The organism is Streptomyces sp. NPDC059785, from assembly GCF_042732375.1.
Classification (GTDB): domain Bacteria; phylum Actinomycetota; class Actinomycetes; order Streptomycetales; family Streptomycetaceae; genus Streptomyces.
Window position 1 is genome coordinate 1 of record NZ_JBHWHV010000003.1, and the last position, 57671, is coordinate 57671.

Genomic DNA, 57671 nt, shown 5'->3' on the forward strand with positions numbered 1-57671 from the left:
GTCCGTCACCACCACGTGGTGACGGACCCGGCCTCACGCAGCGTTACCGGTCAGCCACACCGCCCCGCCGGGCGGGTGCGGGTCACCACGTCCGTGGTGCCGGTCGTGGAGTCCAGCCACACCACCTGGGCGCCGTCCACCGCGGCGGCCGAGGCCTGCTCGCCGCGGTTGCAGGAGACCCGGCCCCTGGCGGTGCCCGCGGCGCCGGGCGTACCGGCCGCGTCGAACTGGTACAGCTTGGCGGTGACCTCGTTGCCGGGCTCGGTGGCGCCCGCGATGTAGCTGCCGACCGTCACGGTGTCCTCGGAGACCGTCACGTCGTAGGCGTTCAGCGCGTCGGGCCCGGCCTCCGGGCTGAGATCCACCTTGCCGGAGCCGTCGAGCGCGGCGCGCCGCAGCACCGTCTTCCCCTCGGCCACGTCCTCGTCGAGGAGCCAGAAGACATGCGTGCCGTTGAGGGCCGTCGGACCGTGGCTCGACGTGCTCGGGGTCTGCTCGATCACCGTCTGCTCACCCGTGGCGACGTCGACGACCCGCGTCGACCACTCGTACACGGCACGCACCCGGTCGTAGAGCTGGTAGGCCACCTTGCCGTTCGCCACCGACACGGACGACGCCCGGTGGTAGGTGCCGCCGCCGAACGTGACCCGGTTCGCCGGGTCCTTGATGCTCTGGTAGGCCACGCCCGGACGCCCGCCGTAGTTGTACCAGGAGTAGGCCACCACATCACCGTCGACGTCGATCGAGCTGCCCGCGCTCCGGCCCGTCCACACCGTCTTGACCGGCCCGCCCGCGAGCGGTCTGGCCAGGATCGCCACGCCACTGGAGCCGAACGCCTCCCACACCACCGTCTTGCCGTCGGTGGCCGGATTGACGTGGTAGCGGCCGTCGTTGGGGCTCATCAGCTTCGGCGTGCCCGTGCCGTCGGCGCGCCCGGCCCACACCGAGTACGCCTCCGAGCCGTCCTCGTTCGACTTGGCCGCCGCCCACCAGCCGCCGCCCCCGCCGAGGTCGGTGTCGGTGGTGTTGATCCGGTCGAACAACGGGTCCGAGTCCACGCCGAGCGCCATCTCCCAGCCGGGCACGATGCCGTGGCCGGTGAAGGCCCGCTGGAGCGCCTTCTGCCCGGCCGCGTCGACGCCGAGGTCCGTGGCGGCGGCGAGCACCGCGGCCCGCCCCTCGGTGAAGCCGTCCAGCGGGGTCAGGTACTCGGTCAGCGCCCGGTAGACGATCTTGTCCGTGAGCGTGGCGCCCAGGTCCTGGCGGGCGTCCCACAGCGCGCCGCCGAAGATGGTCGAGTTGTAGTGGACGCCGCCGCTGTCGGTGCCGAAGCCGAGGCCGAGGAACGACTTGGCCGTGGTGCGCCCGTCGTCGAGATCGCGCACCGCGCACTCGCGCGGGGACTTGGTACGGCACAGCCGCTCGCCGAGCAGACCCGAGTCCGGGTCCAAGGGGTCGGTGCCGTAGAAGTCCGCCTCGATGGCGTTGCCGAAGTAGTCGGCGATCGCCTCGTTCATCGCGCCGGACTGGCCCGCGTAGACGAGGTTCGCGGAGTGCTCGATCACGCCGTGCGTCATCTCGTGCCCGACCACGTCCAGGGCCGAGGAGAGCGGGCGGTACTCGTCGTCGCCGTTGCCGTAGACCATCTTGTCGCCGTCCCAGAAGGCGTTGACGTACGGCTGCCCGTAGTTCGTCACGCCCACCAGGGACTCGATGGACATGCCGTGGCCGTCGAGGCTGTTCCGGCCGAGCCGGTCGCGGTAGTAGTCGTAGACCTGACCGGCGGCCCAGTGCGCGTCCACGGCGCCGGACTCGGTGGCCTCGGTGCCGAACGCGGCGGTGGGCGAGGTGAACAGGTCGACGCCCTCGGGCCACTGCCCGGCCGCGTCGCCCGCGTTCACCCCGCGCGCGTCGTAGGTGGCCAGGAAGCGGTCGTAGTACTCGTCCTCCGGGATCCGCTCGCGGTCCCGCAGGACGTAGTGGTCGAGGTAGTCGACGTACTCCACGTTCAGGTCGACGGGCGTGCCGTCGAGCCGGACGCCGCTGCCCTTCGTCCCGGCCGCCAGGGTCCGCTGCCCGGCGGTGGCCGCGGGCCCCTCGGTCGCGTGGACGCTGCCGCCGAACGTCTGGATACCGCTGTACTGGAGGACGGGGTAGCCCGCGTTCGCGTCGACGTACACCTCGCGCAGCACGGCCTCACCGGTCGCCGGGTCGGTGCCGCTCACGGTGACGTGCCGGGTCAGGACGCCGCTGCCGTTCGGCAGGACCACCAGGCCGCGGGCCGTGCCCGTCAGCGGCGCCCGCTCCTCCTCGCCCTCGCGCGGTCCCTGCGCGAGGTGCCGGGAGCCGAGTTCGTCCAGGACGCCGTCCACGGCGCGCTCGACGGCGAGCGTCTCGTCGACCGCGGCCGTCGTGCCGGTGGTCAGCTCGGTGAAGTACTTGCCCGAGGTGCCGGTGACGACCCGCTCGCCGTCCTTCTTCTCCATGCGGACGACGTACTGGCCGCCGAGCACGGGCACGCCCTCGTGCTCCTGCTGGAGGCGTACGGTCTCCCGGCCGCCCGAGGTGATGGTCCCGGCGGCCACCAGGTCGTGGAGCGCGTCCGCGATCCCGTACCGGCTCCGCTTGCCGTCCAGATAGGTGCGGGCCGCCCCGGCCGCGCTGCCGGTGGCCGGCGCCTGCTCGCGGATGCCCCGCACCAGCGCCGGTGTGTCCGTCTTCTGGCCCGGGACGACCTGCCCGGGGCCCGGGTCCGGGGTCCGCGCCGCCGTCGCCGCGTTCGCGGGTGGTGCCGAGACGACGAGTGCGGCGGCGCTCAGCAGCGCCACCGCACCCGGTATTCCGCTCACTCGTGCTCTTCCGCCGCTGCCGCGGCCTCGGGCTCCTCTGACTTTTCCGGGACGACGCACGGTCTCCCAACCCCCCTCGCCGGTCGTGCCGTTCGGCGGAATGCCGCCCGGCAAGGGGTATGGAAGCGGTGATGCGCCGCCCCATCAACGGGGCCGAAGTGGCCACGGGTGACTTCCGGCCGGTCGGAGCGGACGCTTCCGGCGCGCTGCCCGGAACCCGGAGGTGTGTCAGCCGAGTTCGAAGCGCACCGGCGTCCCGATCGCGGCCTGGGCCGCCGCCGCGAGGGCGTCCTGCGCGACGACCGCGATCACCGGGTAGCCGCCCGTCGTCGGATGGTCGTGCAGGAACACCACCGGGCGTCCGTCCGGCGGCACCTGGACCGCGCCGAGGACCATGCCCTCGCTGGGCAGCTCGCCCGTCGAGACCCGCTCCAGCGCGGGCCCCTCGGTGCGCAGGCCGATGCGGTTGCTGTGCGGGGAGACGCGGTACGCCGCCGAGGTGAGGGTGCGCAGCGCTCCCGGCGTGAACCAGTCGGCGCGGGGGCCGAGCCGCAGCGGCAGGACCAGCTCCGCGGGCGGCCCCGGCCAGGGCGCGGCCACGGGCAGCGCAGCCCGGGAGGCGGGGGCGGGGCCCGCCGGGAGCACGTCGCCGGCACGCAGCGGCGCCGGACCGAGCCCGGAGAGCAGGTCCGTCGAGCGGCTGCCGAGGACCGGCTCGACGGCGATCCCCCCGGCGACGGCGAGATACGAGCGCACGCCCGCGGTGACCGTGCCCACGTCCAGGACGGCGCCTGCGGGCACCCGTACCGGTGTGCCCCAGGCCGCGGGCCGTCCGTCCACCGTCACCGGGCAGGGCGCACCGCCCGCCACGACGGTGACCGGGCGGTCGGGCCGCAGCGCGCAGCCCGTCAGCGTCGTCTCCAGGACGGCGGCGTCGGGCTCGTTGCCGAGCAGCCGGTTGGCCAGCCGCATGGCGGGCGCGTCGAGCGCGCCGGAGCGCGGCACCCCGAGGTGGGCGTGGCCGCGCCGGCCCGCGTCCTGCACCGTGGTGAGGGCGCCGGAGCGGACGACGGTCAGCTTGACGGTCATGCGGCACCGTCCGTCGCACCGTCGCCACCGTCCGTCGCGCCGTGCGCACCCGCGCCGTCCGCTGTGACGAAGCGCACCCGGGTCCCCGGGGTGAGCAGCGCCGGCTCCTCGCGTGAGAGATCCCACAGGGGGGTGGGGTCGGGCATGGTGCCGATGAGCTGCCAGCCGCCGGGCGTGACGCGCGGGTAGACCGCGCTGTAGGGGCCCGCGAGCGCCAGCGCGCCGGCCGGGACCCGGGTGCGCGGCGTGGCGCGGCGCGGCACGTGCAGCCCGTCGGGCAGCCCGGTGAGATAGCCGAAGCCGGGCGCGAACCCGCAGAACGCGACCCGGTAGGTGTACGAGGCGTGCCGGGCGGCGACCTCGTCCGCGCCGATGCCCCACAGGTCCGCCACGTCGGCCAGATCGGGCCCGTCGTAGCGCACCGGGATCTCCACGACGTCGCCGTCCCCGGCGGACTGCGTCGGCAGCTCCCAGCCGGCGAGGCTGCGGGCCAGCGCCTCGGGCTCGCGCACCCCGTCCAGGAGGACGGTCGTGGCGCCCGGCACGATCTCCTCGACCGGCGGCAGCGTGCCGGCCGCGCGCCGCCGCAGCAGCTCGGCGTGGAAGGCCCCGGTGCGCTCGGCGTCCGGCAGCTCGACGAGGAGCGCGTGCCGTCCGGCGGGGCGCACGTCGAGCGACGGGCCGCCGGTCACGAGAACGCCTCCACCGCGACCCCGGCGCGCTCCAGCGCCTCGCGCACGCGGACCGCGATCCGGGCCGCGCCCGGGGTGTCGCCGTGCACGCACAGGGACCGCGCGGCGACCGCGACCGTCGAGCCGTCCACGGCCTCGACCGCGCCGTCCACCGCGAAGCCCAGCGCCCGCCGCACCACCAGGTCCTCGTCCGTGACCACGGCGTTCGCCTCGCGGCGCGGTACGAGCGTGCCCTCGGGGGTGTACGCGCGGTCGGCGAACGCCTCCGGCACGGCGGCGAGCCCGGCGTCCCCGGCGGCGGCCAGCAGCCGCGACCCGGGCAGCCCGAGCACCGGCAGCGCCCCGCCCGCGAGCCGTACGCCCGCCACCACGGCGGCGGCCTGCTCCGCGTCGTGGACGGTACGGTTGTAGAGCGCGCCGTGCGGCTTCACGTAAGTCACCTCGGCCCCCGCGGCCTCGGCGAAGACCTTCAGCGCCCCGATCTGGTACGCCACCTCGGCGGCGAGTTCGTCGCCGGGTACGTCCATGGCGCGCCGGCCGAAACCGGCCAGGTCGCGGTAGGAGACCTGGGCGCCGATCCGGACCCCGCGTTCGGCGGCGAGGTCGCAGACGCGGCGCATCACCGAGGGGTCGCCCGCGTGGAAGCCGCAGGCGACATTGGCGCTGGTGACGACGGACAGCAGGGCGGCGTCGTCGGTGAGGGTCCAGCGGCCGAAGCCTTCACCGAGGTCCGCGTTGAGATCGATCACGTTCTGAACGTAATGGATTGTTGAACGATCCGACAAGGGGCCACTCGGGCCACGATGCGGTCGACCGGGGCGCTGTGGGATCCGGGTCACGGTGCCGTCGATCGGGATGCTGTGGGATCCGGGTCACGGTGCCGTCGACCGGGGTGCTGTGGGATGACGGACAGAACTCACCCCTTGTTCGATCGTTCAACGATCACCTAAGGTCCGTGCATCCCCCATGGATCCGGAGCCTCCGGATCCGTACCACTTGTCGGGCTCCGCCCGGCACGCCACTCGTGGTGTCCTGCCCGTCACGCCTGAAGGCTTCCGCATGATCGTTCTCCTCGGTGTGGTCGTGGTGATCCTCGGATTCGTCACGCGCCGCAACCCCGTCCTCGTGGTCGGTGTCGCCGGTATCGTCACCGGCCTGCTCGGCAGGATGGACCCGCTCGAGGTCCTCGCGGCCTTCGGCCGGTCCTTCGCCGACAGCCGCTCGGTCACCGTCTACGCCATCGTGCTCCCGGTGATCGGCCTGCTCGAGCGCTACGGCCTGCGCGAGCAGGCCCGTAACCTCATCGGCCGGCTCGGCAAGCTCAGCGCGGGCCGCTTCCTCACCGTGTACCTGCTGGTCCGGCAGGTCACCGCCGCCTTCGGCCTGAACAGCATCGGCGGGCCCGCGCAGACCGTGCGGCCGCTCGTCGCGCCGATGGCCGAGGCCGCCGCCGAGCGCACGACCGGCGCCAAGCTGCCCGACCGGCTGCGCGAGAAGGTGCGCTCCTACTCGGCGTCGGCCGACACCGTGGGCGTCTTCTTCGGCGAGGACTGCTTCATCGCGATCGGCTCCATCCTGCTGATCACCGGCTTCGTCAACTCCACCTACCAGCAGGACATCGAGCCGACCCAGCTCGCCCTGTGGGCGATCCCGCTCGCCGTCTGCGCCTTCCTCATCCACGGCGCCCGGCTGCTCCTGCTGGACAGGCAGCTGGAGCGCGAGATGGCGCAGGCCGCCGCCGAACACGAGCTGCCGCTGCCGAAGGGGGCCGAGAAGTGATCAAGGTTGAATGGCTCTACTGGCTCATCGGCCTCGTCTTCGTCGTCATGGCCGTACAGATGGCGGCCGACCGCAGCAACCCCAAGCGGTGGACCTCCGCCGCCTTCTGGGGCCTGCTCGGCCTCACCTTCCCCTACGGCACCGGAGTCGCCAACGCCACGGCGAAGAACGGCGGCTGGACCCTGCCCGCCGAACCGCTCGGCGTCGCCGTCCTCGCCCTGATCGTGCTCGCCGGGTTCAACTTCCTCGGCAAGGGCGTCCCGGTCACCACCACCGCCGAACAGCGCGACGCCTCCGCCGCCCGGCTCGGCAACAAGATCTTCATCCCCGCCCTGACGATCCCCGTCGTCGCGATCATCTGCGCCTCCGTGCTCGACGAGTCAGGACTCTTCGAGACGGGCAAGGCCACGCTGCTCGGGCTCGGCCTCGGCTGTGTCGTCGCCCTCGTCGTCGGCATGCTGGTCACCGGCGAGAAGAAGGTCTCCGTCCCGCTGCACTCGGGCCGCTCCATGCTGGAGGCGATGGGCTCCGCCCTGCTGCTGCCCCAGCTCCTCGCCGTGCTCGGCTCGATCTTCGCGGCGGCCGGCGTCGGCACCGAGGTCGGCGACCTCGTCAACAAGGTGCTGCCGGACGACTCCAAGTACCTCGCGGTCCTCGCGTACTGCGTCGGCATGTTCCTGTTCACCGTGATCATGGGCAATGCCTTCGCCGCGTTCCCGGTGATGACCGCGGCGATCGGCTGGCCGGTGCTCATCCAGCAGCTGCACGGCAACGAGCCGGCCGTCCTCGCGATCGGCATGCTGGCCGGTTTCGCCGGCACGCTCTGCACCCCGATGGCCGCCAACTTCAACATCGTCCCGGCGACCCTGCTCGAACTGAAGGACCAGTACGGGCCGATCAAGGCACAGATACCGACGGGCGTCGCGCTGCTCGGCTGCTGCACGGTGATCATGGCGGTCTTCGCGTTCTGACCCGTCCCGGCCCGTGACACCCGTAAGGAAGCACCATGACCCGCGTCCTCATCACCGGCTTCGCCCCGTTCGGCGGCGAGCGCGTCAACCCGTCCTGGCAGGCGGCCTCCCTCGTGGCCGCCGAGCCGCCCGCCGGGCTCACCGTGACCGCCGCCGAACTGCCCTGCGTCTTCGGCGACTCCCTCGACGCCCTGCGCGACGCCCTCACGGCGACCGCCCCCGACCTGGTCCTCTGTCTGGGCCAGGCGGGTGGCCGCCCCGGCGTCACCGTCGAACGCGTCGCGATCAACGTCGACGACGCCCGGATCCCCGACAACGCCGGCAACCAGCCCATCGACGAACCGGTGGTCCCGGACGGCCCCGCCGCCCATTTCTCCACCCTGCCCGTCAAGACCTGCGTCGCCGCCCTGCGCGAGGCCGGCGTACCGGCCGCCGTCTCCAACACCGCGGGCACCTTCGTCTGCAACCACGTCGCCTACGGCCTCGGCCACCTCATCGCCACCGAGTTCCCGCACGTCAGGGGCGGCTTCGCGCACGTCCCCTGGGCCCCGGAACAGGTCACCGACGGCACCGCGCCCGCCCTGGAGCCCGCCACCGTCGCCCGCGGTCTGCGCGCCCTGCTGGCCGCCGCCGCCCGCACCTTGGCGGGAGCGGACCTGAAGGTCACCGAAGGAGCCACCCACTGATGCCGCTCACCGAGTACGCCGCCCCGTTCGCCCGGCTCGCCCTCACCAACATCACCCGCGAGTACCCCAACTTCCCCGCCCACCTGATCAGCTCGGCGGACGAGGGGCTGCGCCCCCGCACCCTGCACCCGGCCTTCTACGGCGCCTACGACTGGCACTCCGCGGTCCACATGCACTGGCTGCTCGTCCGCCTGCTGCGCCGCCACGGCGGCACCCCGGCGCTCCCCGACACCGCGCCGCTCGTCGAGGCCCTCGACCGGCACCTCACCCCCGAGCACATCGCCACCGAGGCCGCCTACCTCCTCGACCGGCCCTCCTTCGAGCGGCCCTACGGCTGGGCCTGGCTGCTCGCGCTCACCGCCGAGTGCCGGGCGTACGGCGGCGCGGCGGGCGCCCGCTGGACCGAGGCCCTGGCACCGGGCGCCGCCGCCGTCGACCGGCTGCTGGCCGGCTGGCTGCCGAAGGCCACCTATCCGGTACGCCACGGCAACCACCCCAACAGCGCCTTCGCCCTCGGCGTCGCCCTCGACTCCGGCGAACTCACCCCCGGCACCGACCGCGCCGTACGCGAACGCCTGCTGGCCTGGTTCGCCGACGACCACGACGCGCCCGCGCACTGGGAGCCGTCGGGGCAGGACTTCCTGTCCCCGGCGCTGAGCGAGGCGGACGCCGTGCGCCGGGTGCTCGCCGCGGACCGGTTTCCGCAGTGGCTCGACCGCTTCCTGCCCGCGCTGCGCACCGGCGCGCCCTGCCCGCCGCTCGACGTGCCCGTCGTCTCCGACCACGCCGACCCGCAGATCGGCCATCTGCTCGGCCTCGCCCTCAGCCGGGCCGCCGCGCTGCGCTCACTCGCCGGGGCACTGCCGGACGGGCCCGTCCGCGACCGGCTGACCGCGGCGGCCGAGGCCCAGCTCGCGGCCGGACTGCCCGCCGTGGAGCGCGGTGACTTCACCACCGACCACTGGCTGGCCACCTTCGCCGTCCTCGCGCTCGACCCGGCCGAGTGAACCTCACCGCGCCCGGCCGGTGTCCACCTGCCGCGCGGTGGCGAGCTCGGCCAGGGTGCGGCGGCAGATCTTGCCGGTCGCGGTGAACGGCATGTCCCGTACGAGCAGCAGGAGTTCGGGCAGTTTGCGGCGCTCAAGGCCGCGCTGGGTCTCCAGATAGCCGGTGAGGTCCTTGAGGGTCAGCGGCGCACTGCCCGGCGTCTGGCGGACGCAGGCGCACAGGCGCTGGCCCAGCTCCGGGTCGGGCACGGACACGCAGACGGCCTCGGCGACGGCGGGATGGGTGCCCAGCTCCTGTTCCACCTGGGCGGGGCTGATGCTGTAGCCGCCGCGGTCGATGACCTGGGTCAGCCGGCCGAGCAGATGCAGCCGGCCGTTCTCGTCCAGGTAGCCGCGGTCGCCGGTGCGGACCCAGCCGGTGGCGGTGCGCAGCCGGGTGTCCAGGCCGGTGTCGGCGACATAGCTGAGCGGGGTCATCGGGCCCCGGGCGCAGATCTGGCCGGGGCTGCCGGGCGGCAGTTCGCGGTCGTGCTCGTCGAGGACGTGGATGGCGGCCACGGCCGGGTCGGGGCGTCCGATGCCCGTCTGAGGGGCGAGACCGGTCGCGGCGGTGTGGCAGTTGACCCCGTCCGTGGACCCGTACACGGCGATGACCGGGCGCCGGAAGCGGGCACGGCAGGCGGCGACGGTGGTCTCCGGCAGGGTGGTGCAGCTCGAGACGAGCGCCTGCAACGAGCCGAAGTCCTCGCCGGGCGGCGCCGGATGGTCCGCGAGCCGGCGCAGCAGGGTGGGCACGGCGAACACATGCGTCGGCCGGTGCCGGGCGATGGTGTCCCAGGTGGCGGCGGTGGAGCGGGTGTCCTGGAGGATCAGGGTGCCGCCGAGGGCCGCGACCGTGACGTGGGTGCCCAGGGAGCCGTAGGAGGAGGCCAGCGGGGCCAGCAGCAGATTGCGCATCGGACCGGGGCGGCGTCGCAGGGCCCGTACGTAGTTGGCGCGGCCGCCGGCCATGGCGTTGTGCGAGTAGGCGGCCATCTTCGGCTCGGACTCGGTGCCGGAGGAGACCAGGATGCGGGCCGGGGCCTCCGGGTCGACGGGCCGGGGGTCCAGCGCGGGACCCGGCGCGGACAGCGAGTGGACGCCGGGCCGCGGGAAGCCGAAGGCGCACATCACGCGCAGGTCGGGCAGGCGGGGGTGGAGCGCGAGGTCCTCGGGGGCGGCGAGGATCGCGCCGCGGGCACGGGAGCGGCGCAGCAGGCTGAGGGTGTCACGGGAGCCGGGCCCCGCCGGGTAGGGCAGGGCCACCGCGCCGAGGGCGGCCACGGCCAGTTCGGCGGCGACGGCGAAACGGCTGTCGGGCAGCCGGACGGCGATGATGTCGCGGTGGTCGAGCCCGGCGTCGCGCAGCCGGGCCGCGATGCGCAGCACCCACAGGTCCAGGGTCCGGTAGTCCAGCGCGCCCGCCGGGTCGACGACGGCCTGGCGCCGCGGATGGCGGCGCACGTGCCCGGCGAACAGCGTGTACAGATCGCGCCCCGGGCAGTGCCCGTGCGCGACCCAGGCCCGGCGGACGGCGGGTGACACCAGGTCATGGATGACCAGACCGTTGTTGGAGGTCCAGACGGTCATGCGAATTCCCAGGGGGTACGGGGGACGGCGTGGTCCGCGGTGGCCAGGGCACGGGAGAAACGCAGGTCGCGGGCCAGCTCCCGCAGGTCCGTGCAGACCTCGGTGGCGCTCAGCCCGGTCTCGGCGAGCCTGAGCAGCCACAGCCGGGTGGGCCGGGTGCGCAGCCGGGTCAGGATCTCCTTCGGGCCCGCCGAGGGCGGCAGTCCGACGGCGCGCGCGGTGCGCCGGGGCCGGCTGCGGGCGGCGGGGCCGAGCTGGAGGTATCCGTCGAGGGTGGGCGCGGGACGGTCGAGCGGGGTGTAGCGGGGGCGCCCGGCCGGGCGGGGCAGGGCGACGGCGGCGGACAGCAGACTGGAGTCCACCCGGGCGCCGCCGCCGGTACGGGTACGGGTGTACAGCGCGGCCAGGACGCCGTGCGCGCAGACCAGACCGCCCAGCAGATCGGTGAGGGTCATCAGGGAGGGGGCGGGCGGTTCGTCGGCGGGGCGCAGGGCGGCGGCCAGGCCGCTGTGCGCCTGCACCAGGTAGTCGGTGCCCATCGGCGGCGGATACGGCAGGTGCCGGCCCCAGCCGGAGGCCGCCGCGTAGACCAGATCCGGCCGGACGGCGTGCAGGTCGTCCGAGTCGAGCCGCCAGCGGGCCGCCCTGCCCGGCGCCCAGTTGTGCAGGAACACGTCCGCCGTGGCCACCAGTTCGTGCACCGCCCGGCGGCCCGCCCGGGTGGACAGGTCGATCTCGGTGGTCGTCTTGCCGGCGTTCAGGGCGCTGAAGCGGGCCGAACAGCGGCCCGCGATGGGCGGGATCGCACGCATCGGATCACCGCCGAGGGGCTCGATGCGCAGCACGTCGGCGCCGAGGAGCTGGAGCACGTGCCCGGCCATCGGGCCCTGCACCCGGTTCGTTGACTCGATGACGCGGATCCCCTCCAGCGGCCGGACGAGCGTGGGCCGGGCGCCCGTACCGCCGTGGTCGCGCGGGCCGGGGCCCGGGCCGCGGTGCGCGGTGACGGTGAACGGCGGCAGGCTGGGCGGCCGCGGATCGCAGGCCACCGGCACCACACTGACCTCCGCCTCGTCCGCGGCCGTGCGGACGGCCTGGAACGCGGCCCGCCCGGCGGCGCCGCGCAGCTCGGCGGGGAGCGGACAGGCGGCGGTCGCGAAGCGCTGCTGGAACGGCCGCCAGCCTCGCGCGCTCGCGCCCGGGTCGGCGCCGAGCAGCTGCCAGAAGCGGCGCCAGCGCAGCGGGTCGAACGTCTCGCACTCGAAGAGCACCCGGTCGGCGCTGGTGAAGGTGGCGGTGCCGCAGCCGGGCGGCTCCGGCGGTCCGTCGTCGGTGGTGGCGGCCGCCAGGTACTGGGCCAGGGCGAGCAGCGCGGCCTGCCCCACCGAGGTGCGCACCGCGCTGATCCGGGCCCCGCGGGCGCGGGCGATCAGCGCGGCGAGCACGCCCTGCGCGGCCAGCACACCGGCCGTGGCGGTGGCGTAGTCGACGGCCAGTGGCGCCGGGCGGCCGGTCGCCCGGCCGTGCACGTGCATGATGCCGCAGGCGGCCTGAACGGCCCGTTCGTCGCCGAGCGGCAGGGCGATCGGACCGGCCCAGCCGGTGTCGCAGGTGATGGCCGCACGGTCGGCGCAGACCGGCCGCAGCAGACGGGAGCTGACCTCGGCGGCCAGGGCCGGGGTGGTCATGAGACCCCGTCCGGGTACGGGCGGCGGCCCTGGACGGAGTACAGCACGCTGGAGGCGGCGCAGAACGACGGCCGGCGCATCAGCTCCCGTACTCGCCGCAGTTCGCCCTCCGTCAGGCCCGCGGCGACGAGCTGGTCGCGCAGGTGGCGGGTGAGGTGCACCTGGAGCTCCAGGGCGGCCGAGCCGGCGCTGCGCAGCAGGATGTGGGGCTGCGGGTCGATGCCGGTCAGACCGGCGGCGCGCATGGCGGCCGGGGCGTGCCGGCCCCAGTGCGGATCGCCGCCGGCCGCGCGCACGGCCGCCGACCGGGCGGCCAGGAACTTCGTGTACAGCCGCGTCGCCGCCCCGTCGGGGGCGAGCAGGGGCGGCTCGTAGGACGTGTCGAGTTCGTCGATCTGGAGCACGCCGCCCGGCGCCAGCGCGCGGACCAGCCGGCCGAGCACAGCCTGGCGCCGCGGCAGGTGCTGGAGCACCAGGCGGACGACGATCAGATCGAAGGCGCCCCCGGGCAGCGGGTCGTGCCGGATGTCGTGGACGACGGTGGTCAGCCGAGGATGCGGGGTGAACGAGGGCGGCACCAGGTCGGTGGCCAGGACGTTCCCGGTGGGGGCGACGCGCTCGGCCAGCCAGTTGGCCACGGTGCCGCCGCCCGCGCCGACCTCGAGGCAGCGCCAGCCCGCGGTGACGCCGGTGGCGGCGAGCCGGGGCAGGGTGATCGGGTCGTAGGCGTCGGCCAGGCAGCGGTACTGGTCCCGGACCAGATCCGGGTCGTGCGGGAACAGGTAGCGGGGGTGAGGGGCCAGGGGCTGCACGGGAGGTACCTCCGTCGCGTGTCCGTGTGGGGGTGCGGCGGCCGGGGCGGGCGAGGCGGGGCCCGTCAGGTCCACCGGCCGGATCCGCAGGTGCCGGCGTCGCCGGTGAGCTGCCGCAGCAGGGCGCCGCGGCGCACCTTGCCGGTGCCGGTGCGCGGCAGCTGCCGCCAGGTGAGCACCGTCGGCGGCTGCAACGGCGGCAGGCCGGTGACCGCGGTGCGCCAGCGCACGGTGTCCAGGGTGCCGTCCTCGGTGACGACCACCGGCAGCGGCGCCTGCCCCGGGCGGGCGAGCACGACGACCTCGAGGACCCCGGGGAGCCGGTCCTCCAGCAGGTCCTCGGTGCGCAGACAGCTCAGCTGCGGGGTGCGGTCCACCTCGCGGTCGAGGAGGGTGACGGTGCCGTCGCGGTGGTGGATGCCGAGGTCGCCGGTGCTCCACCAGCCGTCGATGTGCTTGGCCGCCCACCGGTCGGCCTCGCCCGGGTAGGTCAGGGCACGGGCCGGCGTACGGGTCAGGAGCAGCCCCGGACAGCCGCGCCGCACCGGCCGCAGCGTGTCCGGATCGACCACCCGCAGCCGGGTCCTGACCGGGACGGGCCGCCCCAGATTGCGTGCCCCGGACCCGGTACCGGCCGGGCGCACCGACCGGCGGGTGTGGAAACGTAAGGTCAGCGGCCCGGTCTCGGTCTGCCCCCAGCCCTGCATCCACAGCGCCCCGCGCCGCGTGCTGGCCTCCAGGTAGGCGCGCAGGACGGGCGGGTGCACGGCGTCGTAGGTGCTGATGAACAGCCGTACGTCGCGGAAGGCGTGATCCAGGCGGCGGGTCAGCGGCCGCAGCCGTACGTAGGCGGCGGGCAGCGCCTCGACGACGGTCGGCGGCCGGGCGCGCAGCAGCGGGTCGCTGAGGTCGGGGTCGGGGCGGCTGAGAATGGTCACGGAGCGTGGGTCCAGGCACAGCACACTGGCCGTCCAGCAGAAGGTCCTGCCGTGCGCGAAGGCGCTGGCGTTGGCCAGGACGTCGTCGCGGCGCAGCCCGATCCGGGGATAGCGCACGGCCTCGAAGCGGGCCAGTTTGCCGATGATGGTGCGGGTGGAGTGCGCCACCAGTTTCGGGGCGCCGGTGGTGCCCGAGGTGTGGTGGATGACCAGCGGGTCGTCGTCGTGGCGGCTCCTCGGCGCGGGCGCGTCGTGGCCGCGGACGTCGTCCGGGCCGAGGGCGCCGGGCGCCGGGCCGTCGAGGGCCAGGACGGCATTCGCGAGGCCCGCCGGATCGTGGCCGGCGCGGCGGCCGTTCTCCAGGAGGGCGCGGGTGGTCACCAGCAGTGCGGGCCGAAGCCGGCCGAGGAGCACGGCGAGGACGTCGGGCGGCAGATGCGCGGAGAGCTGCGCGGGCACCGCGCCGATCCGTACGGCGGCACAGGCCAGCAGGTCGTAGTCCCAGTGGTTGTCCTTGACGATCGCCACCCGGTCGCCGGGCCCCGCCCCGGCGGCGGCCAGGCGTCCCGCGAAGTCCCGCACCAGCACGGCGAGTTGGGCGACGCTGTACTCCGTGCGGGTACCCGGACCGAGGTCGAAGGGCCGGTCCAGGTGGAACCGGGTCGAGGCGCCGCGCTCGGCGCACTGGTCGAACAGCACGCCCATGTCATGCGGTTTCACAGGGTCAGCTCCTCGATCGGCCGGGCGGGCCGGCCGGGGGAGCCGGCCAGCCGGGCCAGCACCCGGGAGGCGGCCAGCGCGCCGGAGCGCACCGCGCCCTCGCTGGAGGGCCGCAGCATCACCCAGTCACCGGCGTACTCCACCGGGCCCGTACCGCGCGCCATGAACCGGGACCGCAGCCGCAGCGCCTTGGGGGTCGCCTCGGGCAGGCCGTGCGTGTAGGCGTGCACGAAGTACTCGCGCCCGGCCGTGCGCAGCCCCGGCACGTACCGCAGGGCCGCCGTGGTGAGCCGGTCGACGACCTCGGCGTGCGGCGAGCGCAGCAGGTCCGGGATGGTCGCGGCGTCGGCCATCAGCGTCAGCAGGCCCTTGCCGGCCGGCGCCCGCGACGGGTGTTTGACGTGGTCGGCGATGACGCAGGACAGCACCTGGTCCTCGGCCCGCGGGGTGAGCAGCACGTACGGCCTGCGGTCGCCGGCCGGGGCGAGCGGCCGGTCGAGCAGACAGCTCACCTTGAGGGCGGGGGTGAAGGTGCAGGCCGACAGGTAGGCGGCCGCCTCCGTGACGGGCGTGGCGTACAGCCGGGCGGCGACCGGGGCGGGCACGGCGAGCACGGCGGCCCGCGCGGTGACGGACCCGTCGTCCAGGTGCAGGCGCGCGCCGCCGCGGCCGGTGGTGACCTGGTGCACGGCACGCCCGGTGACCACGTCGAGCCCGCTGGCCAGCCGGCGGGCGAGCAGGTCCATCCCGTCGCGGTAGGTACGCCAGTCCGCGGCGGGGCCCACCGCGAGCAGCAGGCCGATCAGCGGGGCGGCGGTGGAGCGTGCGGTGTCCCAGCCGAAGAAGCTGCCGCACAGCGGTTGCAGCAGATAGTCGTGCACGTCCCGGTGGTAGCGGGCGGCGAACTCGGCGACCGTGGCGGTGCCCAGCGGGCTGCGTTCGGGGTGGTCGTCGTCGAAGCCGGCGCGGCGGCGCGCGCTCCAGGCCAGCATCCTGGCCAGGTCGACGCGGGCGCGCGGGGACAGCCCGGCGCCGGTCAGCACCGCGCGGCGGTCCGCGACCCCGGGGTGGGCCCGGCCGTCGCGCCAGGTGGCGAGGGGGGCGCCGATGCGCGGCACGTCGGCGCGCCGCACTCCGAGCCGGTGCAGCAGCTGCCAGGTGGCGCGGTAGCCGTGCGGCGAGATCTGCTCGGCGCCGGTGTCGATGGTGTAGCCGTCGTACCGGAAGCTGTGCATCCGGCCGCCGACGTGCGGCTGTTCCTCGTAGACGCGCACCGTGAGGCCGGCGCGGCGCAGTTCGTGCGCCGTGGTCAGTCCGGCGACGCCGGCGCCGACCACGGCCACGTCGAGGCGCGGGCTCATGCGGTGCCTCCCGGTGCGCGGTCCAGGACGGCGGTCAGCAGGTTCGCGCCGATGAGCAGGGCGGTGGACACCCGGTGCACGGTGAAGCCGAGCCTGCGGGCCCGCATGATGTCGCCCTGCCGGAAGCCGGTGCGGTACTGCCGGGCGCGCAGCACGGTCACCGGTGCCATCCACAGCACGAACCACCACGGCGCGAGCCCCGTCACCGAGGCGGCCGCGCCGAGCAGGAACTCCGCGGCCGACAGGGCGAGCACGAAGCGGGCGTTGCCCCGGGGGGTGGCCAGCGAGGCCACGGTCAGCCGCCCGGCGGCGCGGTCCCCGTCGACGTCGTTGGTGTTGGAGTAGACCCCGAACAGCAGCGGCCCGCACCCGAAGAGCACGCCCTGCACCAGCACGAACCCGGAGCAGGCGCCGGTGGCCAGGCCGTACGGTGTGATCACCAGGGCCGCGCCGAGCCCCGCGAGGAACACCTCCTGGAACCCGCGGTAGCTGATCCTGAGGCCGTAGGAGTACTGGAGCGCGACGACGAACGTCACCGCGGCCAGCAGTACGGCCCACAGCGGGCGGTGCGGCGCGAGGACGACGGCCAGGCCCCACAGCACGGCGCCGACGGCGGCCGTGGCGTAGCCGAAGCCGAGCGCCTCGCGCAGCGTGAGGGTGCCCGCGACCAGCGGTTTGCGCAGCCTCTTGCGGCGCGGGTGGTCGGGCCCGTAGTTGCGGGCGTCGCTGCCGTCGCGGAAGCCGGTCACGTCGTCCAGGGCGACCATGGCCATGACCACGAAGACCTCGCCGAGCAGGAACGCGGCCAGCGCCGGGGCGGCCGGTGCCGACCGCCCGGCGGGCAGCGCCACCGCGGAGACCACCACGGCCATGCTGAGGTAGTAGTCGTACACGTCGAGCTTGCCCAGCCGGGCGTAACTGCGCGCCTTGCCCTCGGGGCGGGCCGGGGGGACGGTGCGGGGGACGGAGGGTGCGTGGTCGGTCATGGGGGGCTGCCTTCCCTCGGGTGGGGGTCCGGTCGGTGGCAGTACGAGACGTCGGGGGCCGCGCGGGTCAGGAGAGGACGAAGGCCCGCACGGCGGCGGCGATGTGCGCGACCTGTCTGTCCGTCAGCTCCGGGTGCAGGGGCAGGGAGAGCATGCGCCGGGCGGCCCGCTCGGCGTGCGGCCACCGGTCGTCCGGCGCGGTGTACGGGGCGAAGGCCGGCTGGTGGGGCAGCGGGCGCGGGTAGTACACGTGGCTGTCGACACCGCGCTCGCGCAGGTGCCGGGCCAGCTCGTCGCGGCGCTCCGCCAGCAGCGTGTACACGTAGTGGCAGCGGCCCTCACGGCCCGGCGGCGGGGTGAGGATGCCGTGCTCGGCGAGCGGCGCGAGATGGTCGGTGTAGTACGCGGCGATGGCGGACCGGCGCCGCAGCCGGGCGGCGAGCCCGGCCAGCCGGTGGCACTGGAAGGCCGCCTGGATCTCGTCGAACCGGCTGTTGTGGCCGACGACATGGTGCACGAACCGCCGCTCGCCGTCCTGCCCGTGGTTGCGCAGCATCCGCACCCGCCGCCCGAGCTCCGCGTCCCGGGTCACCACCACGCCGCCCTCGCCCGGCATCCCGAACGACTTCACCTGGACGAAGGAGAAGACCCCGGCCTCGCCCCACAGCCCCGCGGGCCGCCCGTGCAGCACGGCGCCCTGCGCGACCGCCGAGTCCTCCACCAGCCGCACACCGCGCCGCCGCGCCAGCTCGGTGAAGCGCGGCATGTCCGCCATGACCGAGAACAGATGCGCCGGCATGATTGCCGCGGTGCGGCCGGTGATCCGGCGCTCCACCTCGTCGGGGTCGGCGACCATCCGGTGCGGGTCGACGTCGGCGAAGACCGGGACGGCGCCCAGGTTGGCCACGCAGGCGGCCGGCGGCGCGCAGCCGAGGGCGGGCACCACCACCTCGTCGCCCGCCCCCACGCCCATCGCCGTCAGTACCAGGGTGAGGGCGGAGGTGCCGCTGCCGCAGGCGACCACGTCCTCCGCCCCGTACAGCAGGCGCAGGCGCAGTTCGAGGGCGCGGGTGTGCTCGCCGAGGATGAAGCGCTGCTCAGGGGCGCCGCCGATGCGCCGCAGCAGGTCGAGCATGAGCGCGCGGTCGGCCGCGAACAAGTCGGGCGGGAAGAAGGGGACGGCCGGGCGCGGCGGCCGCGGCGCGGTCACCGCGGCCCGCCGGCGTAGAAGGCGCGGATCTCCGCGCAGACCCGGTCGACCTGAGCGACCGTCAGATCCGGGTACAGGGGCAGGGCCAGCGCGCGCCGGGCGGCGGCCTCGGCGTGCGGGAAGTCGCCCGCGCGGTGGCCGAGTCCGGCGAAGGCGGGCTGGTGGGGCAGCGGCACGGGGTAGTAGACCTCGGTGCCGATGCCGCGCCGGGCGAGGTGCGCCGCGAGGGCGTCGCGCCGCTCGGCCTCGATCAGGTACACGTACAGCACGTCGGCGCGGTCCGGGCCGCGGGTGGGTACGTGGGGCAGCCGGGTGACGCCGGGGACGCCGATGAGCCGCCGGTGGTAGGCCGCGCCGAGGGCGGCGCGGCGGTCGATGTCCCGGTCCAGGCAGGTGAGTTTGGCCAGCAGGACGGCGGCCTGGAGGTCGTCCGTCTTGCTGTTGACGCCGGGCAGGGCGCTGGAGGTGGAGATCGCGGGGAAGTTGTCCAGCGTCCGGCCCGGCCGGCCGTGGTGCCGCAGCGCGGCGACCCGCTCGGCCACCAGCGGGTCGTCGGTGAGCACGGCGCCCGCGTCGCCCAGCGCGCCGAGGGTCTTGCTGGGGAAGAAGGACAGCACGCCGCCCCTGCCGTGCAGCCCGGCGTGGAGCCCGCCCTGCCGCATGCCGATCGCCTCCGCGCTGTCCTCGACGAGCGCGAGGCCGTGCCGGGCGGCGACGGCGGACAGGGCGTCCATGTCGGCCATCCGGGAGAACAGATGGGCGGGCAGCACGAACCGGCTGTCCGGGGTGACGGCCGCGGCGAGCGCGTCCGCGTCCATGGCGTACGTGACGGGGTCGACGTCGACGAAGCGCGGCCGCCCGCCCGCGAGGACGACACTGCTGGCGGTGGCGATGAAGGAGTACGCGGGCACCAGCACCTCGTCCCCGGGGCGCAGTCCGCACGCGCGCAGCAGCAGCACCAGCGCGTCCGTGCCGCTGTTGACCGCGACGACCCGCCCCGCGCCCGTATAAGCGGCCAGCTCCCGCTCCAGCTCGGCTACTTGCGCCCCGTGCGAGAACTTTCCGTGGTCGAAGACCCGATGCACCCGTGCCTCGATCAGCGGCCACAGCCGCGCGAAGGTCGCCGCCTGGGAGAAGAACGGGACGGACACCTCCTGGTCCCGCACGCGCTCGCCGCCGCTGTCGCCGGAATCTGCCGCACCGCGATCGGCCGCGAGGTCGTTGTCGACGGACAATGCCACCACACCCCTGCATGCGTCGGCGGAATTTCCAATACCACAGAAAAATACGCTCTGAAGAAAGGCGCGTCAGTGGGCCTCAGGCTATTTCACTCGTAACGGTTACCGCCCTCATCCTTTGCGGTCGTCATTCGCTCTGCGGCATTGACGCCGCTTCCGCGCCCGCGCCTACAGTCGCTCACCGGGCGCGATTCGACCGCCGGGCCGCACGGCGGTCCGCCGCGTGGGGAGGGACGATGCTGCAGCCTCTGATCGTCGGACTGGGCCGCTCCGGAAGGGGACTTCACCTCCAGGCGCTCGCGAGGCTCGCCCGCGCACCGGACGGACCGCTGTGCGCGGTGCCGCCGGTCGCCTGCGATCCGCGCGCCGAGGCCGGGCGGCGGCTGCCCGGCGTGCGGGTCACCCGCACCATGGCCGAGGCCCGCCGTCTGGTCAGCCCCGCGGCCACCGTGGTGCACGTGTGCACCCCGCCGCCGGCCCGCACCGCCGTGCTGACCGAACTCGCCCTGTACGGCTTCGACAAACTGCTGGTCGAGAAGCCGCTCGCGGCCGGGCGCGCCGACCTCGAGGAGATCGTCCGGCTGTGCCACCGCCACCAGCTCGACCTGCGCGTGGTCTCCCACTGGCTGGACGCGGAGCTCACCGGCCGGCTGCGCGGGCTGGTCCGGCAGCGCACGCTCGGCGAGCTGACGGCGATCAGCGCGACCCAGCACAAACCCCGCTTCACCCGGTCCCTGACCGACGCCGGCCATCCCACGGCCTTCGACGTCGAGATACCGCACGCGCTGGGTGTGCTCCTCGACCTCGCCGGACCCGCCGAACTCGTCGACGCCCACTGGCACGACCTGCACTGCGGCGACCTGGTGCTGCCCCGGCTCGGCGGCGCGGGCCTGACACTCCGTCACCACTCGGGCGTCCGCAGCGAGATCGTCTCCGACCTCGATTCGCCCGTACGGCAGCGCTCCATCACCCTGCACTTCACGCACGGCACGGCCACCGGCCACTACCCGCTCAGCGAGCACGACGACCACGCCCAGCTCGTGATCACCGGCGACCGGCCCGCCCGCCAGATCTTCCGCGACGACGCGCTGACGGCCTTCCTGCACCGCGCCTACCGCGACTTCGCCGACGGCCCGCGCGCCGACATCGGCCGGCACTGCGCCGTGGTGCGTCTGCTGTGCGACGCCAAGGACCACTGCCACGCCACCGACCGCGCCCGGTCGCCGGGCCCGCAGACACGGAGGGACGCCCATGCCGGCTGAACCCAGCGGACCGAGGCCCGCCGCCTTCCCCGTCCAGCGGCTGGCCGGGATCGGTGACGAGGCCGCCACCGGTCTGACCGGCCAGCTCGCCGCGCTCGGCCGGCTCGGCTGGCCAGGGCTCGAACTGCGCACCGTCGACGGCGTCCCGATGTCCGACCTCGGCCAGGACCGGGTCCGGGAGATCGCGGGGCGGCTCCGCGCGGCGGGCGTCCGCACCGTCGCCCTGGCCTCCCGCATCGGCAACTGGGCCCGCCCGATCACCGCGTCGTTCGCCGCCGACCTGGCCGAACTGGACACCCTCACCGACCAGTGCGCCCGGCTCGACTGCCGGTACATCCGCGTCATGTCGTACCCCAACGACGGTCTTCCCGAGGCCGATTGGGGACACCGGGCCGTCGACCGCGTCGCCCGCCTGACCGCCCGCGCGGAACGCGCCGGTCTCACCCTGCTGCACGAGAACTGCGCGGGCTGGGCCGGCGCCGACCCCGGCCGGATGCTGCGCCTGGTGCGCGAGACCGGCTCCCCGGCGCTGCGGCTGCTGTTCGACACCGGCAACGGCCTCGCGCATGGCTACGACGCCCGCGGCCTGCTGCGCCGGATCGCGCCGTACGTGGCGCACGTGCACGTCAAGGACGGGATCGCGGAGGCCGGCGAGGTGACGTACACGCTGCCCGGCGACGGGCGGGCGCGGGTGGCCGACTGCCTGCGGCTGCTGCTGGACTCCGGCTACGCGGGCGCGTTCAGCCTGGAGCCGCACCTGGCCGTACGCCCGCACGAAGGGCTGCGCGCGACCGGCGGCGCGGCGGACCTGTTCGTCCGCGCCGGGCAGCGGCTGCGCGCCCTGCTCGACGCGGACGAGCCGGCCCCGGCGCCCACCGGGGCCGCCCGGTGACGGGCCGTCGGCCCCTGTTCGGCCCCGGCGACCGGGCGCTGCTGCTGCGTCTGCTCCGTATCCCCACCGTGGCACCGCTGGAGACGGGCCCCGGCCCCGGCCCCGGCCCCGGCCCCGGCCCCGGCCCCGGCCCCGGCCCCGGCCCCGGCCCCGGCCCCGGCCACGACCGGCGGTGGCCCGCGACCGTGGGCCCAGGACGGTGCCGACGCGACGGACTCCGGCGGGCGCAGCGCGCCTACGCGCGTGCTGCCCGCGCGGCCGGCTTCAAAGTCGTGCACCACGCCGCCCCGCCGGAGGACGTACTGCACCGCGCCGACGTACCCGCGGTGGTACGGCGGCGCGCCGCGGCCGACCCCGGATTCCTGGCGCGCCAGCCCGGTCTGGTGCTGCGCCTCGGCCCGGATCTGCCGCGCGTCCCGACCGTGATGTTCAACGTCCACCTGGACACGGTGGCGGGCGCGGAGCCGGTCGGCTTCGACGGGACGCGGTTCACCGGGCGCGGCGCGATCGACGCCAAGGGTCCGGCGGTCGCCCTGCTCGCCGGTGTCCGTGCCGCGCGCGCCGCCTGCCGGGACCTCGGCCGCCGCGTCGCCGTGCTCGTGCAGGCGGTCGGCGGCGAGGAAGGCGGCGCGATGGGCGTCTACGGCACCCGGCCGCTGATCGAGGCCGGGTTCACCGGCCGCCTGAACGTCTTCTGCGAACCGACCGGGCTGCGCTGGCTGCCCCGCGCCACCGCGTCGATGACCGCCCGGATCACCGTCCGCGGCGAGGACGCCGTCGACGACCGCCCGGAACACGGCCACAACGCCAGCGTCGTACTCGGCTTCCTCGCCCAGCACCTGGCCGCCGCGCTCGACGGGCGGACGGCGGACGGCCGGGTCTGCGTGGCCGGCCTGCACACCGGGCATCTGCACAACCGCGTCTACGGGCAGGGCAGTCTGCTGCTCAACCTCTCCTACGCCACCGCCTGGCAGGGCGCCGCCCTGGAACGCGCGGTCACCGAGGCCCTGGCCGACGGACTGCGCGCCTTCACCCAACGCTTCGCGGACAGCGCCCACTTCGCCCGTACCGCCGCCGACGCGGCCGCCGTCACCCGCCTGGAGTGGGACAAACGCGGACTGCCGTGCCTGGCCGCGGGCAGCGACCCGTGGGCCGAGTCCCTGCTGCACGCGGCGGGCGCGCCCCGCTGGCCCGACGACGAGCCCGCCTTCACCTGCGACGCCATCTGGGCAGACGGCCTGCCCGACGCCTCCACCGTGGTCCTCGGCCCCGGCCGCCTGGACGACAACCGTGCCCACGCGGCGGGGGAGTTCGCGGACCTCGCGGATCTGGAGGCGTTCGCGGACGTGGTGGCGCGCCTGCTGACCGTCTTCGCCGCCCGATCAGCCCGATCAGCCCGATCAGCCGACCGAGGGAGCGCCGTATGACGCCGCCTGCCCGTACTTCCGTCCCCGCTTCCGTACCCACTCCCGTCACCGCTTCCGCCCCCGCATCGTCCGTTTCCGCGTCCCCGGCGTCCGTGGTCGTCGATCACGAGCGGCTGGTGGGTGCCGTCGCCGGGCTCTTCGCCGGGTACGGCATTCCGCCCGGTCGCGCGGCTCTCGCCGCGCACGCGCTGTGCCACGGGGACCTGACCGGGCCCGCCTCGCACGGCGTGGCCAACCTGACCCGCCTCTACCTGCCGCTGCTCACCGAGGGGCGCGTCGACCCCGCCGCCGTTCCCCGTACGGTCGTCGACCTGGGTGCCTGCGCCGTCGTCGACGCCCGGCGCGCGCTGGGCCTGTGGGCGGCGGCCGAGGCCATGGACGACGCGGTGGAACGGGCCCGCCGCCACGGTATCGGTCTCGTAGTGGTGCGCGGCGCCACACACTTCGGCTGCGCCGGCTTCCACGCCGTGCGCGCCGCGGCCCACGGCATGATCGGGCTCGTGGCGAGCAACTGCGGCGGCCAGCGCATCGCCCGCCCGCCGCACGGCGCGCTCCCCCTGCTCGGCACCAACCCGCTCGGCGTCGCCGCGCCCGCCCTCGACGGCCACCCCTTCGTCCTGGACATGAGCACCACCACGGTGCCCACCGGACGGATCCGCACCGCCGCCCGCCGTGGCGAACGCCTCCCGGAAGGCTGGCTGGAGGACGCGGCCGGCCGACCCGTGACCGACCCGGCCGCCTTCGACCGGGGCACCGCGTATCTGCGCTGGCTCGGCGGCGACCCGGACACCGGCGCGTACAAGGGCTTCGGGCTCGGCCTGGTCGTCGAACTGCTCGCCGCGGTACTGCCGGGCGCGGCCGTGGGACCGGCCCCGGCGGCCCTGACCGGCGACGGACGGCCGCACGGCCGCGACGACGACATCGGCTTCCTGCTGCTGGCCATCGCCCCCGAAACGCTGCGCCCGGAAGGGGACTTCACCGGCGCGGCGCGGGACGTCTTCCGCACCCTGCTGGACTGCCCGCCCCTCGACCCGCACACCCCCGTGCGCTATCCGGGCTGGTGGGAGGCCGAACGGGCACGGACACGGCGGCGCACGGGCATCCCGCTGGAGGCAGCCGTGCACGCGGAACTGGTGGATCTGGGACTGGACCTGCCCGCCCAGGACCCGACGGCCGCCGAGCCTGCGGCTGCCGAACCCGCGCCCGTGGAACCCGCACCTGCCGAACCCGCGTCCGCCGGGCCCGAGGTTGCCGAACCCGCCGCCGTCGAGCCGTCTGCCCCCGAACCGCCTGTCGTCGAACCCGCCGCTGTCAGGGAAGGCGCGGCGTGACCCGCCGCCCGCCGCGTCGCGTCGGAGTCGTCGGGCTCGGGGCGATCTCCCGGTTCCATCTCGCCGCGATCGACCGGCTGCCCGGATGGGAGCAGGTCGCGGTGTGCGACGTACGCGAGGCCGCGCGGACCCCGTACCAGGGGCGGGTCGTCTGCTACGCCGATCACCGCGCGCTGCTCGCCCACCCGGGCCTGGACGCCGTCGTGGTCACCGTGCCCAACGACCTGCACGCTCCGGTCTGCCGGGACGCCCTGCTGGCCGGAGTGCCCGTGTGCGTCGAGAAGCCGCTGGCCACCGACCTGGCCGAGGCACGCGCACTCGACCGGCTGGCCCGGGACCGAGGCACGGTGCTGTTCACCGCCTTCCACCGCCGCCACAACGACCGGGCGCGCGCCCTGCGGCGCGCGCTCAGGGACCGGGCGCCGATCGCCGCGCTGCGGGTCCGCTATCTGGAGCGCATCGAGGACCACATCGGCGGCGACACCTGGTACCTCGATCCGCTGCGGTGCGGCGGCGGCTGCGTCGCCGACAACGGGCCCAACGCCTTCGACCTGGTGCGGTACTTGCTCGGCGAGGTGGAGGTGACCTCCGCCGAGGTCGTCCGCGACGCGCACGGCACCGACCGGCGGGCGGTGGTCGCGCTGCGCTCCACGGTGGCCGGCGGCACGGCCCGCGTCGAGCTGGACTGGTCGTATCCGGGGGAGCGCAAGGACCTGTGGCTGCGGCTGGCGGACGGCACCGTCCTGACGGCGGACCTGCTCGCCGGGCACCCCGGCTTCAAGGCGTCCCTGTGGCACGAGTACGCCGGTGTCCTGGACGCCTTCGCCGCGGCACTCGACGCGGGAGCCACGGCCGGAGCGGGCGGCGGCCTGGCCGCACTGGAACTCGTGCACGCGGCGTACGACCGGGAGCGGAGCACGGCGGAGCACCCGAGTGCGGCGGAGCAGCCGAGCGCGGGGGAGCACCCGAGTACGGGGGAGCAGCCGAGCGCGGGGGAGCACCCGAGAACGGCGGCGCGGACGCGGGAGGGACGATGAGCGGTCCCGGTGAGGACGGGGCGAAGCGCGAGGTGCGGGGCGCGCTGGTCAAGGTGCTGCTGCACAGCCGCACCGACCGCGGCATGACCCTGGAGCCGTACACGAGCCGTTGTGTGCGGCGCGGCGAGCTGCACGAGCTGGTCGCCACCGACCAGGACGGCGCCGTACCGGGAACCCGCATCGACCGGGTGGGCTTCCTCGGCTTCGCCGAGCTTACCCGCGCGGGCGTCATCGACCGGGGCGACGGCTGCTGGATCGGCGGCACGCTCGTCGGCACGGTGCTGGGCTTCGACGCCTGCCACTTCCCCAACCACTACAACATCCTCGTCGTCACCGCGGGCCTGCCGACCGGCCGCAGCCTCAGCCTGCGCCCGGAGCTGTCCGTCGCCTTCACCGCCTCCCCGCTGCTGCCGCCGTACGGGCCGCCGCGAACCCCGGCCTGACCCGCCCGCAGCCCGGCGTACGACGTACCGCGCACCGCGCACCGCGTACGGCCGGTGGCTCCGCCGCACGAGGCGGGAACCACCGGCCGCGGTGTGCCCTACGCGCCCTGCGTGTCCTACGGGTCAGCCCAGGAGTTCCACGTCCAGGCGGCCGTAGTGGTACTCGCGGACCGCGGCGAGCAGCTCGTCCTGGGACAGCTCACCGTTGCCGTCGCTGTCCACCTGCTCGAAGAGCTGCTGCGCCTGGCCCGAGTCCACCCCGACGCCGGTCAGCCAGGCCGCGAACTCCTCGCCGTTGATCAGCCCGTCGGAGTTCTTGTCGCACAGGCCGATCAGCGCCTCGATCACCGGGCCGAGAGCGCGGTTGAAGTCGGCCTCGCCCTTGGAGAAGATCAGGTCCCCGGTGACGCGCAGGAAGTCGTCCTGCGAGAGGGAGCCGTCCGCGGGCACCCCGGCCTCCTGGGCGAGGTGCGCGAACAGGCCCTGGAAGGCGTCGTTCAGCGCTCGCACCTCGGGGGACCGGGGGTCCTTGTCGAAGTTGCCGGCGATCTTCGCGGCCTCGCCCTCGAAGTCGGACGCCTCGAGGGAGCCGCTGCCGTCGGTGTCCCACTTCTCGAAGCGCTTCTGGAGCCGCGCGTTGGCGGTTGCAGTCGTCATTTGCTTCCACTCCTTCTTTCTTTTCCTGATTTCTTTTTCGGATTTAGCTTTTGGGGTTTTCGCTCTTGAAACCGTCGAGGAGGCTTTTCAACACCGGTGGAGCTGGGTGATCCGGGGCCCGGAGAACCGGCCGAGCGTGTCGAGCACCGGGCACGGGGCACGCGCCATCAGCGGTGCGCCGTAACAGGTGTGGTCCTGGAGCAGGATGGCGAGGCCGGCGTCCGCGAGGGCCCGGGGGAGCTCGGGCGCCCGCGGTACCGGCGTTCCGTCGACGGTGAACTCCGGTACGTAGGGGTCGTGGTAGAGCACCCGCGCCCCGCGCTCGCGCAGGTCGCGTACCACCGGGACGGCGGGGGAGTGCCGGACGTCCGCGGACCCGGGCTTGTAGGCCGCGCCCAGGAGCAGGATCTCCGCCCCCGCCACGGGTTTGCCCAGCCCGGTGAGGAGTGCGGCGGCCCGTTCGGTCACATGGCGGGGCAGGCGGTCCAGCACTGTACGGGCGGCCGAGACCAGTCGCAGCGGACGGCCCGCCGCGTCGGCGCTCGCGGCCAGATGGTGCGGATCGACGGGGATGCAGTGGCCGCCCACCCCCGCGCCGGGACGGAACGGCGCGTAGCCGAAGGGCTTGGTCGCGGCGCAGTGCAGCACGTCCCGGACGTCGATGCCGAGCGCGTCGCAGCACAGCGCGATCTCGTTGACCAGCGCGATGTTCACGTAGCGGTAGGTGTTCTCCAGCAGCTTGGCCATCTCGGCCTCGCGGGTGCCCCTGGCCACCACCAGGGTGTCCACCAGGCGGCCGTAGAAGGCGGTGGCGTACTTGGCGCACAGCGGCGTGCAACCGCCGATCACCTTGGGGGTGTTGGAGAGACCGAACGACGGGTTGCCCGGGTCGATCCGTTCGGGGGAGTAGGCGAGGTAGAAGTCCTCGCCGGCCCGCAGTCCGCTGCCGCGCTCCAGCACGGGGCGCACGACCTCCTGCGTGGTGCCGGGACGGCTGGTCGACTCCAGCACCACCAGCGTGCCGGGCCGCAGATGAGCGGCCACGTCGACGGCGGCCGCCCGGACCGCCGACAGATCGGGGGCCCCGTCGGCGGTCAGTCCGGTCGGCACGCAGATCACCACCGTGCCGGCCCGGCCGAGCACCGCGGGATCGCGGCCGGCCCGGAATCCGGCCGTCAGCATCGCGGCGAGCTGGGCGTCGCGGACGTCGCCGATGTGCGACCGCCCGGCGCGCAGACCGTCCACCACGGCACCGTCCGTGTCGTACCCGGCGGTGGTCATCCCCACCGCACAGGCCCGGGCGGCCAGCGGCAGTCCGACGTGCCCCAGTCCGACGACAACGAGATCGGTCATCATCCGGCGGAGAAGCTGCCGCTGCCGCTCGCCACGTGCGAGCCGTAGCCGGGCTGCACGCTCAGACTGGGGGTCATGCAGAAGGGATCGCCGTAGATCTGCACCGGCGCGTCGGTCTCATTGATCAGCACATGGGCGGTGGGCGGCAGCTTGACGCAGCCGCTGGGGTTCTCGTACGTGGTCACCTGCTCCAGCTCGGTCCCGAAGACGTAGACCTTGCCGGTGCTCGCATGGGCCGGGACGCTGCCGACACCGATGGCGACCATGGCTGCGGCTGCCAGCGTGACGAAGGGGACGCGCAGTCGACGCATGGGGGTGCTCCCTTCACAGAGCCTGTCACCGAACGCTTGGACCCAACTGGTCCCCGTGGTGCAGGCCCGTGATGTTCACAGCCCTCCGATGGAGCGGTCTTCGCCGACCGGCCTTGTCGGACGCGTACGCCCTTGGTATGGCCGTGCGGCGGCCTGGCACCGGGCTGCGCGTCGGCCCGGCACCGGCGGGTGCACGTCACCGCACGGCAGCGCGGATCAGTACGCGGCACCGCACGTCAGTACACGTCGCGGACGTACCGCTTGTCCGCGGCCAGGCGCCTGACGTGGGCGGCCGCCTCGTCGGGTTCCATGCCGCCGTGCAGGGCGACCACGTCCCTGAGGGCCCGGTCGACGTCCTTGGCCATCCGGCCCGCGTCGCCGCACACGTAGAAGTGGGCGCCGCCGCTGAGCCACTGCCACAGCCGGGCGCCGTTCTCCCGCATCCGGTCCTGCACATAGACCTTGTTCCGCTGGTCGCGGGAGAAGGCGAGGTCGAGACGGGTGAGGTGGCCCGACGCCCGGTGGGCCTCCAGGGCCTCACGGTGGTAGAAGTCGGTGGCCTCGCGCTGCTCGCCGAAGAACAGCCAGTTGGGACCGGTGTGGCCACGGGCCCGGCGGTCCTGAAGGAAGCCGACGAAGGGCGCCACACCGGTACCGGGCCCGACCATGATCATCGGGGTGGCGGGGTCGGCGGGCGGCCGGAAGTGCGGTGAGCGCTGCACGAAGACCTGCACCGGACCGTCGTCCGCGCAGTCGGCGAGGTAGGTCGAGCACACGCCCTTGCGGTCCCGGCCGAGGTCGTTGGTCCAGCGGACGACGGAGACGGTGAGGCGGACCTCGCCGGGGTGCGCGAGCGGGCTGGAGGAGATGGAGTACAGGCGGGGCTGGAGCCGCGGGAGGACCCCGGCCCACTCCGCCGCCGAGGCCCGGACGGGGTACGCGGCGACGACGTCGGCGGCCTGGCGGCCCCAGCTCCACTTGGCCAGCTCGTCCTTGTTGTCGGGGCGCAGCAGTCGCTTCAGGTCGTGGCCGCCGGTGCGCTCCGCCACGAATTTGAGCAGCCCGGTGGTGATCCGCGAGATGTCCAGGCGGGTGCGGAGGGCTTCTTCGAGGGGGACGGGCACGCCGTCGCCGGGGTCGACGGGCTCGCCGGGACCGAGTCCGGTGAGGGCCAGCCATTCGGCGACGAGCCCGGCCCCGTTGGCCGGCCAGACACCGAGGGCGTCACCGGCCTCGTAGGCGAGTTCGCCGTCGCGGGTGTCGAAGGTGAACTCCCGCACCTCCTTCTGCGAACCGGGCAGGCTCAGCAGCCGGTTGCCGATGAGGAGGGTGGCGAAGGGTGACGTCCTGGTGAAGCCGGGCGGCGCGGGGACCGCCACCGGTACCGGTACTGGTTCCGCCACAGGTACCGGTCCCGGCCCGGGTACCTGCACCGGGGACGCCCCGGCGGGCTGCCGGACCTCGGCCGTGGTCAGGGCGGTGACCACCCGGTCGAGCCACTGTCCGGCCGCCCCCTCGAAGTCGGGTTCGCAGTCGGCGCGGGGGACGAGCCGGGTGGCGCCGAGCGCGTGGAGGCGTTCGTCGAGCCGGCGGCCGTGTCCGCAGAAGTCGTCGTAGGCGGAGTCGCCGAGGGCGAGCACCGCGTACCGGACGCCGTCGAGGCGTCCGGCGTCCGGGGCCGCCAGCGCCTGCCAGAAGCCGGTGCCGTTGTCGGGCGCCTCGCCGTCGCCGAACGTGCTGGTGACGAGGAGGACGTCGGTGCCGGGGGTGAGCCGGGCCGGGGTCGTGTCAGCCATGGGCAGCAGCTCGGGGGCGCGGCCCGCCTCGGCGAGGTGCGCGGCGGCGGCGACGGCAAACTCCTCGGCGTTGCCGGTCTGCGAGGCCCACAGGACGACCAGCGGGCGGGCCGGCACGGGGGCGGTCTCGGCCGTCACGGCCGCGGGGGACGGTGCCGGGGCGGCGGTGCGGGAGTACATCCCGGCGAGGACCCCGTCCACCCACAGGGCACTGTCCGGGGCGAAGGGCGCGTCCGGCGGCAGCACCGGGACGCCCCCGGCGGGCGGAGCCAGCGCGAGACCGGAGAGATACCCGGAGAGGTACCGGCGCTCGGGTTCGGCCAGCGGTACGGGGGCCGGATCGGCGACACCGAAGAGCGTGGCGAGCGCGTGGACGGAGGGCTCCGCCGGGGCCGGGTGCGAGGCGCCCACCGAGCCCACCGAGCCCACCGGGACCGTCGAGGCCGGGTGCGGGGTGTCCGCCGGGAGCACTGACGTCGGCTGCGAGACGCCCGCCGGGACCGCCGGTGCCGACGACGCCGGGACCGGTGCCGCCGTCCTGGTCAGCGTGACCGCGCACACCTTCAGCTCGGGCTGGAAGGAGACCGGGTCGACGGCGTCGTTGGTGACGGCGTTGATGCCGAGGTACTCGCCGAAGAGGTCGTTCCAGTGGAAGGGGGCGAAGCAGGTGCCGGGGCGGACCCGGTCGGTGACCACGGCGGGCAGCACGGCGCGCCCGCGGCGGGAGGCGACCTCCAGGTGGTCGCCCTCGCACACCCCGAGCGCCCGCGCGTCCTCGGGGTGAACCTCCACGAAGGGCCCGGGGCTGAGCCTGTTGAGCTTGGCGACCTTCCCCGTCCTGGTCATCGTGTGCCACTGGTGCTGGAGCCGGCCGGTATTGAGGACGAACGGGTAGTCGTCGTCGGGCAGTTCGGCCGGGGGCAGGTGCGGACGCGCGAAGAACCGGGCGCGTCCGCTCGGCGTCGGGAAGGCGAGCCGGGGGCGGCTGCCGTCCTCGCGGACCAGGAGGGTCTGGCTGACGCCGTCGTTGAGGTAGCGGACCGGGTTGCGGTCCGGGCCGTCGGCGGCCGGGGACGGCCACTGGACCGGCGCGCCGCGCAGCCGGTCGTAGCTCACCCCGCGCAGGTCCCAGCCGGTCTTCGGGTTCCACGCCTGCTTCAGCTCCTCGAAGACCTCCTCGGCGGAGGCGTACGTGAAGGCGTCGGCGAAGCCCATCGCGCGGGCCACCCGGGCGATCAGCTCCCAGTCGGGGAGCGCCTGTCCGGGCGGGTCGACGACGCCCTGCACGAGGGTGAGGTTCCGCTCCGAGTTGATCATGACGCCGTCGGACTCCGCCCAGAGCGTCGCGGGCAGTACGGCATCGGCATACGGGGTGGTCTCGGTCTCGGTGAAGACGTCCTGGACGACGACGAGTTCGGCGGCCTCCAGCCCGGCGATGACCGTCTTGCGGTTGGCGACCGAGGCGACCGGGTTGGTGCAGATGATCCAGCACGCCTTGACGTCACCGGCGGCCATCCGCTCGAACATCTCGACCGTGCCGCGCCCGGTCTCCGTCCGCAGGGAGCCCTCGGGTATGTGCCACAGGTCCTCGACGAAGGTGCGCTCGGCGGCGTCCAGGACCGAGCGCTGGCCGGGCAGCCCCGGGCCCATGTAGCCCATCTCGCGCCCGCCCATGGCGTTGGGCTGGCCGGTCAGCGAGAAGGGCCCCGATCCCGGGCGGCAGATGGCGCCGGTGGCGAGGTGCAGGTTGACCAGGGCATTGGTGTTCCAGGTGCCGTGCGTGGACTGGTTCAGGCCCATGGTCCAGCAGCTCGTCCACTCACCGGCCTCGCCGATCCACCGCGCGGCCCGGCGCAGGTCGTCCTCGGCGAGGCCGGTGATCTCCGCGACCCGGTCGGGCGGGTAGTCCGCGAGGAAGCCGGGCATCTCCGCCCAGCCCTCGGTGAACTCGGCGATGAACGCGTCGTCCGTGTGGCCGTTCTCGACCAGCAGGCGCAGCAGTCCGTTCAGCAGGGCGAGATCGGTGCCGGGCCTGATCCGCAGGAACAGATCGGCCTTGTCGGCGGTGGCGGTGCGGCGCGGGTCGACGACGATCAGCTTGGCGCCCGCCTTGACCCGGTCCATCATCCGCAGGAAGAGGATCGGGTGGCAGTCGGCCATGTTGGCGCCGATGACGAAGAACACGTCCGCGTGGTCGAAGTCGTCGTACGAGCCCGGCGGGCCGTCCGCGCCCAGCGACAGCTTGTAGCCGGATCCCGCGGAGGCCATGCACAGCCGGGAGTTCGACTCGATCCAACTGGTCCGCACGAACCCCTTGGCCAGCTTGTTCGCCAGGTACTGCGCCTCCAGCGACAGCTGCCCCGACACGTAGAAGGACAGCGCGTCGGGCCCGTGCTCGTCCAGGATCGCCCGCAGCCGCCCGGCGACCGCCGCCACGGCCTCGTCCACGTCCGTCGCGGCCGGTTCCGCGTCCCGCTCGGCGCGCACCAGCGCCGTCGTCGCCCGCCCCGGCGCGGCCATCATGTCGGCGCTCGTCGCCCCCTTGGTGCACAGCCGGCCGCCGTTCGCGGGGTGCGCCCTGTCCCCGGACGCCCTGGCCGCGCGGCGCCGGCCGTCGACGGGGTCCCGTACGACGTCGAGGACGATGCCGCAGCCGACCCCGCAGTACGAGCAGACCGTGCGGACGCTGCCGCCCTCCGAGCCAGATGCCACCTGAAACCTCATCCCGCGGTGCGTGTGCCGTCCCGAGCGGGGCCCGTGCCGCGGACGGCGGACAGGCCCATGACCAGCACCGTAGGAAGATCGAATTTCCGGCCCGTCACACGCCGGGAGCATCTGGGGTTACGCACCCCGCACACATCACGGCGGCGCCGTGTGAGCGCGGGTCCCCGTAACCCGGGCCGGTGGGTCGGACGCGGAACAGCGGGCCGCGGCGGCCGGCTCGTCGGCGGGACGGCCCGGGGGGAGGCCGGGAGGCCGGGTGCGGACTTCTCAGGCACGGTCGGGTTCCCTCCGGGCCGGGGCGGTGGTGGTGTCCGGCGCGCGGTCCGCCGACGCCCGGCGGTAGCGCCCGGAGGAGTACGACCTGCTCCGCACGTACTACGCGGTTACGGCGCCGACTACAACACCACCACCCGGCTGCGCCGCTACGTCGGCGGGGCCGGGGATGCGCCCGCTCGTCCACGACCACTCCGGGCGCGTACCGGTAACACGCCGGACATCCCGGGGCGGTGACGGTTTCTCAGGAAGATCATAGGATCGCGCCCGGCGCCACTGGCACCACCTGCACCACCTGCACCACCCCGTACCCCACCACCCCGGGAGGAGCATGTGAACAGACGTCACGCGGTCGCCTGGGCCGCATCGGCACTCTTCACCGCGTTCACGCTGACCGGAACGCTCACCGGCCCCGCCGCCGCGGCGCCGGTGTCCGGCACCGCCGGGCGGGCGGCCGTCGCCACCGCGACCGACCCCGTCACACACGCGCAGAACGACCGTGTCCCCGAGGGCTCGGTCTGGACGCAGGCCTACTTCCCGTCCGCGGACCGCTCCGGCACGGAGCTGCACGCCGACGTCCTGCGGCCCGAGGGCATGTCCAAGAAGGCCAGGGTGCCCGTCATCCTGTCGGTCGGTCCGTACTTCGGGCACTCCGGGCAGACGGGCGTCGAGGGCTGGTCGCACACCGGGCCCTCGGCCCGCTTCCAGGACTTCATCGAGGGCACCGACCTGTTCGAGCACGGCTACGCCTTCGTCATGGTGGACCTGCGCGGCTTCGGCGGCTCCACCGGCTGCCTCGACTGGGGCGGCCCCGGCGAACAGGCCGACGTCGAGGCGGCCGTCGACTGGGCCGCGAAGCAGCCGTGGTCCACCGGCGCGGTCGGCATGTACGGCAAGTCCTACGACGCCGTCACCGGTCTCATCGGCAACAACCTGGACCAGCGCGCCCTGAAGGCCGTCGTCGCCCAGGAGCCCGTCTGGGACATGTACCAGTACATCTACTCGAACGGCGTGCCGCGTCCCAACGTCACCGGCACCGCCGACGCCTACAACGGCATCGCGACGACCGGCCAGATGGCCGACGACGACGCGCACTACCTGGCCAACTCCCGTTACGAGGAGTCCCACCCGGAGTGCCTCACCGAGAACTCGGCCGGCTACCGAATAGCCGATCAGCACGACGAGCACTGGACCTCCCGCGACCTGGCGAAACTCGCCAGGGGCAGTGACACCCCGCTCTTCGTCACCCAGGGCTTCATCGAGAACAACACCAAGCCCGAGGAGATGCAGGAGTACCTCGACAACCACCGGGGCGTCGAGCGCGGCTGGCTCGGCCAGTGGGAGCACGTCCGCGGCGGCGACCGCTACCCCGACGGGCGCCTGTCCATGGGCCGCGAGGGCTGGTACGACGAGACGCTCTCGTTCTACGACCAGTACCTCAAGGGCGCCGAACCGAAGGTCCGTTACCCGGCCTACTCGGTCGAGGACTCCACCGGCGCCTGGCGCGCCCAGCGGACCTGGCCGGTCGTGGAGAAGTCCGTGACCCTGCCGCTCGGCGGCGGCTCGTACGTCGACGACGGCGGAGCCTTGGCGAACGCCGTCCTGGCCGAGTCCGGCGGGACGGCGCCGCCCACGCTCAAGGACCCGTCGCCGACCGGCGGGTGGGACATGGAGCACGCGCCGAGGACCGACCGGACCGCTCCCGAGGGCCTGGCCCGGGAACAGGCCGAGAGCCAGCGGGCCGGCGAGGTCACGTCGAGCTACTTCGTGTGGTCGAAGCCGGTGAAGCGGGACGTGCGGATCACCGGCACCCCGCGGATCTCCCTGACCGCCAGGGGCGAGGGCAACGTCATGCTCAAGCTGTACGACGTCGCCCCGGACGGCACCGCCGTGATGTTCGACGAGCAGGTCTCCCTGCTGCGCTCCGGGCGGCTGGGCGTCGACCTCAAGGCCACCGACTGGACCCTGGCGGCCGGGCACGTGCTCGCCGTCGAGACCGGCTCCATTCAGACCGGCTCGTGGCGCGACACACCCTCGGGCGAGACCATCGAGGTCACGGGGGCCCGGCTGGGGCTGGCCCTGGACGATCCGGCCGACGACGTCGCCACCGGCGGCGCCCGCTCGCCGTACCTGGATACCTATCTGAGCCAGTACACGGTGCGGCTTCCCGCCGGTCCGGGCACGTTCACGGTGCCGGGAGGGCGCCGCTGACCGACGCGGGCCCGCCGTCCCCCGGCCGGGGGACGGCGGGCCGCTGTCACCTCACCCGGTCAGTTCCACGGTGGCCGTGCCCGTCCGGTCGCCGGAGCTCACCGTCAGGGTGACCGTGCCGGGGCGGACGGCGGTCAGGGTGTGGGCGGACAGGTCGAGCACGGCCAGGGTGCGGCGGGCACGGGCGGCCTTCCCGGCCCCGGCGGCCGAGTCGGTGACGACCAGGCCCGCGGACCCGGTCCAGGTGACGCTGGCGGGGTAGCGGAGCGGGAACCGGAGCCCGTACTCGCCGGTGATGCCGGTCGCGAAGACCCCGGCGGAGGTGCCGGTCGCGAGCCGGTCGGGGGCGGTGACCTCCACGGTGTCGATCAGCGGGCGGCTCTCGGCCCGCAGCCAGTCGCGGGTGTCCGGGCTGGGCAGGCCGCGCCGGACGCGGGCGGGGCGCGGGTCGACGGCGACGTTCATCCAGCCGAAGAAGCCGCCCTGGTCCGGGGAGCTGTACGGGGTCTTGCCGACGGCGGGCGTGGTCACCTCCAGGACACCGTCGGCGCGGGTCACGGACGCGGTGTGGGCGTGGCCGGTGAACAGGGCGATCGGCTTGCCGGAGTCCTCCCGGAAAGCGGCCAGCCAGCGCTTGACCAGGTCGGCCGCGAGCCGGTCGGAGAGCTGCGAGGACCCGGCGCCCGACGGGTCGTGCAGCGGATGGTGGAAGGAGACGACCACACCGGTGACCTTCGCGTCCGCGGCGGCCTTCGCCAGTTCGGACTGCAGCAGCGGCACCTGGTCCCAGTCGGAGGTGCGCATGTCGCCGGTGTGCGAGTCCAGCAGGATGAACCGGGTGCCCTTGTGGTCGAAGACCTGGCGACTGGGGCGGCCGGTGGCGGCGCGGAAGGCGTCGAGGCCGCCGGTGGCGGACAGGCCCGCCTCGTGGTTGCCGGGCGTCCAGTACACCGGCAGACCGTCCGGTACGTGATCGCGCAGCAAGCCGTCGGCGAGTTCGAAGTCGGCCGGGTTGTTGTCGTCGACGAAGTCGCCGTTGACGAGGACGAAGTCCGGCTCACTGGCCACCACTTGGTCCAGCGCGACGGCCGCCTGCCGGCCGGAGAAGGAGTCCAGGCCCGCCGCCGCGCTGACGTGCAGGTCGGACAGGACCGCGAACGTCCACCGGCCGCGCGGCAGTCGGCCCTGCTCGACCACGTACGGGTCGGCGAGCGGCGCCTCGGTGGTCTCCGGCTGCTGCCCGACCTGGGCGGCGAGCCCGTCGAAGTCCAGCGCGCCCGCGTTCTTGTCGGTCTGCGAGGTCTCCGCGATGTACAGGCGCAGCAGCGTGATCGGGTCGGAGAAGCCGTCGGGGACCTCGCCGACCACCTCGCGCCAGCCCGTCCAGTCCACGGTGGTGGTGAAGGTGAACGGCACGTTGGTGGTGCCCTGGGAGCGCAGCATCGCGCGCAGCCAGTGGCCGCGGCCGTCGCCTCTGACCCACAGGGCGATCCGTCTGGTGCCGGCGGGCAGCGTGAGCGGGGCACCGGCCACCGCGTACGCCGCCGAGGTGCTGGACTGCCCGGTGAAGTCGTACGTCAAGCGCAGGGCGTGGTCGCCCGTCTCGGCGCCGGGGCGGTCGTCCGCCTCGACGAACGCGACCTCGGCGGTGCCGCGCGCGGCCAGCGCCGTCCACGTCTCGCCCGGCTCGAACCGCGCCAGCGCCACGTCCGCGAGCCCCACCGTCACCGCGAGCCGCGCCGACGTGCCGGCCACGGTCGCGGTCAGGACCGTGGCCCTGCCGTCGGCCTCCGCCACGCCGGTGACGGTGACCCGGCCGTCGGAGCCCACGCTCACCCCGATGACCGACGTGTCGTACTCGAAGGTGACGTCGCGGGCGGCCACCGGGGCGTCGAAGCCGTCGGCGTCGTACCCGGTCAGGCCGGTCTTCGCGGTGGCGCCGGGCTCGATGGTCAGGGCCCGTGCGGTGAACGCGAGCCGGTGCAGCGCGCCGACGACGCGCAGTTCGTGCTCGCCGCGCGCGGCGCCCGAACGGGCCCGCACGGTGCCGATGCCGGGCCGGCCCGCGCGGAAGACCCCGTCGTCCGTACGGCCCAGGGAGCCGGGCCGGGCCGACCACGTGACCCGGTCCTGCCCGGTGCCGACCGGCGACCACGTCTCGTCGTGACCGGCGGCGGTGACGTCGGTGGTGAGACCGGGGACCACCCGGTCGGCGGCGGTGCGGACGTCGAGACCCCGCAGCCGGCCCGAGCCCTTCGGGCCGAACAGGCCGACCGCGTCGGGCACCGGCCGCTCACCGCCGTCCGAGGGGGTGTTGACCACGCTCACCGCGCTGTCGCCGGGCCGCCGGGCGACCATGCCGGTGGAGCCGCCGCCGTCCAGCATGAACGCCTCGGTGGCGCCGAGCCGGACCAGAAGTTCCGCGGTGGCGTCGTAACCGAGCCCCGCGGAGAAGTTCGCCGAGCCGTCGATCGCGACCAGCAGCAGCCGGTGCCCGCCGTCCAGCCAGCCGATGGCCGTACGCGGCTTGGCCGCGTCGTAGCCCTCGTCGGGCGGGAAGTCCACCGCCTCGCCGTCCCGCACGAGTACGGCGTTGCTGCCCAGCGCCATGCGGATCGCGGCGGGGGAGTCGGAGCGCGGCGCGAAGGCGACGGTGACGGCGTCGCCGGGGCGGGCGGCGGCGAGCCGCGAGGCGGCCGCCCCGCGGCCGACGACGATCAGCCCGCCGTCGGGCACGGCCGTGTCCGTCAGCCGGTCGCCGACCGTGGTGACCGCGCCGTCGGCGACGACGACCTCGGTGTACGGGCCCGCGCCCCGGATCGCGGTGCGCGGCCCCGGACCCCACAGCGGGGTGTAGACGGCCAGCCCGTCCACGGGCACGGACGGGGAGTTGAGCGCGGCCAGCGGGCGGCTGGTGCCGGCCACCGTGACCGTACCCTCGACCAGCAGGTCGGCCAGGCGCGCGACCCGGTCCGCGCCGACCGTCGCGACGGTCGTGGCCGTACCGGTGCCCTTGCGCAGCTCACCGTGCTGAATCTCGGGGCCGATGGCGGCGTTGGTCTCCGTGATGTCGAAGAAGTCCCCGTTGACGGCGGCGACCGCGCCCTGCGCGCCGGCCGCCGCCGACGGCGTACGGGTCTCGCTCACCTTCCTGGCGAGCAGGTCCACGCCGACGGAGGCGTCGCGCAGCTCGGCGTTGAGGACGTGCACCCGGGTCCAGCCGGTCCGGCCGAAGGTGCCGTACGAGGTGAGGACGATGCCCGGGGCCACCGGGCGGTCCACCCGGTCGACCTCGACGGACTCGCCGGGGACGGTGGTCCGGTAGTCGGGCACCCTGTGCCGGAGACCGCCCCCGCCGGACGCCGGGACGGTGCCGGCGGACGGGTCGGCGGCGGGCCGGGCGGGCGCCGCGACGGCCGTGCCCCCGGCCGCGGCCGCGGTGAGCGCGGCTGCCACCGCACCGGTGAGGACGCCGCGGCGGGACGGACCCGCCGGGCCCTGGTGAAGCTCCTGACGTTCTGGGGATTCCCTCATGCGTCGTGAAGGTACGGCGTCCGGACATCCTTTGGGCAGGCAGCCGTACGGCCTTCGGGAGGTTTCCCCGCGAGCCGGGCAGGTTACACAGCGGTGCATGACGGCGGTGGACAGCGGTACGGGTACGGCGGGCGTGACCGGGCGGCGCCTGCGGACGGGCAGGGCGGTGGTGCGCTGGCTGACGACCACCGACCACAAGGTCATCGCCCACATGTACCTGGCCACCGCCTTCGGCTTCTTCCTGCTCGCCGGGGTCCTCGCGATGCTGATGCGGGCGGAGCTGGCGCGGCCCGGCCTCCAGATCGTCACGGCTGACCAGTACCACCAGCTCTTCACCGTCCACGGCACGGTGATGATGCTGCTGTTCGCCACCCCGGTCTTCGTCGGCTTCGCCAACGCGGTGATGCCGCTCCAGATCGGCGCCCCGGACGTGGCCTTCCCCCGGCTCAACGCCTACACCTACTGGGTGTACCTGTTCGGCGGACTCATGGTGGTGTCCGGGTTCCTCACCTCGCGCGGCGCCGCGTCCTTCGGCTGGTTCGCCTACGCGCCGCTCAACGGCCCGGCCCAGACGCCCGGCGCCGGGGGCGACCTGTGGGCGATGGGCCTGGTGGTGTCGGGCCTGAGCACCATCCTCGGCGCGGTGAACTTCATCGCGACGATCGTGTGCCTGCGCGCCCCCGGCATGACCCTCTTCCGCATGCCGATCTTCACCTGGAACGTGCTGTTCACCTCGATCCTGGTGCTGCTGGCCTTCCCGGTCCTGACCGCCGCGCTGCTCGCCCTGATGGCGGACCGCAAGTTCGGCGCCCACGTCTTCGACGCGGCGAGCGGCGGCGCACTGCTGTGGCAGCACCTGTTCTGGTTCTTCGGCCATCCGGAGGTCTACATCGTGGCGCTGCCGTTCTTCGGCATCGTCACCGAGATCATCCCGGTCTTCAGCCGCAAGCCGGTCTTCGGCTACTTCGGACTCGTCGGCGCCACCATGGCCATCACCGGACTCTCCGCCATCGTATGGGCGCACCACATGTTCGCCACCGGCGCGGTGCTGCTGCCCTTCTTCTCGGTGGCGTCGTTCCTGATCGCCGTGCCCACCGGGGTGAAGTTCTTCAACTGGATCGGCACCATGTGGCACGGCTCGCTCTCCTTCGAGACCCCGATGCTGTGGTCGCTCGGCTTCCTCGTCACCTTCCTCTTCGGCGGCCTGACCGGCGTCCTGCTCGCCTCCCCGCCGCTGGACTTCCACACCACCGACAGCTACTTCGTCGTCGCGCACATGCACTACGTGCTGTTCGGGACCGTGGTGTTCGCCATGTTCGGCGGGTTCTACTTCTGGTGGCCCAAGTTCACCGGGAAGCTGCTCGACGAACGGCTCGGCAGGATCCACTTCTGGACCCTCTTCGCCGGCTTCCACCTCACCTTCCTGGTGCAGCACTGGCTGGGCGCCCGGGGCATGCCCCGGCGCTACGCCGACTACCTGGCCGCCGACGGCTTCACCGCGCTGAACACGGTGTCCTCGATCGGCGCCTTCCTGCTCGGCTCCTCGACCCTGCCGTTCCTGTACAACGTCCTCAAAACGGCGCGGCACGGCACGCGGGTCACCGTCGACGACCCCTGGGGCTTCGGCCGCTCCCTGGAGTGGGCCACCACCTGCCCGCCCCCGCGCCACAACTTCACCGCCCTGCCCAAGGTGCGCTCCGAGTCGCCCGCCTTCGACCTGCACCACCCCCAGCACGCCGAGAAGGCGCACTCCCACTCACCGGCGGGCCCGGGCGACCGGCACCGAGCCGGGCAGCGGCAGAAGGGGGCGCGCCCGTGAGCTCCGAATCAGGCGTCTTCCTCGGCGTCAGCGCCTTCTTCGGGATCTGCGCCGCCGGCTACGGCTGGTGGTCGCTGGAACCGGCGGGCACCGCCGCACTGATCGTCTCCTGTCTGATGGCGGCCCTCGTCTCGGTCTTCCTCGCCAACCAGCGCCGCAGCACGGGCGTCCCCGCGCAGAACCGCAAGGAGGCCGAGGTCCGCGACACCACCGGACCCGTTGCCTTCTTCCCGCCGCGCAGCGCCTTCCCGGTGCTGGCCGCCGCGGGCACGGCCCTGACCGCTCTCGGCGTGGTGTACGGCCTGTGGCTGTTCCTCATCGGCCTCGGAGTCCTCGTCCCGGGTGTGTGGGGTTTTGTTTTCCAGTACGGGCAACGCGGTACCGGCAACGGCACATGAACAGCGAGGAGGGCCGATGCAGCACAAGCAGCAGACAGTCGTGGTGACCGGCGCGAGCGCCGGGATCGGCCGGGCGACGGCCAGGGCCTTCGCGGCCCGCGGCGCGCGGGTGGCGCTGCTCGCCCGCGGCCGGGCGGGCCTGGACGCGGCGGCGGCCGAGGTGCGCGAGGCGGGCGGGCAGGCCCTGCCCGTCGTCACGGACATGGCCGAATGGGACCAGGCCGAAGAGGCGGCCCGCCGGGCCGAGGAGGAGCTCGGGCCCATCGACGTCTGGGTGAACGACGCCTTCACCTCCGCGTTCGGCAAGTTCACCGAGCTCTCCCCGGAGGAGTTCCTCCAGACCACCCGGTCGACCTACCTCGGCTTCGTGCACGGCACCCGGGCCGCGCTCGACCGCATGCTGCCGCGCGACCGCGGCGCCATCGTGCAGGTCGGCTCCGCCCTCGCCTACCGCGGCATCCCGCTCCAGAGCGCGTACTGCGGCGCCAAGCACGCCATCCAGGGCTTCACCGAGTCCCTGCGCTGCGAGCTGCTGCACGACAAGTCCGGGGTCCGGGTCACCATGGTGCAGATGCCCGCGGTCAACACCCCCCAGTTCAGCTGGCTCCGCTCGCACCTGCCCCGGCACGCGCAGCCGGTGCCCCCGATCTACCAGCCGGAGGTCGCCGCCCGCGCGGTGCTGTACGCCGCCGACCACCCCCGGCGGCGCGAGTACTGGGTGGGCGCCTCCACCGCGCTCACCCTGATGGCGAACGCCGTCGTACCGGGGCTCCTCGACCACTACCTCGCCCGCACCGGCTTCGGCTCGCAGCAGACGGACGCCTTCCCGCCGCCGAAGGGCGACGGCAACCTCTACGCACCGGCCGACGACGTCGAGGACTACGGCGCGCACGGCGTCTTCGACGGCACGGCGCACCCCGTGAGCCCGCAGTGGTGGGCCGGCCGCCACCAGCTCGGCCGGGCCGCCACCGTCGCGGGGCTCGCCGCGGCCGGCTACTACGGGGTGCGCCGGCTGACGTCCTGACCCGCCGGGGCGTCCGCCGGAGCGGCCGGCTCCTCGCCCGGGTACGGCACCCGGTCGCCGTAGTACCAGCCGCTCAGCGCGGCCCTGACCCGGTCCCCGCGCCGCGCCGACGGCCCGGCGGGGACCGGCAGCGGCCGTTCCGTACGGCGGCCGAGCAGCGTACGGCGCTCGGCGTCGCCGAGCGGACGGCTGCTCTCCCCGTACGCCCCTTCGACCGACTGGCGCAGCTCACCGCTCTCGTCGCCCTCCCGCAGCCGCTCGGCGTCGTGGGCCTGGAGGCCCAGGCACACCCGCCGCGTCAGCCAGAACGCCGCGAGCGGACCGAGGATGACGACGATCCGCAGGGTCCAGGTGATCCGGTTGAGCGAGACGTCCAGCACATGGGCGACGACGTCCTGGCCGCCCGCCAGGAGCAGCAGGCCGTAGAAGGCGATACCGGCGACGCCCAGCGCGGTGCGGGCGGGCCTGTCGCGGGGCCGGTCGCACAGGTGCTGCTCGCCCCTGTCGCGGGTGATCCAGCGCTCCAGGAACGGATACGCGTACAGCGCGGCGAAGAACAGCACCGGGAACACCACCGTGGGCAGGAACGGGTTCCAGTTGACGGTGTGGCCCCACAGCCGCGTCTCGAAGCCGGGCAGCAGCCGGATCGCGCCTTCCAGGAACCCCAGGTACCAGTCCGGCTGCGCGCCGGTGGAGACCTGGTCGGGCCGGTAGGGCCCGTACGCCCAGATGGGGTTGATCTGGGCCACGGCGCCGAGGGCGAACAGGATTCCGGCGACCGCGGCCATCAGGCCCGCCGACCGCAGGGCGAACTGCGGGAACATCGGCTTGCCCACCACATTGCGGTTGGTGCGCCCCGGCCCGGCCCACTGGGTGTGCTTCAGGTGGAACACCAGGATCAGGTGCACGACGACGGCCGCGAGCAGCGCCCCGGGCAGCAGCAGGATGTGCGCCGGATACAGCCGGGAGACGATGTCCGTGCCCGGGAACTGGCCGCCGAAGAGGAACATCGTCAGGTATGTGCCGGCCACCGGCACCGAGATGACGAAGCCCTGCGCGGTGCGCAGCCCCGTACCGGACAGCAGGTCGTCGGGGAGCGAGTAACCGGCGAAGCCCTCCAGGACCGTCAGCAGCAGCAGTGTCGTACCGATCACCCAGTTGGCCTCGCGGGGGCGGCGGAAGGCGCCGGTGAAGAAGACCCGCAGCAGGTGCACGCCGACGGCGGACGCCATGACGAGGGCGGCCCAGTGGTGCACCTGACGGATCAGCAGCCCGCCGCGCACGTCGAAGCTCAGACGCAGCGTCGAGGCGAACGCCTCGCTCATCCGCACGTCCCGCAGCGGCACGTAGGTCCCCTGGTAGACGACCTCGTTCATGCCCGGCTGGAAGAACAGGGTCAGGTACACCCCGGTCAGCAGCAGCACCACGAAGCTGTACAGGGCCAGTTCGCCCAGCAGTAACGACCAGTGGTCCGGGAACGCCTTGCGCACCAGCGCCCCGCCGCCGTCGAAGACCGGCAGCCGCCGGTCCAGGTACACGGCGCCCCGCTCGGCGGCGTCCGCGGCCCTCCGCTCCACGCGGGCCCTGCGTCGGGACAGCAGCACGGACAACACCCCTCGGGGACGAAGTGATCGGACCTTCCCGGCAGGACTACCCCGTACCGCGGAACGCACCGGTCCGGTTCTTCCCGTTCCACCGCCCGGCCCGGTGACGGGTACGGCCGAATGCCGCATTCCGCGGTTTGTCGCCCGGCGGCCAGGGATACACGTGCAGGGCAATCGGGCCGTCCGAGGGCGAACCGTGGGCAATCCGCCGTCATGGAGGGCGTACGAGATGAAGCCGGTCGAACTGCCCCTGCCCGTCGTCCGCCGCCCATCGGCGCAGGTCGACGCGGACGCGCTCGAACGGGAGCTGGGTGCCCGGGTCGACGGCGAGGTCCGGTTCGACTCGGGCACCCGCGCCGCGTACTCCACCGACGGCTCCAACTACCGGCAGGTCCCCATCGGCGTGGTCGTCCCGCGCACCGTCGAGGCCGCCGCCGAGGCCGTCGCGGTCTGCCGCGAGCAGGGCGCGCCGCTGCTGTCCCGCGGCGGCGGCACCAGCCTGGCGGGGGAGTGCTGCAACGCCGCCGTCGTCATCGACTGGAGCAAGTACTGCCACCGGCTGCTCTCCGTCGACACCGACAACCGGCGCTGCGTGATCGAGCCGGGCATCGTCCTGGACGACCTGAACCGGCAGCTGAAGGAGTACGGCCTGATGTACGGGCCGAAGCCGGCGACCCACCCGAACTGCACCCTCGGCGGGATGATCGGCAACAACTCGTGCGGCTCGACGGCCCAGGCGTACGGCAAGGTCGTCGACAACGTGCACCGCCTGGAGGTACTCACCTACGACGGCGTACGGATGTGGGTGGGCCGCACCGGCGACGCCGAGCTGGAGCGGCTGACGGCCGGCGAAGGACGGCAGGCGGAGCTGTACCGGGGCCTGGTCGGACTGCGCGACCGGTACGCGGGGCTGGTCCGCGAGCGCTATCCCGACATCCCGCGCCGCGTCTCCGGCTACAACCTGGACTCGCTGCTGCCCGAGCACGGCTTCGACGTCGCCGGACTGCTCACCGGCTCCGAATCCACCCTGGTCACCGTCCTGCGCGCGGAACTCGACCTGGTGCCCGTACCGGCGTACTCCGCCCTCGTCGTCCTCGGCTACCGGGACATCTGCGAGGCCGCCGACCACGTGCCGGCCGTCCTGGAGCACGAGCCCGCGGCGCTGGAGGGCGTCGACCACCAGCTCATCCACTTCCAGCAGGAGAAGCACCTCAACCCGCGGGCCCTCGACGAACTGCCCGAGGGCCGTGCGTATCTGATGGTGCAGTTCTCCGGCGACACCCAGGACGAGGCCGACGACCGGGCCAAGGCGCTCATCGACGCCAAGCCCAAGGACGTCGGCCACACCTGGTACGACGACGAGAACAAGGTCGCCCAGCTCTGGGCCGTCCGCGAGTCGGGGCTCGGCGCCACCGCGCACGTCCCCGGCAAGCCCGACACCTGGGAGGGCTGGGAGGACTCCGCCGTCCCGGTCGACCGCCTCGGCGACTATCTGCGCGACCTCAAGAAGCTGTACGAGGAGTTCGACTACGGACACCCCTCGGTGTACGGCCACTTCGGGCACGGCTGCGTCCACACCCGCATCCCCTTCGACCTGACCTCCGAGGACGGCGTCGCCCGCATGCGGGCCTTCGTGGAGCGGGCCGCCGACCTCGTGGTGCGCTACGGCGGGTCGCTGTCCGGGGAGCACGGCGACGGCCAGTCGCGGGGCGAACTGCTGACGAAGATGTTCGGACCCGAACTGGTCGAGGGCTTCGAGCGGCTCAAGGGGCTCTTCGACCCGGACGACCGGATGAACCCGGGGAAGATCGTCCTGCCGTACCGGCTCGACGAGAACCTGCGGCTCGGCGCGGACTACCTGCCCTGGGAACCGGACACCGTGTTCTCCTTCCCGCACGACGAGGGCAAGTTCAGCCGGGCCGCCGCCCGCTGCGTCGGCGTCGGCAAGTGCCGCTCCTCCGAGGGCGGGGTGATGTGCCCGAGCTACCGCGCCACCCGCGAGGAGGAGCACTCCACCCGGGGCCGCGCGCGGCTGCTGTTCGAGATGGTCCGCAACGACTCACCGGTCGACGCCGACTGGCACTCCCACGAGGTCAACGACGCCCTCGACCTCTGCCTGGCCTGCAAGGGCTGCAAGACCGACTGCCCGGTCAACGTCGACATGGCCACCTACAAGGCGGAGTTCCTGCACCACCACTACAAGGGCCGCCCGCGGCCCCTCGCGCACTACTCGATGGGCTGGCTGCCCGCGCTCGCCCGGATCGTCGCCCTCGCTCCGCGCACCGTCAACGCGCTGGCCTCGGTGCCATGGATTGCGCGGGCGGCCAAGGCGCTCGGCGGCGTCGCCCCGGAGCGCGACGTCCCGCTCTTCGCCGAGCAGCGGTTCACCGACTGGTGGCGTGAGCGGGGCGGGCCGCGCGGCAGCGGACACCGCGGCGAGGTCGTGGTGTGGCCCGACACCTTCACCGACCACTTCCACCCCGCGATCGGCAAGGCCGCCGTCGAGGTCCTGGAGGCGGCCGGGTTCCGGGTCAAGGTGCCCGACGCCGGCGTGTGCTGCGGGCTGACCTGGATCTCCACCGGACAGCTCGGCGTCGCCCAGCGGGTGCTGGGCCGCACCCTCGACATCCTCCGCGAGGACCTGCGCCGCGGTACGCCCGTGGTCGGCCTCGAACCGAGCTGTACCGCCGTCTTCCGCGCCGACGCCGCCGAACTGCTGCCCAAGGGCCCCGACGTGGAGCGGCTGCGCGAGCAGACCAGGACCCTGGCCGAACTCCTCGTCGAGAAGGCCGGGGACTGGCAGCCGCCCGCCGTCGACGCCCGCGCGGTCGTCCAGCGCCACTGCCACCAGTACGCCGTCATGGGCTTCGACGCCGAGCGCGAGCTGTTCGAACGCGCCGGGGTCGACGCCGATGTCCTGGACGCCGGCTGCTGCGGCCTGGCCGGGAACTTCGGCTTCGAGAAGGGGCACTACGAGGTGTCCATGGCCTGCGCGGAGGCCGGGCTGCTGCCCGCCGTGCGCGACGCCGGCGACTCCACGCTGGTCCTCGCCGACGGCTTCAGCTGCCGCACCCAGGTCGAACAGGCCGGTACGGGCCGTACGCCGCTGCACCTGGCGGAGATCCTGGCGGCCGGGCTGCGCGGCGAGCGCGCCGAGCCCGAACGGCCGTCCGCGCCGGGCGGACGGGCGCTGCTGCCGGCGGCGGCGACGGCCGGAGCGGCCGTGGCGATGTCGGTGGCGGGCCTGACGTGGCTGAAGCACCGCCGACGCCGCTGAACCCTGACCGCTCCACGCCGGGAAACCGCGCAGGACCCTTGCCGTTCGCCGCTGAGTCCTCACCGCTCCCTGCCGGGTAACGAAACCGCGCAGGATCCTTGCCGCTCCCCGCCCGCCGCCGAGCCCTCACCGCTCCCCGGTGAGGACCTTCACCGCTCCCCGCCCGACAGACCCGAAGGCCCGAGGCGCGCCGAGCACTCCAGCAGCATGGCGTGCACGAAACCCTGCGGCAGGTTGCCGCGCAACTGGCGCTGCGCGACGTCGAACTCCTCCGCGAACAGCCCCGCCGTGCCGCACGAGGAGCGGGTCCGCTCGAACCAGCGGGCCGCCTCCACGTCCCGGCCCTGCGCGTGCGCGGCCAGCGCCATCATGTAGCCGCACAGCAGGAAGGCGCCCTCGGCGTCGCCCAGCAGCCGGTCCGCGTCCTGCCGGAACCGGTAGACGTAGCCGTCGTCCGACAGGTGCCGCGCGACCTCGGCGCGGGTGACGGCGAGGCTGCGGTCGGTCGGTGGCACGGCCCCGCGGGCCAGCGGCAGCAGCAGCGCCGCCTCCGCGCCGGGATCGTCGGCGGCCCGCTGCCAGAAGCCGTCGGAGCGCTGACAGCGCGACCGGGTCCCGGCCATGACGCGGTCGGCCAGTGCGGACCAGTCGGCGGCCCGCGGGGTGCCGAGTTCCCGCGCCAGCTCGCGCAGGCCCAGCACGCAGCTCAGCCGGGAGTGCGTCCACCAGCGCTTGTCCAGCTCCCACAGACCCGTGTCCGGCTCCGTCCAGCGTGCGGCGACCGCGTCGGCGGCGACGGCGGCGGCCTTGGCGGCGCGGGAGTCGAGCGCGTCGTGCCGGGCGGCCGCGGCGAAGAGCTGGAGGGCTTCGCCGAAAACGTCGAGCTGGAACTGGTGGCCCGCGCGGTTGCCCGCCCGCTCGCCGCCGCCGGGATAGCCGACGAGCGGCAGGGACCACTCGCCGGGCAGCGGTTCGCCGTCCACTGTGTACGCGGGCCGCAGCCGGTCGCCGTCCGCCAGCAGGCGTTCGGACACGAAGTCCACCGCGCGGTCGAGCAGCGGGTGCGGTCCGTGCGCGGCGACCCCGATGCCGGCGTAGCACTGGTCGCGGACCCAGGCGTAGCGGTAGTCGTAGTCGCGCCCGGTGTCGGCGCGTTCGGGCAGCGAGGTGGTGGCCGCCGCGACCATTCCGCCGGTGCTGCTGGTCAGCCCGTTCAGGACGGCGTACGCCATGCGGGTGTCGCGGGGCGCCGCGGAGCCGGAGCAGCCGGGCACGGCGTCCGCCCACCACCGTTCGGTGGCGGACCACAGGGCCCGGGGGTCGAGGGGGCCGTCCTGCGGTGAGGTGGCGATCTCCAGGACGAGGTCGTGGGCGCCGCCCTCGGGGACGCGCAGCCGGGCCCGCAGCCCGCCGTTCCGGTCGGGGCGGGCGTCGCCGGCCCCGGTGAGCCGCACGTGCAGGCCGCCGGTGCGGGCCCGCCAGCCGCCGTCGTCGTCCCGGCGCAGGTCCGTCATGGGCCGCTGCCCGTACTCCGCGCGCACGTCGAGGCCGAGGTCCGCGCACGCGTCGCCGCGCACGGCGCGGACCTGGCGCAGCAGGACCACGCGGCCGCGGTCGGCCGGGACGGCCAGCGCCTCCCGGCAGGAGACGATGCCGTCGCCGGTGACCCAGCGGCTGACGTGGATGAGCGTGCCGTCCTCGTAGTAGCCGCCCCACACGTTCCAGGAGTCGGCGGGGCGGATCTGGTACCGGCCGGGGCCGCCGAGGAGGCCGGAGAAGACGGCGCCGCTGTGCCAGGCCGGCGCGCACAGCCAGGTGATCTGCCCGCGCGGGTCGACGAGCGCGCCGCGTTCCCCGTCGGCGATGAAGGCGTAGTCGCGCAGCACCCACGGGCTGTCGGCGGCCGGGGTGCGGGAGGGAGGAGTCGTGCCGGAGGTCATGCCGGGGGTGCTCATTTCGTGCGGTAGCGCTCCGCTGCCCGCGGGTCGAAGGTCAGTCCGTGCCCCGGTTCGCCGGACGCGCCGGGCGAGACGGTGCCGCCGCCGGGGTCGAGGGCGCCGTGGAACAGCAGGTTCTCGATCCGGACGTGGTCGTGGAACCACTCCAGATGGCGGGTGCCCGGCACGGCCGCGGCGGCATGGGCGTGCAGGTTCGGGGCGCAGTGGCCCGAGATGTGCAGCCCCAGCCCCTCGGCGACGGCGGCGGCGCGCAGCCAGACGGTGATCCCGCCGCACCGGGTGACATCGGCCTGGAGACAGTCGACGGCGCCCGAAGCGGCCATCCGGGTGAGGTAGGGCAGGTCGTAGCCGTACTCGCCGGCCGCGACATCGGCGGTGACGGCGTCGCGCACCTCGCGCAGCCCCGGGAGGTCGTCGGAGGAGACGGGCTCCTCCAGCCATACGACGCCGAGGTCCGCGGTGGCGGCGCCCATGCGTACGGCCTGCTTGCGGGTGTAGCCGCCGTTGGCGTCCACGTACAGCTCCGCCGCGTCGCCGATCACCCGCCGGGCCAGCGCGGTGCGGTGCAGATCGCGCCGCTCGCACCGGCCCCAGGACTCCCCGATCTTGATCTTCACGCGGCCGATGCCCTGCTCCGACCAGCCGCGCAACTGCTCCTCCAGCTGCGCGTCGTCGTACGTGGTGAAGCCGCCGCTGCCGTACACCGCGACCGTCTCGCGGGCCGCGCCGAGCAGCCGTACCAGCGGCACGTCGAACAGGCGCGCCTTGAGGTCCCACAGGGCGGTGTCGACGGCCGAGACGGCGCAGGCCCCGATGCCGGGCCGGCCCGCGTTGCGCAGGGTCCGGCTCATCCGGTCGTTGGCGGCGGGCACGTCGAGCGCGTCGTACCCGGTGACGACCGCCGCCAGCTGGTCCTCGACGACCTGCGCGACCGCCGCCGGGCCGTACGTGTAGCCGGTGCCGGTCCGCCCCGCAGCCTCCGCCTCGACGAGGACGAGGGTCGTGGAGTCCCAGGTCAGCGTGGCGTCCCCGCCGGGCAGATCGGTCGGGATCCGGTACACGGAGACCGCGAGGCGCTCCACGGCGGTCCCGCCGTGGAGCGCCGGAGACGTCGCCGCCCCGCTCACCTACCGGTTCTCTTCGGTGCTGTCGTGCTCCCCGGCGCCGGGCCGGTCCCCGCGGTGCCGGCTGCCCGGCAGGAACTCCTGCACCTTCGCCTTGAACCCCTGCCTGACCATCGAGTCACGGTCGCTGTCGCCCTTGAGGATGGCGGAGGCGGCGGCCTCGATCTGGTCGAGGGAGGCGTGCGGCGGGATCGGCGGGACGGCCGGGTCGGTGCGGAAGTCGATGACGAAGGGCCGGGTGGCGGCGAGCGCCTGGTCCCAGGCCGCCTCGACCTGGTCGGGCTTCTCCACCCGTACGCCGTCCAGACCGAAGCTCTTGGCGATCTCCGCGTACGGCAGGTCCGGGATGGCTTGCGACTCCTCGAACTGCGGGGCGCCCGACATCGCGCGCATCTCCCAGGTGACCTGGTTGAGGTCGCGGTTGTTGAGCACGGCCACGATCAGCCGGGGGTCGGACCACTCGTGGTAGTACTTCGCGGCGGTGACCAGCTCCATCATGCCGTTCATCTGCATCGCGCCGTCACCGACCAGCGCGATGGCCGGGCGCTCCGGGTGCGCGAATTTCGCCCCGATGGCGTACGGCACGCCGGGGCCCATGGTGGCCAGCGTGCCGGACAGCGAGCCGCGCATCCGGCCGCGCAGCCGCAGGTGGCGGGCGTACCAGTTGGCGGCCGACCCGGAGTCCGCGGAGATGATCGCGTCGTCGGGCAGCTTGCCGTCCAGGGCATGGACCACGTACTCGGGGTTGACGGGGTCGGCGTCCACGGCGGCGCGCCGCTGCATGACCTCCCACCAGCGGGCGACGTTCTTCTCGATGCCCTCGCGCCACTTGCGGTTCTTCTTGCGCTTCAGCAGCGGCAGCAGCCGCTTCAGCGTCTCCCGGGAGTCGCCGACGAGGTTGACCTCGAACGGATAGCGCAGCCCGATCATGCGCGGATCCACATCGATCTGCACCGCCCGCGCCTGGTCCAGCTCCGGCATGAACTGGGTGTACGGGAAGCTGGAGCCGATCATCAGCAGCGTGTCGCACTCCTGCATCAGCTCGTACGAAGGGCGGGTGCCGAGCAGGCCGATGGAGCCGGTGACGTAGGGCAGGTCGTCGGGCAGCACGTCCTTGCCGAGCAGCGCCTTGGCGACGCCCGCGCCGAGCAGGTCCGCGAGCTGTTCTACCTCGGCCCGCGCGCTCCGCGCTCCCTGGCCGACCAGGACGGCGACCTTGTCGCCCGCGTTGAGGACCTCGGCCGCCCGCTTCAGGTCCTCGTCGTCGGGCACCGGCGCGTACCGGCCGATGCCGAGGCTGGAAGGCACCATCTTGAACGCGTGCTTCGGCGGGCTGTAGTCGAGCTCCTGCACATCGGCGGGGAGGATGACCGCGGTGACGGTCCGCTGGGAGTACGCGGTGCGGATCGCCCGGTCGATCAGATTGGGCAGCTGCTCGGGCACCATGGCCGTCTCGCAGAACTCCGAGGCCACGTCCTTGTACAGGTTCTGGAGATCGACCTCCTGCTGGTACGAGCCGCCCATGGCGCTGCGGTTGGTCTGCCCGACCAGCGCCACGACGGGCACGTGGTCGAGCTTGGCGTCGTAGAGCCCGTTCAGCAGGTGGATGGCGCCGGGGCCCGACGTGGCCGCGCAGACGCCGACCCTGCCCGAGAACTTCGCGTAGCCGACGGCCTGGAAGGCGGCCATCTCCTCGTGCCGCGCCTGGACGAACTTCGGTTTGTTCTCGGCGCGGCCCCAGGCCGCGAGCAGTCCGTTGATGCCGTCGCCCGCGTAGGCGAAGACATGGTCCACTTCCCAGTCGCGCAGCCGCTGGAGAATGTAGTCGGACACCTTCAGGCTGGCCATGGGTACTCCGTTTCGCTCCCGCGCGTAGTTGAGTGTCGCTCCGGCAGTCGCTCCGGGCCCGGACACACGGGTCGGCCCGGCCCGGCACGACATGTCATGGGTAACCCTGCGGGTGCGGGGGAAACGTCGGGCTGCTGCATCACCTGTACGGCGGCAGTACGCGACCGGTCACCAGCGCGGAACCGGTCACCAGCGCGGCAGCCGGGCCTCGAAGCCGGGGTCGACGCGGCGCATGTAGCCGGCGTCGTCGCGGTCGCGGATGTCCGACTCCAGGTAGAGCCGGTGCAGCCGGTCGAGCGCGGCGTGGTCGAGTTCCACGCCGAGGCCGGGTCCGGTGGGCACCCGGACCGCGCCGTCGCGCAGTTCCAGGACGCCGGGGCGGACGATGTCGTCGGCCGCGTTCCACGGGTAGTGCGTGTCGCAGGAGTGGTGCAGGTTCGGGACGGCCGCGGCGACGTGCGTCATGGCGGCGAGGCTGATGCCGAGGTGCGAGTTGGAGTGCATGGACAGGCCGATGCCGAACGCCTCGCAGACGGCGGCCAGTTCCCGGGTGCGGCGCAGTCCGCCCCAGTAGTGGTGGTCCGTGAGCAGCACCTGTACCGCGTTCTGCTCGACGGCGGGACGCAGGTGTTCCCAGGCGATCACGCACATGTTGGTCGCGAGGGGCATGCCGGACCTGCGGGCGACCTCGGCCATGCCGGGGATGGAGGCGGTCGGGTCCTCCAGGTATTCGAGTACGCCGTGCAGCCGCTCGGCCACCTGGACCGAGGTCTCCACGGTCCAGGCGGTGTTGGGGTCCAGGCGCAGCGGCGCGTCGGGGAAGGTTTCCCGCAGCGCCTCGATGGCGGCGATCTCCTGCTCGGGCGGGAAGACACCGCCCTTGAGCTTGAACGACTCGAAGCCGTAGCGCTCGTGCATCAGCCGGGCCTGGACCACGATGCCGGCCGGGTCCAGCGCCTCGCCCCAGCTGTCGCCGGCCGCGGGCCGTCCGTCGAGGGCGGGGTGCTCGGCCCACTTGTGGAAGAGGTAGCCGGCGAAGGGCACCGTGTCGCGGACCCTGCCGCCCAGCAGGTCGCTCACCGGCCGTCCGGTCAGCTTCCCCTGGGCGTCCAGGCAGGCCACCTCGATCGCCGAGGTCGTCCAGCCGCGTTCGTGCGAGCTGGGCACGGAGGGGAGCAGCGCGTCGTCGACGGCGGCCAGCAGGGCGGTGGTGTCGAAGACGTCCCGGCCCACGACCTCCTTCGCCGCGGTCTGGAGCCGTTCGAGCCGTGCGCTGCCGCCCGGTGACTCGCCGAGCCCCACCGTGCCGTCCTCCAGCACGAGTTGGAGGACGCAGCGCAGGGCAAGGGGTTCGTGCACCCCGCTGGAGTTGAGCAGCGGCGGGTCGCGGAAGGCGATGGGGGTGACGATCAGCTCCCGGATCCGGGTGCCTGTGCTGTACGTGCCTTCGGTCATGTCCCCACCATCCGCAGTCGTTCTGGTTCAGCCAAGCGTTCAGGTAAACAGATGGAAGTCTCATTCATGAACATCGCAACGGCAACCCCCTCCGCGCTCGCCGTCGTACGCAGGGAGATGGCGATGTGGGTCATACGGAGATGGCGACGTGGGTCATGACGTGCGTGATCCATTGACTCCCCGGTGGGCCGTTCGTAAGGTGTCCACACCTTTGACGATCATTCACGTACGTGAATCGTCGAGACCTTCATGGCGAACGAAGTGGGAGACGACGATGGTCCCGCAGCCCCCAGAGCAGAACACCCCGGCGGGGAGCACCGCCGCGGCACCCGCGGCCGAGGGAGCCGAGGGCGCCGAACAGCGCGCGATCGGCAAGTTCCTGCGCCGCATGGTGCCGGTGCTGGTCCTGATGCTCCTCATCAACCAGATGGACCGGACGAACGTCGGCTTCGTCCAGGACGACCTGCGCGCCGACGTCGGCGTGAGCGCCACCGCCTACGGTCTCGGTGCCGGCCTGTTCTTCATCGGCTACGCCCTGTTCGAAGTGCCCAGCAACATGCTCCTCGAGCGCTTCGGCGCCCGCGTCTGGCTGACCCGGATCATGATCACCTGGGGTGCGGTGATCCTGGCGATGTGCTTCATCCACAACGTCTGGATGTTCTACGGGCTCCGCTTCCTGCTCGGCGTCGCCGAAGCGGGCTTCTTCCCCGGCGTGCTGCTCTACTTCACCAGTGGCTGCCCGACTCCAGCCGCGGCCGGGCCGGCGCCATCTTCCTCGGCGGCTCGGCGACCGCGTACATCGTGACCGGTCCGATCACGGGCGCGCTGCTCGAACTGCACGGTGCGGGCGGGTTCGCCGGGTGGCGCTGGATGTTCGCGCTGGAGGGCGGCTTCTCGATCCTGTTCGGCATCTTCGCCGGCTTCTTCCTCGTCTCGCGCATTGGTGACGCCCGCTGGCTCACCCAGGAGGAGAAGGACGCGCTGAGCGCGGCGGTCGAACGGGACCGCCGGGCCCGCGACCGCGCCCCCAGGACGTCCCAGCTCCGGCTGCTGTTCCACCCCCAGGTCGCCTCGATGACCTGCGTGTTCTTCGCCATGGCGCTCACCGGGTACGCGATCACCTTCTGGCTGCCCAGCCTCATCGACGACATCGGCGGACTCTCGCCCTTCGAGATCGGGCTGCTGGCCGCCGTGCCGTGGATCTGCGCCGTCGCGGCGATGTACACGGTGAGCCACTTCACCGACCGCGCCCCGGACCGCCGCCCGTACCTGGCCGTCGCGCTGGTCGTGTCCGCGGTGGGCACCTTCTTCGCGACGCTCGGCTCGCCCTGGTTCGGCCTGGCCGCGATCACCCTGGCGGCGGTCGGCGGCAAGTGCGCGGCGACGCTGTTCTGGCCGATGGCGCAGTCCGGGCTCGACGCCCGGATCGCCGCACCGGGCCTGGCCGTCGTCAACTCGATCGGAAACCTGGGCGGCTTCGTGTCCCCGACCCTCTTCGGCTATCTGAAGGACACCACCGGCAGCACCAACGGCGGTCTGTACACCCTGTCCGCCGCGTCCCTCCTCGCCCTCCTCGGCGTCTTCGTCATCCGCCCCCACGGCGGCGGGAAGACCGGACCGCGGACCCCGGACGCGCCGGGGGACCGGCTGGCGGTGGGCGAGGCGAGGTGAGCGACCGCGGCCCATACGGGCGCCCGGCAGGGACCGGGGTCCTTACGGGCGCTCGGCAGGGACCGGCCGGAGGGTGGGCCACCGGCCGAGCACGCGGTGGCGCAGATCGGCGGTGAGGGCGCTCACGCCCCGCAGGTCCGCCTGCCCGGCCGTCATCCGGGCGACGACGCCGAGGCGGTGGGCGAACCGCTCCCGCGCGGTCACCGTGCCCCAGCCCCAGTCCTCGCCGGCCATCGCGGCCAGGTGGTCGACGGTGCCCCGCCGCGCCCGCTCGACCAGGGAGTCCCCTCTGATCAGCCAGCCGACGCAGGCGTCCACGAGATCGAGGCGCACGTCCGTGCCGGTCTCGGCGCGCCAGGTGTCGAGGTAGGCGCGCTCCGCCCGGTCCAGCAGCGGCGCGTCGGCGGTGGTCACGCACCAGCAGGTCGGGAAGCCGATCCGCAGGTAGGCGAGTTCCACCAGGCCGCTGCCCCAGGACGCCTGCTCGAAGTCGATGAACCTGACCCCGTCGGCGGTGTGCAGATCATTGCCGGGGCACGGGTCTCCGTGCAGGAGGGCGTGCCCCGGCGCCTGCCTCAACCGCTCGGTCAGCGCCCGGAGTTCACCGTCCACTCCCGGCGCCACCATGGCTCCCAGCGCATCGGCCAGCCGGAGGAAGGCGTCCACGTCGGTCTCGTCCGGCCCCTCCCAGCGGGGCAGGACCGTCGCGACGTCCGGACCGGCGCAGGCGTGCAGCCGGGCCAGCGCGGCGGCGTAGCCGATGATCCAGTCAGGAGCCGGGCGCCGGTGCTCCAGATACTCGATCACCAGGACGCGTCGGCCGGGATCGGTGCCGAGCACGGCGGGCGCCACGGGGGTCGCGGCCCGCGACGCGAGCCGCAGCGCGGCCACCTCACGGGCGTACTGCTCCCCGGCGTCCGCCCCGTCGACGGTCTCCTTCACCACCGCGGGCCCGCGGTCCAGCTCGACGCGCCACACCCGCGAACGCGGACTGCTGTCGAGGCGCCGGGGATTCCTGGGCACGCCCAGCCCCGCCCGTAAGTCATCGCCGAACGGCGGTCGTGATCTCATGGACCGATTCTTCCACCTGACCGCCCCTCAGCTCCTTGCGCCCGGCCGGCGACCGGAGCCCCCGGCGATGTCGGTCGGCGCTGTTAACCTCCTGCGGTCCGTGTGAACGCACGGGCACCACAGGGGAGGAGATACGTGAACAGAGCCAGATGCCGCGGGAGTTGGGGAAGACCGCGGCTGTTCGTCATGGGGTGTCTCGCCGCCGCCGCGGTGCTGACCGCACCGGGCACGGCGCACGCCGCGGAGAACCTGCCGCCGCTCCAGCCGCTCGTGCAGGACCTCGGGAACGGGACTCGGCCGTGCGGCGCGGCAGGGGACCGGTCCTATGTCGATGAGCCGCCCGTACTCAGCGCGGTGCTGTACGACCCGACGGAGGACGACCGGCCCGCCGAGGGCAACTTCGTGCACGGCGAGTTCGAGGTCTGGTGGGAGGACGCCGACGGAGCCGAACAGCGCCTGACGCACACCACGTCGGACATCCCTTCGGGGACGGCCCAGAGGTGGCAGCTGCCGGACGACAGCGTCCCGGCGAACACGGTGATCTCCTGGCGCGTCCGCGCGAACGACGGCACGGCGGTGTCGGCCTGGAGCTCCGAAGGCGACGGCGGCGTCTGCGAGTTCGTGTACGACGACGTCAGCCCGGAGAAACCGGTGGTCACCTCGCCGGACTACGCCGACGACGACGCGTGGCACGACGGTGTCGGCGTCCGGGGCGGCTTCACCATGGACTCACCGTCCGACGACGTGGTGGCGTACAGGTACAGACCGATGGGTGGTCCGAGGCAGGAGGTCAGTCCCGCTGAGCCCGGCGGGCCGGCCACCATCCGGTACCTGCCCGAGAGCGAGGGCCCCGAGTCCCTGACCGTGGAGGCGGTCGACCGTGCCGGGCGCGTCAGTGAGACCACCACTTACGACTTCCTGGTCGCGTCCGGTCGCGCCCCGGTCGGCCGCTGGATCCTGGGCGACGCCGCGGGATCGGCCACCGCCGCGGCCGAGGCCGGGCCCGCCGCGGACGCGGGCACGGGTGTCACGTTCGGGGCCGACGCGCCCGAGGGAACCGCGCTCACCACGACCGCCGGTCTCGACGGCGGTGACGGCGCCTACCTCACCCCGGACGCCCCGGTGATCGACACGGGCAGCACCTACGCCGTCAGCGCCTGGGCACGTCCCGCCGCGACGGACCGCGACATGACCGTGGCCGGCCAGGACGCGGGAAGCGCCGCCGGGTTCGCCCTCGGACTGCGTACGGCGGACGCCGGACCCGAGTGGTCCTTCGCGGTCGGCGGTGCCCGGGTCACCGGCGGCGCGCCGGAGACCGGCGAGTGGGCCCACCTGGTGGGCCTGTACGACGCGGAGACCGGCCGGGCCCAGCTCTTCGTCAACGGGCAGGAGGTGGGCGCCGCCGCCGAAGCGGCACCGGGCGAGGACGCCGGCGGCGCCTTCCAGATCGGCCGCGTGCGCACGGGCGACGGCTACGGCGACCACTGGCACGGTCTGCTCGGTGACGTCCGTACGT

General features: G+C 73.9%; 39 protein-coding genes and 1 pseudogene (1 of these 40 running past the window's edge). 17 read left to right on the top strand and 23 right to left on the bottom strand.

Annotation, left to right across the window (positions count from 1 at the left end; translation table 11 throughout):
* Positions 1 to 50 precede the first annotated feature (50 nt).
* The 4 genes from ACFV6E_RS02635 to ACFV6E_RS02650 form a co-directional block, all read right to left on the bottom strand.
* Positions 51 to 2849: a M4 family metallopeptidase gene (locus ACFV6E_RS02635; protein ID WP_385172458.1), complete on the bottom strand. Its 2799-nt coding sequence runs from the start codon at positions 2847 to 2849 to the stop codon at positions 51 to 53.
* A gap of 228 nt (positions 2850 to 3077) precedes the next feature.
* Positions 3078 to 3938, bottom strand: coding sequence for a biotin-dependent carboxyltransferase family protein (locus tag ACFV6E_RS02640; RefSeq protein ID WP_385172455.1), 861 nt, complete (start codon positions 3936 to 3938; stop codon positions 3078 to 3080).
* Positions 3935 to 4630, bottom strand: coding sequence for an allophanate hydrolase subunit 1 (locus tag ACFV6E_RS02645; protein ID WP_385172452.1), 696 nt, complete (start codon positions 4628 to 4630; stop codon positions 3935 to 3937). The genes ACFV6E_RS02640 and ACFV6E_RS02645 overlap by 4 nt, the downstream gene beginning before the upstream one ends.
* Entirely contained in the window at positions 4627 to 5379 is a 753-nt protein-coding gene (locus tag ACFV6E_RS02650) for a LamB/YcsF family protein (RefSeq protein WP_385172449.1), read from the bottom strand. Before ACFV6E_RS02650 ends, ACFV6E_RS02645 begins: the two co-directional genes overlap by 4 nt.
* Positions 5380 to 5689: 310 nt before the next feature.
* On the opposite strand from ACFV6E_RS02650, the gene ACFV6E_RS02655 reads away from it, so the two are divergent.
* The 4 genes from ACFV6E_RS02655 to ACFV6E_RS02670 are packed head-to-tail and all read left to right on the top strand — an operon-like array spanning position 5690 to position 9073.
* Entirely contained in the window at positions 5690 to 6409 is a 720-nt protein-coding gene (locus tag ACFV6E_RS02655; RefSeq protein WP_385172446.1) for a DUF969 domain-containing protein, read from the top strand.
* Positions 6406 to 7380, top strand: coding sequence for a DUF979 domain-containing protein (locus ACFV6E_RS02660; protein WP_385172443.1), 975 nt, complete (start codon positions 6406 to 6408; stop codon positions 7378 to 7380). The genes ACFV6E_RS02655 and ACFV6E_RS02660 overlap by 4 nt, the downstream gene beginning before the upstream one ends.
* A gap of 35 nt (positions 7381 to 7415) precedes the next feature.
* The gene (gene pcp / locus ACFV6E_RS02665) at positions 7416 to 8066 is read left to right on the top strand and encodes a pyroglutamyl-peptidase I (protein ID WP_385172440.1); all 651 of its coding nucleotides are present in this window, start codon (positions 7416 to 7418) and stop codon (positions 8064 to 8066) included.
* Positions 8066 to 9073, top strand: a complete 1008-nt coding sequence (locus ACFV6E_RS02670) for a DUF2891 domain-containing protein (protein WP_385458950.1) — start codon at positions 8066 to 8068, stop codon at positions 9071 to 9073. The genes pcp and ACFV6E_RS02670 overlap by 1 nt, the downstream gene beginning before the upstream one ends.
* Before the next feature lie 3 nt (positions 9074 to 9076).
* Here the strand turns inward: ACFV6E_RS02670 and ACFV6E_RS02675 are convergent, their stop codons facing one another.
* The 8 genes from ACFV6E_RS02675 to ACFV6E_RS02710 form a co-directional block, all read right to left on the bottom strand.
* A complete protein-coding gene (locus ACFV6E_RS02675) occupies positions 9077 to 10702 on the bottom strand; it encodes a class I adenylate-forming enzyme family protein (RefSeq protein WP_385458952.1) in 1626 nt (541 codons plus the stop codon).
* Positions 10699 to 12390 (bottom strand): CoA transferase, encoded by a 1692-nt coding sequence (locus tag ACFV6E_RS02680; RefSeq protein ID WP_385458954.1) that lies wholly within the window; start codon positions 12388 to 12390, stop codon positions 10699 to 10701. The genes ACFV6E_RS02675 and ACFV6E_RS02680 overlap by 4 nt, the downstream gene beginning before the upstream one ends.
* The gene (locus ACFV6E_RS02685) at positions 12387 to 13202 is read right to left on the bottom strand and encodes a class I SAM-dependent methyltransferase (RefSeq protein ID WP_385172432.1); all 816 of its coding nucleotides are present in this window, start codon (positions 13200 to 13202) and stop codon (positions 12387 to 12389) included. Before ACFV6E_RS02685 ends, ACFV6E_RS02680 begins: the two co-directional genes overlap by 4 nt.
* A 65-nt stretch (positions 13203 to 13267) precedes the next feature.
* Positions 13268 to 14860: an AMP-binding protein gene (locus tag ACFV6E_RS02690; protein WP_385458956.1), complete on the bottom strand. Its 1593-nt coding sequence runs from the start codon at positions 14858 to 14860 to the stop codon at positions 13268 to 13270.
* Positions 14857 to 16221: an NAD(P)/FAD-dependent oxidoreductase gene (locus ACFV6E_RS02695; protein ID WP_385458958.1), complete on the bottom strand. Its 1365-nt coding sequence runs from the start codon at positions 16219 to 16221 to the stop codon at positions 14857 to 14859. Before ACFV6E_RS02695 ends, ACFV6E_RS02690 begins: the two co-directional genes overlap by 4 nt.
* On the bottom strand, positions 16218 to 17207 hold the full coding sequence (locus ACFV6E_RS02700; RefSeq protein WP_385458960.1) for a UbiA family prenyltransferase: 990 nt from the start codon (positions 17205 to 17207) through the stop codon (positions 16218 to 16220). The genes ACFV6E_RS02695 and ACFV6E_RS02700 overlap by 4 nt, the downstream gene beginning before the upstream one ends.
* Positions 17208 to 17274: 67 nt before the next feature.
* Complete coding sequence (locus ACFV6E_RS02705; protein ID WP_385172421.1) at positions 17275 to 18417, bottom strand: DegT/DnrJ/EryC1/StrS family aminotransferase; 1143 nt, start codon at positions 18415 to 18417, stop codon at positions 17275 to 17277.
* Positions 18414 to 19658, bottom strand: coding sequence for a DegT/DnrJ/EryC1/StrS family aminotransferase (locus ACFV6E_RS02710; protein ID WP_385458962.1), 1245 nt, complete (start codon positions 19656 to 19658; stop codon positions 18414 to 18416). Before ACFV6E_RS02710 ends, ACFV6E_RS02705 begins: the two co-directional genes overlap by 4 nt.
* Positions 19659 to 19891: 233 nt before the next feature.
* Between ACFV6E_RS02710 and ACFV6E_RS02715 the strand changes: the two genes are divergently transcribed.
* The 6 genes from ACFV6E_RS02715 to ACFV6E_RS02740 all read left to right on the top strand — a co-directional run bounded on the left by ACFV6E_RS02715 (position 19892) and on the right by ACFV6E_RS02740 (position 26047).
* On the top strand, positions 19892 to 20917 hold the full coding sequence (locus tag ACFV6E_RS02715; protein WP_385177862.1) for a Gfo/Idh/MocA family protein: 1026 nt from the start codon (positions 19892 to 19894) through the stop codon (positions 20915 to 20917).
* Entirely contained in the window at positions 20907 to 21809 is a 903-nt protein-coding gene (locus ACFV6E_RS02720) for a sugar phosphate isomerase/epimerase family protein (protein WP_385458964.1), read from the top strand. The genes ACFV6E_RS02715 and ACFV6E_RS02720 overlap by 11 nt, the downstream gene beginning before the upstream one ends.
* Complete coding sequence (locus ACFV6E_RS02725) at positions 21806 to 23236, top strand: M20/M25/M40 family metallo-hydrolase (RefSeq protein ID WP_385458966.1); 1431 nt, start codon at positions 21806 to 21808, stop codon at positions 23234 to 23236. Before ACFV6E_RS02720 ends, ACFV6E_RS02725 begins: the two co-directional genes overlap by 4 nt.
* Positions 23237 to 23328: 92 nt before the next feature.
* On the top strand, positions 23329 to 24567 hold the full coding sequence (locus ACFV6E_RS02730) for an Ldh family oxidoreductase (RefSeq protein WP_385458969.1): 1239 nt from the start codon (positions 23329 to 23331) through the stop codon (positions 24565 to 24567).
* Positions 24564 to 25604, top strand: coding sequence for a Gfo/Idh/MocA family protein (locus ACFV6E_RS02735; protein WP_385458971.1), 1041 nt, complete (start codon positions 24564 to 24566; stop codon positions 25602 to 25604). The genes ACFV6E_RS02730 and ACFV6E_RS02735 overlap by 4 nt, the downstream gene beginning before the upstream one ends.
* On the top strand, positions 25601 to 26047 hold the full coding sequence (locus ACFV6E_RS02740) for a DUF6917 domain-containing protein (RefSeq protein WP_385171060.1): 447 nt from the start codon (positions 25601 to 25603) through the stop codon (positions 26045 to 26047). The genes ACFV6E_RS02735 and ACFV6E_RS02740 overlap by 4 nt, the downstream gene beginning before the upstream one ends.
* Before the next feature lie 123 nt (positions 26048 to 26170).
* On the opposite strand, the gene ACFV6E_RS02745 is transcribed toward ACFV6E_RS02740, so the two are convergent.
* The 4 genes from ACFV6E_RS02745 to ACFV6E_RS02760 all read right to left on the bottom strand — a co-directional run bounded on the left by ACFV6E_RS02745 (position 26171) and on the right by ACFV6E_RS02760 (position 32876).
* On the bottom strand, positions 26171 to 26704 hold the full coding sequence (locus ACFV6E_RS02745; RefSeq protein ID WP_385171062.1) for an EF-hand domain-containing protein: 534 nt from the start codon (positions 26702 to 26704) through the stop codon (positions 26171 to 26173).
* Between the two features lie 87 nt (positions 26705 to 26791).
* Positions 26792 to 28057: a nucleotide sugar dehydrogenase gene (locus ACFV6E_RS02750; RefSeq protein ID WP_385458973.1), complete on the bottom strand. Its 1266-nt coding sequence runs from the start codon at positions 28055 to 28057 to the stop codon at positions 26792 to 26794.
* The gene (locus ACFV6E_RS02755) at positions 28057 to 28368 is read right to left on the bottom strand and encodes a hypothetical protein (protein WP_385171066.1); all 312 of its coding nucleotides are present in this window, start codon (positions 28366 to 28368) and stop codon (positions 28057 to 28059) included. The genes ACFV6E_RS02750 and ACFV6E_RS02755 overlap by 1 nt, the downstream gene beginning before the upstream one ends.
* A gap of 236 nt (positions 28369 to 28604) precedes the next feature.
* Positions 28605 to 32876 (bottom strand): molybdopterin-dependent oxidoreductase, encoded by a 4272-nt coding sequence (locus tag ACFV6E_RS02760; protein WP_385458975.1) that lies wholly within the window; start codon positions 32874 to 32876, stop codon positions 28605 to 28607.
* Between the two features lie 618 nt (positions 32877 to 33494).
* On the opposite strand from ACFV6E_RS02760, the gene ACFV6E_RS02765 reads away from it, so the two are divergent.
* Entirely contained in the window at positions 33495 to 35372 is a 1878-nt protein-coding gene (locus ACFV6E_RS02765) for a CocE/NonD family hydrolase (protein ID WP_385458977.1), read from the top strand.
* A gap of 51 nt (positions 35373 to 35423) precedes the next feature.
* Here the strand turns inward: ACFV6E_RS02765 and ACFV6E_RS02770 are convergent, their stop codons facing one another.
* Positions 35424 to 38906, bottom strand: coding sequence for a phosphodiester glycosidase family protein (locus ACFV6E_RS02770; protein WP_385458979.1), 3483 nt, complete (start codon positions 38904 to 38906; stop codon positions 35424 to 35426).
* Between the two features lie 97 nt (positions 38907 to 39003).
* Here ACFV6E_RS02770 and ctaD point away from each other — a divergent pair, with 97 nt between their 5' ends.
* Genes ctaD through ACFV6E_RS02785 form a run of 3 tightly spaced genes read left to right on the top strand, consistent with a single transcriptional unit; the run spans position 39004 to position 42147 of the window.
* The gene (gene ctaD / locus ACFV6E_RS02775; RefSeq protein WP_385458981.1) at positions 39004 to 40725 is read left to right on the top strand and encodes a cytochrome c oxidase subunit I; all 1722 of its coding nucleotides are present in this window, start codon (positions 39004 to 39006) and stop codon (positions 40723 to 40725) included.
* Positions 40722 to 41123, top strand: a complete 402-nt coding sequence (locus ACFV6E_RS02780) for a cytochrome c oxidase subunit 4 (RefSeq protein ID WP_385458983.1) — start codon at positions 40722 to 40724, stop codon at positions 41121 to 41123. The genes ctaD and ACFV6E_RS02780 overlap by 4 nt, the downstream gene beginning before the upstream one ends.
* Before the next feature lie 16 nt (positions 41124 to 41139).
* The gene (locus tag ACFV6E_RS02785; RefSeq protein ID WP_385171081.1) at positions 41140 to 42147 is read left to right on the top strand and encodes an SDR family oxidoreductase; all 1008 of its coding nucleotides are present in this window, start codon (positions 41140 to 41142) and stop codon (positions 42145 to 42147) included.
* On the opposite strand, the gene ACFV6E_RS02790 is transcribed toward ACFV6E_RS02785, so the two are convergent.
* Complete coding sequence (locus tag ACFV6E_RS02790; protein ID WP_385458985.1) at positions 42120 to 43751, bottom strand: cytochrome bc complex cytochrome b subunit; 1632 nt, start codon at positions 43749 to 43751, stop codon at positions 42120 to 42122. The two genes, ACFV6E_RS02785 and ACFV6E_RS02790, sit on opposite strands and share 28 nt — an antisense overlap.
* 229 nt (positions 43752 to 43980) lie before the next feature.
* On the opposite strand from ACFV6E_RS02790, the gene ACFV6E_RS02795 reads away from it, so the two are divergent.
* A complete protein-coding gene (locus ACFV6E_RS02795; RefSeq protein WP_385458987.1) occupies positions 43981 to 47028 on the top strand; it encodes an FAD-binding and (Fe-S)-binding domain-containing protein in 3048 nt (1015 codons plus the stop codon).
* A 149-nt stretch (positions 47029 to 47177) separates the two neighbouring features.
* On the opposite strand, the gene ACFV6E_RS02800 is transcribed toward ACFV6E_RS02795, so the two are convergent.
* From ACFV6E_RS02800 to ACFV6E_RS02815, 4 genes are all read right to left on the bottom strand, one after another.
* A complete protein-coding gene (locus ACFV6E_RS02800; protein ID WP_385458989.1) occupies positions 47178 to 48968 on the bottom strand; it encodes a glycoside hydrolase family 15 protein in 1791 nt (596 codons plus the stop codon).
* Between the two features lie 11 nt (positions 48969 to 48979).
* Positions 48980 to 50113, bottom strand: coding sequence for an enolase C-terminal domain-like protein (locus ACFV6E_RS02805; protein ID WP_385458991.1), 1134 nt, complete (start codon positions 50111 to 50113; stop codon positions 48980 to 48982).
* Positions 50114 to 51958 carry a thiamine pyrophosphate-requiring protein gene (locus ACFV6E_RS02810; RefSeq protein WP_385169037.1) on the bottom strand — a complete coding sequence of 615 codons (1845 nt, stop codon included), beginning with the start codon at positions 51956 to 51958 and terminating at the stop codon, positions 50114 to 50116.
* Between the two features lie 186 nt (positions 51959 to 52144).
* Positions 52145 to 53413: a glucarate dehydratase family protein gene (locus ACFV6E_RS02815; protein WP_385458993.1), complete on the bottom strand. Its 1269-nt coding sequence runs from the start codon at positions 53411 to 53413 to the stop codon at positions 52145 to 52147.
* A 427-nt stretch (positions 53414 to 53840) separates the two neighbouring features.
* Between ACFV6E_RS02815 and ACFV6E_RS02820 the strand changes: the two are divergent.
* A pseudogene (locus tag ACFV6E_RS02820) lies at positions 53841 to 55084 on the top strand (MFS transporter).
* Positions 55085 to 55126: 42 nt separating this feature from the next.
* Here ACFV6E_RS02820 and ACFV6E_RS02825 read toward each other — a convergent pair.
* Positions 55127 to 56155: an aminoglycoside phosphotransferase family protein gene (locus ACFV6E_RS02825; RefSeq protein ID WP_385458995.1), complete on the bottom strand. Its 1029-nt coding sequence runs from the start codon at positions 56153 to 56155 to the stop codon at positions 55127 to 55129.
* Positions 56156 to 56341: 186 nt separating this feature from the next.
* On the opposite strand from ACFV6E_RS02825, the gene ACFV6E_RS02830 reads away from it, so the two are divergent.
* Positions 56342 to 57671, top strand: the 5' portion of a protein-coding gene (locus ACFV6E_RS02830; protein WP_385459187.1) for a LamG-like jellyroll fold domain-containing protein. 776 nt of this gene lie beyond the right edge of the window; the window shows 1330 of its 2106 coding nt (coding positions 1-1330); its start codon is at positions 56342 to 56344; its stop codon lies off the right edge, out of view.

Bases quoted from the DNA above. Each gene is read 5' to 3' on its own strand.
- ACFV6E_RS02810 (WP_385169037.1), bottom strand. From the start codon at position 51,958: ATGGCCAGCCTGAAGGTGTCCGACTACATTCTCCAGCGGCTGCGCGAC.
- ACFV6E_RS02755 (WP_385171066.1), bottom strand. From the start codon at position 28,368: ATGCGTCGACTGCGCGTCCCCTTCGTCACGCTGGCAGCCGCAGCCATG.
- ACFV6E_RS02825 (WP_385458995.1), bottom strand. From the start codon at position 56,155: ATGAGATCACGACCGCCGTTCGGCGATGACTTACGGGCGGGGCTGGGC.
- ACFV6E_RS02750 (WP_385458973.1), bottom strand. From the start codon at position 28,057: ATGACCGATCTCGTTGTCGTCGGACTGGGGCACGTCGGACTGCCGCTG.
- ACFV6E_RS02800 (WP_385458989.1), bottom strand. From the start codon at position 48,968: ATGACCTCCGGCACGACTCCTCCCTCCCGCACCCCGGCCGCCGACAGC.
- ACFV6E_RS02670 (WP_385458950.1), top strand. From the start codon at position 8,066: ATGCCGCTCACCGAGTACGCCGCCCCGTTCGCCCGGCTCGCCCTCACC.
- ACFV6E_RS02655 (WP_385172446.1), top strand. From the start codon at position 5,690: ATGATCGTTCTCCTCGGTGTGGTCGTGGTGATCCTCGGATTCGTCACG.
- pcp (WP_385172440.1), top strand. From the start codon at position 7,416: ATGACCCGCGTCCTCATCACCGGCTTCGCCCCGTTCGGCGGCGAGCGC.
- ACFV6E_RS02745 (WP_385171062.1), bottom strand. From the start codon at position 26,704: ATGACGACTGCAACCGCCAACGCGCGGCTCCAGAAGCGCTTCGAGAAG.
- ACFV6E_RS02640 (WP_385172455.1), bottom strand. From the start codon at position 3,938: ATGACCGTCAAGCTGACCGTCGTCCGCTCCGGCGCCCTCACCACGGTG.
- ACFV6E_RS02770 (WP_385458979.1), bottom strand. From the start codon at position 38,906: ATGAGGGAATCCCCAGAACGTCAGGAGCTTCACCAGGGCCCGGCGGGT.
- ACFV6E_RS02700 (WP_385458960.1), bottom strand. From the start codon at position 17,207: ATGACCGACCACGCACCCTCCGTCCCCCGCACCGTCCCCCCGGCCCGC.
- ACFV6E_RS02695 (WP_385458958.1), bottom strand. From the start codon at position 16,221: ATGAGCCCGCGCCTCGACGTGGCCGTGGTCGGCGCCGGCGTCGCCGGA.
- ACFV6E_RS02675 (WP_385458952.1), bottom strand. From the start codon at position 10,702: ATGACCGTCTGGACCTCCAACAACGGTCTGGTCATCCATGACCTGGTG.
- ACFV6E_RS02740 (WP_385171060.1), top strand. From the start codon at position 25,601: ATGAGCGGTCCCGGTGAGGACGGGGCGAAGCGCGAGGTGCGGGGCGCG.
- ACFV6E_RS02680 (WP_385458954.1), bottom strand. From the start codon at position 12,390: ATGACCACCCCGGCCCTGGCCGCCGAGGTCAGCTCCCGTCTGCTGCGG.
- ctaD (WP_385458981.1), top strand. From the start codon at position 39,004: ATGACGGCGGTGGACAGCGGTACGGGTACGGCGGGCGTGACCGGGCGG.
- ACFV6E_RS02715 (WP_385177862.1), top strand. From the start codon at position 19,892: ATGCTGCAGCCTCTGATCGTCGGACTGGGCCGCTCCGGAAGGGGACTT.
- ACFV6E_RS02795 (WP_385458987.1), top strand. From the start codon at position 43,981: ATGAAGCCGGTCGAACTGCCCCTGCCCGTCGTCCGCCGCCCATCGGCG.
- ACFV6E_RS02815 (WP_385458993.1), bottom strand. From the start codon at position 53,413: ATGACCGAAGGCACGTACAGCACAGGCACCCGGATCCGGGAGCTGATC.
- ACFV6E_RS02720 (WP_385458964.1), top strand. From the start codon at position 20,907: ATGCCGGCTGAACCCAGCGGACCGAGGCCCGCCGCCTTCCCCGTCCAG.
- ACFV6E_RS02785 (WP_385171081.1), top strand. From the start codon at position 41,140: ATGCAGCACAAGCAGCAGACAGTCGTGGTGACCGGCGCGAGCGCCGGG.